The following is a 53,857-nucleotide window of genomic DNA, read 5'->3' on the forward strand; positions in this document are numbered from 1 at the left end:
GGCCAGCAGCGCCTTGCCGATGCAGCTGGCGTGCAGCGAGAAGCTCTTGCCGACCTGGGTGACGCCACGCAGCCGCGCCGGCGCGGCGATCTGGTCGACCACCACGACCTCGCGCCCGCTGAACACGGCGAGCTCGACCCGCTCGTGCAGCTCGCGCGCGAGCACGACCAGGTCGGGCCGGGTCGCGGCGAGCAGCCGCAGGTGGCTGTTCATGCCGAACTTCAGCAGCGCCGGCCCGAGCACGTACCCGGACTGGTCCGGCTCGTGCGCACGCACCACGTACAGCTCGCGTTCCAGGCACTGCAGCACCCGGTGCACGGTGGACCGCGGCAGTCCGGTGCGGACCGCCAGTTCGGTGACGGTCAGACCGTGGCGGCTTTCCGCGAGGGTGTCCAGCACCAGCGTGACCCGCGCGAGATCGGCCATCTCAGCGGGTCCGGGTCACGGTCAGCGAGCGGATGCGCCACCCACCCTCGGCGTCGGGCAGCGCGTATTCGCCCAGGGTGGTGAGTCCGGGATCGGGGTGGAACACCCGGCGAGTGTAGTGAGGCGACCACACTGCGCGACCGCGCGGCTGCACGATCAGGCTGCCCACCTCGTGCCGGTGCGCCGCCGGGCCTTCGCGCTCACCCGTTCCGGTCCTGCCAGGCACGCACGTACGCGCGCCCGTAGTCGTTGCCGTGCGGGGTGCGCAGCACCGTGTGGATGTGGAACGGCTTGGGCGCGTCGTAGTCGAGGAACACGCCGCAGTGGTGGTCCAGCTCGGCGATCAGCACCGGGGACTGGATGCGGTAGTAGAACACGTCCCCCGGCTCGTGCCCGCCGATCCAGCAGAACCACGTCCGGTCCAGGTGCCCGCGCACCTCGCGCATCCGGGCCGCGCGCGGCCCCGCGGGCAGCAGCGACACGAACGACCCGGCGATCGCCAGCGCGATCTCGCGCGCCGCGGGCGGCATCGCGGCGACCCGGATGCCCTCGGCCGGGATGACCCGGTTGTCCTGGAAGGCGCCGGCGAGGTGCCGCTCGTCGCCCGGGTGCACCCGGCCGGGCGGCATCGCCGGGTCCACCATCCGCTCGTACACCACGGCCGCGCGCCGCTGGTCCGCCGGCAGTGCCGCCATCAGGTCGGTGCCCAGGCGGATCCGGTCGGTGCAGGCGGTGGTACCGGCGTGCGGGCCCTCGTCGATCTCGTTCGGCTCGGCGCCGAGGAACACCGGACTGACCACCATCCGTCCCGCCACGACCAGGCAGTTGACCGCGCAGTGGTGCCCGGACAGCTGCCAGCCCCACGGCCGCACCGGATGCGGCTCGCCGTAGAGGGCGATGTGGTAGCTGAACTCGTTGAGGATGCTCGTCAGGCCGACGACCTCGCCGAGGAACCCGTTGATCCGCATCACGTCCCGTACCAGCCGGAAGCCTTCGGGCGACAGCGAGGCCCGCACCAGCTCCAGTGCGGCCCGCTGCACCTCCGGCGGCTGGAATTCCAGCCGGACGCCGGTGTCGAACTGCAGGAACTCCCGGTTGGCCCAGGTCTGCCACTCGACCGCGTCCACCGCGTACCGCAGTTTGCCGCGGCCCTCCTCGTCGAGGGCCGACTCCAGGGCGCGGGCGGCGGCGATCATCGCCTGGACGGGTGCCTCTTCGCCGGGCCGGGCCGGCTCGAACGGGTGAACCTCGGGGTGCAGGCTGCCGTCCTCGGTGACACCCCGGAACTCCCGCAGCTGCAGCGGCCGCCAGCCGCGGATCAGGCCGCCGGTGAACGGGTCGGTCTTCGCGGCCTCGGCGTAGGCGTAGGCGTCCATGCCCTGGATGCTCGTGATGCGCGGGGAGTCCGGCGGGAACAGGTAGCGGCGGAATTCGGCGGGGGACACCGGCGGCTCCTCAGTCGGTGATGTGGTGCCGGGCGACGGCGGCGCGCACGGCCGCCTCGTCGCCGGCCACGATGGCGTCGACCAGGTCGGCGTGGACCCGCAAGCGGCGGGCGCGGTAGGACCCGGCGCCGGGGCCGGACAGGTTCGGCTCGGTGGTGGACAGGTGCCCGAGCGTGCCCAGGTAGACCGCGCGGGCCATCGCGTTCGGGCACAGCGCCGCGATCTCCTCGTGCAGCGCCCAGTTCGCCCGCACGAACTCGCCCCAGGACCCGGCGGCGGCCATCGCGTCCAGCCGGGACCGCAGGCGCGGGACGTCCGCGGCGGTGCGGCAGCGCGCGGCGCCGACGTCGATCAGCTCCTCCAGGTGGTTGCGCAGCTCGATCGCGTCCGCGACCGCGGACGGTTCCTCGCGCACCGCGAGCAGGGTGCGCCGCATCCGCACCACCGGGCCGGCCTCGGCGGCGAACAGGCCGCCGCCGCGGCCGGGCTTGATCGCGAGCACACCGCGGTCGCGCAGCAGCCGGATCGCCTCGCTCACGGTCGCCCTGGCCAGCCCGGACTCCCGGCGGATGTCCTCGATGGTGCCCACCGGCTCGCCCGGCGCGAGGGTGCGGATGCGCTCCTCCAGCAGGGCGGCGAGCTGTTCGGCGCGGGTGCGCCCGCCGGTGGACAGGTCCGTCAGCTTCGTCATCGTGCTATTCAAGCATAAAGGTTCTAACCTTTAGCAGGTTTCGCGCGAAGGAGCAGTGGATGCGGATCGTGGGAGTGGCGGGCGGCGCCGGCGGAGTCACCGTGGGCAGCCTCGCCGCGGACGGGTCGGTGACCCTGATCGCCGGGCTCGAGGAGTTCTGGGCCGCTCCGGAGGGCTGGCTGGCCCGGCCACCGGCAGGGGAGCGGGTGCCGAAACCGCGGCTGGTGCCGCCGGTGCTGCCCGGGGCACGGGTGATCTGCATCGGGCTGAACTACCGCGAGCACGCCGCGGAGGGCTCCTACCGCGACGCCGGGCTGCCCGAGCACCCGACGCTGTTCGCGCGCTGGACACAGTCGCTGACGGTGGGCGGCGCGCCGATCCCGGTGCCGCGCGACGAGGAAGGCCTGGACTGGGAGGGCGAGATCGTGGCGTGGGTGGGCCGCCCGCTGGCCGACGCCGACCCGGGGACCGCGCTCGCCGCCGTGGTCGGGTACTCGACGTTCAACGACGTCACCGCCCGCCGCGCGCAGAAGCTGACCTCCCAGTGGATCCTCGGCAAGAACGCCGACTCCTCCGGCCCGCTCGGCCCGATGGTCCCCGCCGCCGAGGTCGGCGACCTGCGTGACGGCCTGCGGGTCCGCACCCGCGTCAACGGCGAGATCGTGCAGGACGGCAACACCACCGACATGGTCTACCCGGTCGGCGAGACGCTGGCGCACATCTCGCGCACGTTCACCGTCCGGCCCGGCGACCTGCTCGCCACTGGCACGCCCGCCGGGGTCGGGTACGCCCGCACCCCGCGGTGGCTGCTCCAGCCGGGTGACGTGGTCGAGGTCGAGGTGGACCGGCTGGGTGTCCTGCGCAACCCGATCGTGGGGCCCGGGCACCGGCTGCTGTCCCGGGAACCGGGACAGCAGGGGGCCGGCTGACCGCTGCCCGCACCTATCTTCCCCCGGTCAGGCAAACCAGGACCGGGAGGTCGTCGTGGACTTCGACGTCGCAGTCGTCGGGTACGGACCGGTGGGCAAGCTCCTGGCGATCCAGCTGGGCCGGCGCGGGCACCGGGTGGTGGTCCTCGACCGCAACGAGGCCGACTACCCGCTGCCCCGCGCCGTGACCCACTGCTCGGACGTCGCCCGGATCCTGCAGTCGGTGGGGCTGCCGCCGTCGGCGATCCCGGACGTCACCGAGCCCTACGACGACCTGTACGTGTGGCGCAACGGCGACGGCGAGACGCTGGTCGAGGTGGACTGGAGCGGGCGCGGCGAATCCGGCTGGTACAACACCTACTTCTTCAGCCAGCCCGCGCTGGAGGCGCGGCTCGACGCCCTCGCCGGCGGCCTGCCGCCGGTGCGGGTGCTGCGCGGCTGGGAGGCGACCGGCCTCGACGCCGCGGCGGGGACGGTGACGGCGCGGCGGGGCTGTGAGCGGATGACCCTGGCCGCGGCCTGGATCGTCGGCGCCGACGGCGCGAACAGCCGCGTCCGGCGGTGGGCCGGTGCCGGGTGGCACGACGAGGGCTATTTCCACGACTGGCTGGTGGTCGACGTCAAACCCGGGCCGGAACTGCACTTCCCGCACATCGCCGGCCAGTCCTGCGACGTGCGGCGGCCGGCCACGATGGTGCCGGGCGGCCCGGGACGGCGGCGCTGGGAGTTCATGCGGCTGCCGCACGAGTCCGCGGCGGACCTCGACCGCACGGCCAAGGCGTGGGAGCTGCTCGCCCCGCACGGCGTCACCCCGGACAACGCCGAGCTGGAACGGCATTCCACGTACACGTTCCAGGCGGGCTGGGCGCGGCGGTGGCGCGCGGGCCGGGTGCTGCTCGCGGGCGATGCCGCGCACCTGATGCCGCCGTTCGCCGGGCAGGGGCTCGGCGCGGGCGTGCGGGACGTGATGAACCTGAGCTGGAAACTGGATCTGGTGCTGCGCGGGCTCGCCGGGCCGGAGCTGCTGGACACCTACGGCAGTGAACGGTCGCACCACGTGCAGGCGTTCGTGCGGTTCTCGGTGGAGCTGGGGAAGGTCATCTGCATCACCGACCCGGCCGAGGCCGCGGAACGGGACCGCAGGCTGATCGCCGAGCGGGCCGCGGGCGGAACACCGCCGGCGCCGCCGCGACCGGGGCTCGGCCCGGGCGTGCACGCCGGTGCGGCGGGCGGGCGCCTGGCGCTGCAGGGCCGGGTGTCGGCCGATGGGGTGACCGGCTGGTTCGACGACGTCTTCGGCGGCCCGGGCGCCCTGATCGCCCGCGACTCGCGCGCGCTGGCCGGGCCGGACCTGACGGCGCTGGGCATTTCCCGGGTCGCGCTGGACGAGGTGGCCGACGTGGACGGCACCTACACCCGGTGGCTGTCCGAACTGGACGCTCCCGCGGTCCTGGTGCGGCCCGACTTCCACGTGTTCGGCGCGGGCGATCCGGCGTGGCTGGCGGCGGAGTTCGTGGCGGCGGTCCAGGGGCAGCGCGACGCCGCGCCGCGCGCGGTGCCGGTGGCCCGGCAGTGAAATGCCCCGCCGCGGGCCGCGGCGGGGCCAGGAAGAGATCGCGGATGTGTCAGGGAAATGTCGTGCGCGGTGTCCCTCCTTTCCTCGATCGTCAGGGCCGTCGCGCTCCCGGAGGTGAGCGCTGACGCCGCCACAGCTGCACCCGCGCCCGGCCACGTGGGCGGCCGGCGGGCGGGGGGAGTGGGGGTGGGCACGGCAGGCGGCGCGGGTGCTCGTCCGCGGGCTCGGCGCCGTCGCCGAAACCGGCGTCGATGATCGCGGCGAACTCCTCGTGCAGCCAGTCCGGGTCCGCGCACACCAGGTCGGCGAACTCGAACTCGTCCAGCACCGTGTCCGGCATCGCGACTCACTCCCGTGGAAGCTCCGCGTCCACATCGCTGATGTCATATATGTAGCGCGCACTGTAGATTCAGTCAAGCATCTGATGGAGAAATCGCGAGTTGACCTGGAGCGTGCTCCAGGACCTAACGTCGGGGTCATGCCCACGAAACAGCACAAGATCGGTTCCGGTTTCGGCGCGGCCACCACCGCGGCCGAGGTCCTGCGGGGCATCGACCTGACCGGCAGGCTGGCGGTCGTCACCGGTGGCTACTCCGGCCTCGGCCTGGAAACCACCCGTGCACTGGCGAACGCGGGGGCGCACGTCGTCGTCCCGGCCCGCCGGCCGGACGCGGCCGGAGCGGCGCTCGGCGGCCTCGCCGAGGTGGACGAGCTGGACCTGGGTGACCTCGACAGCGTGCGGGCGTTCGCCGGGCGGTTCCTGTCCTCCGGGCGGCGCATCGACATCCTGATCGGCAGCGCCGCGATCATGGCCTGCCCGGAAACCCGCGTCGGCCCCGGCTGGGAGGCGCAGTTCGCCACCAACCACCTCGGGCACTTCGCGCTGGTGAACCGGCTGTGGCCGGCGATCGCCCCCGGCGCGCGGGTGGTCTCGGTGTCCTCGCGCGGTCACCACTTCTCCGGCATCCGGTGGGACGACCCGTGGTTCCGGCGCGGCTACGACAAGTGGCAGGCCTACGGGCAGGCCAAGACGGCCAACGCGTTGTTCGCCGTGCACCTGGACAAGCTGGCCGAACCGTCCGGGATCCGGGCGTTCTCCCTGCACCCCGGCAGCATCCTGACCCCGTTGCAGCGGCACATCCCGCTGGACGAGCAGATCGCCAACGGCTGGGTCGACGAGCACGGCAACCCGGTCGCCGCCGGTTTCAAGACGCCGGAGCAGGGCGCCGCCACGCAGGTGTGGGCCGCGACGTCCCCGCAGCTCGCCGGGATGGGCGGGGTGTACTGCGAGGACTGCGACATCGCCGAGCCGGCCTCCGGCGAGCCCCTGCCGTCCGGGCCCGGGCGGCCCGGCTTGTTCCAGGGCGTGCGCGACTGGGCCACCGACCCGGAGCAGGCGGAGCGGTTGTGGGCGTTGTCGGCGGAGCTGACCGGGGTGAACGCGTTCTGACACGCGCCGGCCCGGCCACCCCTGACGGCGGCCGGGCCCGCACCTCCGGGTCAGGACAGGTGGTGCACCTCCTGCAGCCCGTACACCGGCGTCGGGATCCCCTCGTAGCGCGCCTTCAGTTGCAGCGCCAGGTACAGCGAGTAGTGCCGCGACTGGTGCAGGTTCCCGCCGTGGAACCACAACCCCGGCTGCTGGGTGGGCTTCCACATGTTCCGCTGCTCGCCCTCCCAGGGCCCGGGATCCTTCGTGGTCCCCGAGCCCAGGCCCCAGACCTTGCCGACCCGGTCGGCCATCTCCTGGCCGGCGAGATCGGCGACCCACCCGTTCATCGACCCGTAGCCGGTCGCGTACACCACCAGCTCCGCCGTCAGCTCGGTACCGTCAGCCAGCACCACGGCGTCCCGGGTCAGGTGGTCGACCTGGCCCTGCACCAGCTTGATCTTGCCGTCGGCGACGAGTTCGGAGGCGCCGACGTCGATGTAGTAGCCGGAGCCGCGCCGCAGGTACTTCATGAACAGGCCGGACCCGTCGTCACCCCAGTCGTGCCGGAACCCGGCCCGCTCCAGGCGCTCGTAGAAGTCCGCGTCCCGCTGCTTGATCTTCTCGTACACCGGGATCTGGAACTCGTGCATGATCCGGTAGGGCAGCGACGCGAACACCATGTCCGCCTTGTCGGTGCTCATCCCGGCGGCCACCGCGCGTTCGGAGTACAGGTCGCCCAGGCCGATCTCCATCAGCGAATCCGACTTCACCACGTGCGTCGAGGACCGCTGCACCATCGTCACGTCCGCGCCGTGCTCCCACAGCGCCGCGCAGATGTCGTGCGCCGAGTTGTTCGAGCCGATCACCACGGCCTTGCGGCCCGCGTAGGCATCCGGGCCGGGGTGCTGCGAGGAGTGGTGCTGATCGCCTTCGAAGACGTCCATGCCGGGGAACGCGGGGATGTTCGGCTTGCCCGACATGCCGGTGGCGAACACGAGCTGTTCCGGGGTCAGGACCACGGTGTCGCCGTCCCGGTCGACGGTGACGGTCCACCGCCCGGTGCGCTCGTCGTAGGACGCCGAGCGGACCTCCGACCGGGTCCAGTACGGCACGTCCATCACCCGGGTGTACATCTCCAGCCAGTCGGCGATCTTGTCCTTCGGCGCGAACACCGGCCAGTTCTCCGGGAACGGCAGGTACGGCAGGTGGTCGTACCAGACCGGGTCGTGCAGGCACAGGCTCTGGTACCGCTTGCGCCACTGGTCGCCGGGACGGTCGTGGCGGTCCAGCACCAGCGCGGGCACCCCCAGCTGCCGCAGCCGCGCACCGAGCGCGATGCCGCCCTGCCCGCCGCCGATCACCACCACGTACGGCTGGCGTTCGTAGCCGAGTTCCTGCTTCTCCAGCTCGCGTTCCTCGGCCCACGACCGGCGTCCCCGGACGATGCCGTGGCGTACCCCTTTCGGGCGACGTTCGCGCTGCGGTTCCTCGAAGCCCTTGAGCTCGCGCAGGCTGGTCAGGAACGTCCAGGCACCCTCGTCCGTGAGCCGGAGGTGGCCCTTGCCGCGCCCGGTCGCGGTCTCGAACTTCAGCCACGCCTCGGTGACCCCGTCGGCCTCGGTGGGCGTCTCGGTGGTGCGGAAACCCGACGGATCGGTGCCCTCCAGGCAGGCCGACAGCAGGCCGGCGACACCTTCCCGGCCCTCCACGGTCTTGATGTTCCAGGTGAAGGCGACCAGGTCGCGCCAGAAACTGTCCACCGCGAACATCCCGGCCGCCGCCGCGACGTCGCGTGCCGCCAGCGCGGCCTCGAACCGTGCCAGCCAGGCGTCGACGCGCGCCTGCGGCGAACGGGCCGGCGCCTCCCGGCCGATCGTCTGAGTCATCGCCACTCCTCGTCCTCGCCGTTGGGGATGTAACCGCGATCACACTCGCTGCCCGTGCGGGTGGCAACGGTTGCAGCGAATTGCACGCCTTGGCGACGGGTGCCGGGGCACTTATGCTCGATCGTCGACGCACTGGTGCGGAGGTGGCCCGTGAGCGTGCCCGGCGCAGTCCCGCCCGGCTGCAGCCTGCCCGCCTACGCCCGCGAGCTGATCCGCATGCACGACGCGGTCATCACCGGTGGCCGCGCGCCGCTGCGGCCCCGCGATGTGGTGTTCCGGTCCTGGGAGCGGGTGCTCGGGCTCGGGCTGAAGGCCGACGGGCTCAACGCCCGCGACTGGCTCGGCGAGGACGAGCTGGCCCGGCGGCGGGAGAACTCCCCGTTGCGGGACGCGGTCGGCGACCTCAGGCAGGTGCTCGGCGCGATGCCGCACGTGCTGCTGGTCGTCACCGATGCCGACGGCGTGATCCTGTGGCGCGAGGGCACCCCGGCGGTGCGCCGCCGCGCCGACGACCTCGGGTTCTTCGAGGGCGCCGAATGGACGGAGGAGCGGGTCGGCACGAACGCGATCGGCACCGCCCTGGCCGAGGCGGCACCGGTCGAACTGCTCGCCGGTGAGCACTTCGAGCAGGACCAGCACCCCTGGTACTGCACGGCCTCCCCGGTGCACGACCCGCGCACCGGGGAGCTGGCCGGTGTGATCGACGTGAGCGGCCCGGCGCTGACGCTGCACCCGGCGATCGGGGCGCTCGTGGAGACCGGGCGCAGGCTCGCCGAGTCGCAGATCCGGCACGGTCATCAGCGGCGGCTGGACCGGCTGCGCCGGCTGGGGGAACCGCTGCTGGCGGCCGGTCCCGCGCTGCTGGTCGACGACGACGGCTGGGTGGCGGCCGGCAGCGGCGTCTCCGTGGGCGACCGCATCACCGCCCCCGCGCAGGGCGACCCGATCGCGGTGCCCGGGCTGGGCGCGTGCCTGCCGGAGCGGCTGGCCGAGGGCTGGCTGATCCGGCCCGCCGGCCCGGACCGGCGGGTGTCGCTGGAGCTCGACCTGACCCGCACGCCACTGCTCGTCCTGCAGGGCGGCGACACCGGCTGGCGCCGCCCGGTGACCCGCCGCCACGCCGAGATCCTCGCGCTGCTGCACCGCGCTGGACCGGCCGGGCTGTCGGCGGAGGCGCTGAGCCGTGCGCTGTACGGCGACGCCGACCACGTCGTGACGGTGCGCGCCGAGGTGTCGCGGCTGCGGCGGCTGCTGGGCGCGCTGGTCGACACCCGCCCCTACCGGCTGGCCGACGGCGTGCGGATGACCGTGCGCTGAGCCCGGCGCCGTGCGGGATGTCCTCCGGTCGGCCGCCCGTTCGTCGGCACCCCGACACCACCCACGGCAGAGGAGGCGGGCATGGGATCAGTGAGCTCGGCGATTTCGGCGGACGGGACGACGATCGCCTACGAGCGGGACGGCAGCGGTCCGCTCGTGGTGTTCCTCGGTGGTGCGTTCAACGACCGGACGGCGTGCGCGCCGGTGGCGGAGGCGTTGCGGGACCGGTACACGGTCGTCTGCGTCGACCGGCGCGGGCGCGGGGACAGCGGGGACGCCCTCCGCGCGGCCGCGGACTACCGGATCGAGCGTGAGGTCGAGGACCTGGCCGCGGTGATCGCCGCCGAGGGCGGGCCGGCCGCGGTGTTCGGATTCTCCTCCGGTGGCATCCTCGCCCTGCACGCGGCCGTGGCCGGACCGGCGATCACGCGGATCGCGTTGTACGAGCCGCCGTTCGCGCTCGGTGGGCTGGCGGGCTCCGCCAAGGACCTGTCCGGGAAGCTCGCCGCGCTCGTCGACGAGGGCAGGCGCGGCGACGCGGTGGCGACGATGCAGATCGAGGGCATCGGGCTGCCGCGCGAGGTGGTCGAGCAGCTCCGGCGGTCGCCGCTGTGGCCGCAGCTGGAGGCGGTCGCGCAGACCGTCGTCTACGACGCGACGCTCACCGCCGCACCCAACCTGCCGACGGCCGCCATGCGCGCCCTGGACCTCGACGTCCTGGTGCTCAGCGGCAGCGGTACGTGGCCCGGGCTGCGCGAGGCCGCCCAGGCGCTCCCGGACCACCTCGCCCGGGCCACCTACGTGGAGGTGCCGGGCGGCGCCGGGCACGGCATCCCGGCCGAGGCGACGGCGAAGGCGCTCGACGAGTTCCTCGGCGGGAAATGAGGCGCACCGCACCCCGCCGTCGCGCTACGGTCCGGCCGTGGACGACGGCTACTTCGGCGAGGACGTCGCCGGGACCTACGACGAGTCGTCGGCGGCCGAGTTCGCGCCCGGCGTGGTGGAACCGGCCGTCGCGTTCCTGACCGGGCTGGCCGGGGACGGCGCGGCACTGGAACTGGGCATCGGGACCGGCCGGATCGCACTGCCGCTCGCGGCACGCGGCGTACCGGTGCACGGCATCGACCTCTCGCGCGCGATGGTCGCGCGGCTGCGTGCCAAACCGGGCGGCGACGCGATCGGCGTGACGATCGGCGACTTCGCGACGACGACGGTGGACGGCACGTTCTCCGTGGTGTACCTGGTGTTCAACACGATCATGAACCTGACCAGCCAGGCCGGGCAGGTCGCGTGCTTCCGCAACGCGGCCGTGCACCTGGCGCCCGGTGGAAGCTTCGTGATCGAGGTGGTGGTTCCCGCACTGCGGCAGCTGCCGGCCGGCCAGACGGTCGTGCCGTTCCAGGTCGGCACCACGAGCTGGGCCTACGACGTGTACGACGTGGCCACGCAGGCGATGAGCTCCAACTACGTGGAGGTGACCGGCGGGCGCGGCCGGTTCCGGTCGATCCCGTTCCGGTACGTGTGGCCCGCCGAGCTCGACCTGATGGCCCAGCTGGCCGGCCTGCGGCTGCGGGAGCGCTGGGCGGGCTGGACGCGCGAGCCGTTCACCGGCGAGAGCGGGAAGCACATCTCGGTGTGGCGCAAGCCGGAGCACCGAGATCACGGCCCGGGACGGACCCGCTAGTCGTCACCGCGCAGGGAACGCCGGATCTCCGCGAGCCTGTCCCGCGCGGCGCGGTCCCGGTCTGCCAGTTTCTCGTCGAACGAGGCGGCCTCCGGCGTCTCCCCGGCGAGCTCGGTCGAACCGAGGGCCGTCGTGTAGCGGTTCTCGATGCGGTCACGCACGAAGTCGAAGCTCGGCACGCCCGATTCGCTGTAGCCGCCCTCGGGTGGGGTCTCGTCGGGCATGGCGGTCTCGTCGGGCATGGCATCCCCTCTCCACGGTTGCCCCTCCCATTGTGCGCGACGAAACCGGAAAGTGTCGGTGGTGCCGGTTAGCCTGCGCCCATGCTGGATCACCTGGGAGTTCAAGTGGCCGACGTCGAGGCGTCCGCCGCGCTGTACCAACGCGTCTTCGCGCCGATCGGGCTGACCGAGGCGGTCCGTTTCCCGGTGGGGGAGGGGGTCGTGGTGGGCATGTCCGGTCCGGACGGGCAGGCCGCCTTCTGGTTCGGCCCCGCCCGTGGTGACGAGACCCGGGAGCTGCACGTCGCCTTCCGGGCGCCGGACCGGGAGGCGGTGGACGCCGTGCACGCCGCCGCCGTCGAGGCGGGCGTCGAGGTGCTGCACGAGCCGCGCGAGTGGCCCGAGTACCACCCGGGCTACTACGCGGTGTTCCTGCGCGACCCGGACGGCCACAACGTGGAGGCGGTGCACCACGGCGGATGAGCGGGTGAGGGCGGTGTCACTCGGGTGAGTGGACTCTCAGCTGCCGGGCTCGCTGCCGCGTGGAAAGGTTTTTCGCGAGCGCAGCCGGGACTGGGTCCGCTGCGACAACGCCTCCGGTCGGGTTCCTGCACTCGCCGGTGGAGCCGGTGATTCTCCGCGCCGCCGAGGCGGTCGGGCGGGGGACCGGCGGCATCACCATCGAGGCGGTCCCTCGCACGACACCGAACTGGGCCCGAGCACGTCTCACCGCTTGACTGCTGTTCGACGAGTACCTGGAGATCGCGGACGGACCCGGGCACCGCCACAACAGCCGGCCCTGGGCGGGACCATCAGCGCGTGGGCGTGCGGGGGGCGGCACCACCCAGGAGATGCGCGCCTCGGTGTGCCCTCCCGGCGCGGCTTCCTGGGGCCGCCCGGCGGCACGACCGTCGCGCGGGCCGGCACCCGAGGGGTTACCCGCGCGGTGCGCCCACCCGTGCCGCCCCGGAGATAGCGGGGGGTTCCGGCGACCACATCCCCTCGGTCCAGCCGAAGAACCGCGCGACGTGGGGGATCTGGTGGTGCATCATCGCCATGCCACGCTGGACCTGGCAGCCCCGGGATTCGGCGAACTCGATGAGTCGCGTGGTGTCCGGGGCCGCGACCACGTCGGCGACCACGGTGGGGGGCCGCAACCGCGAGCAGTCGAACGGGAGGGGGTCCTCCGCCCGCATGCCGATGGGCGTGGCGTTCACGACGAGATCGGCCATCACCTCTGCCGGGTCCGGCCCGCCCGGGCGCTGTCCCGCACGCACACCCGACGCCGGGCCGAAGCGCTCGGCGAGGGCGGCTGCGCGGCCCGGCAGGTTGTCGTGGACGAGGACCGAGCGAGCCCCTGCCTCCACGAGTGAGTCGACAAGGGCTGCGCCGACCCCGCCGGCTCCGACGACGAGCACCGATTTGCCCCCGGGGTCGAATCCCCTGGCGCGCAACGCCGAGACGAACCCGATCCCGTCCACCATGTCGGACACCGTTTCGACGAGTCCGTCCGGCCCAGTGCGCTCGAACCGCAGCAGGTTTGCCGCGCCGGTTCGGCGGGCGCGGGCGCTCGCTCGCCGGGAGAGAGCGAAGGCGGCCGGTTTGTGCGGCACCGTGACGATCAACCCGATCAGGTTCCGCACCTGAGCGGCGCCCGTGACCAGCTCGCCGAGCCCCGCCGTCGTGACGTGCATCGGAACGCAGACAGCGTCCACTCCGTTCGCCCGGAACAGGTCCGTCCACAAAGCAGGAGCCTGCACCTGCTGGATCGGATCACCGATCACGCCCACCAGCCGGGTGGACCCGCTGATTGCGCCGGGTATCGTCATGAGCTTGCCTCCTCCTCGAGCGACTGGCTGCTGCGTGGACGTTAGGTGTGCATGGCGCCGTCAGTCATTCTTCGACGACCACTCAGTGGCGCCCCTCCGGCTGGTTCCCACCGCCCGGGCGATGTAGTCCACCGCTTCGTCCGCATCAGGCACGATGTCGTGCAGCCGGAGGAACCCGTGAATCATTCCCGGGTATCGGCGGTGCACCACGGGCACGCCCGCCGCGGCCAGGCGTGCGGCGTACCTCTCCGCCTCGTCACGCAACGGGTCGCACTCCGCGGTGAGCACGACGGCGGGCGGCGCGCCACCCAGCTCCCGGCAGGTGGCGGGTGCCGCCAGCGGGTTGTCCAGGTGCCCCGCCGCGTAGGCGTGCCAGTAGAAGCGCACCTGCCGGGAGGTCAGCGAGAATCCGGATGCGAATGTTCGGTGAGAAGGGGCCGACCTCGTGGGATCGAGGGCCGGGTAGACGAGAACCTGCAGCGTGACCGGGAGACCGGGATCGGTACGCGACCGCAGTGACAGCGCAGCGGCCAGAGTGCCACCGGCGCTGCAGCCGACCACCGCGACGCCACCGGCCATGCTGATCCCGAGCCGTCCCGCTTCGCGCACCATCCAGGTCATGGCGGTTGCGCAGTCGTCGAGCGCCGCGGGGAACGGATGTTCGGGAGCGAGGCGATAGTCCAGGCTGACCACGGTCACGCCGGCGGCGGCGAGGCGCCGGCACGCGTGGTCCTGCGTGCCGAGGCCGCCGGTCATCCACCCTCCGCCGTGCAGGAAAAGCACGGCGGGCTGCGCATCCGGATCCGGTACGCGGTAGATCCGGACGAGCGGACCGTTGCCGACTCGCTCGTCCCACGCTTCGGCAGCGGTGCTGGTCTGCCGTCCCGGGACGGTCACCTGCTCGTCCCGCGCTCGGAGTGCGGCAGCGGTGCGGGCGACCGTCTCGGGCGTGAACTTCTCGGGCAGGAGCGCCTCCAGACCATCACGGCCGTGCTGATCGAGGAACTCGGCGATCGCGGGGTGCATGGCCGGGACCCTAGATCAGACCCACCCCCGGCCGGTCCGGCTCGCTGCCACTCAGTGGACCTTCAGGCTATCTGCCGCGTGCGGCGGGCGCTTACCGTTCCCGCTACCGGCGTGTCCGCACCAGCCCGCAGCGTCGTTCTGCACGTGCGGAGCCCGGGACGAGGTGACCCTACGAGGACGAGCCGCACCACCCCGGGTGAGTGCGCGAGAGTTACAGGAGGCGTCGATGGCGACTGCCGATGATCAGCAACAGGATTCCCGGGCCGATGCGGGAACGAGACGAGTCGTGTGGTCGAGTTTCCTCGGGTCCACACTCGAGTTCTACGACTTCTTCCTCTACGGCCTGGCGGCGGCGACTGTCCTTTCGCGCCAATTCTTCCCGAGCGCGGATCCGGTGGCCGGCGCGCTGGCGGCTTTCGCCACCTTCGGTGCCGGCTTTCTCGCCCGTCCGGTGGGAGCGGCCGTCCTCGGGAGCCTCGGCGACCGGATCGGCCGCAAACGCGTCCTCATCGGCTCACTCCTCGCCATGGGCACCGCGACCGTGCTGATCGGGCTGCTTCCCGGTTACGCGACCATCGGCGTCGCCGCTCCGGCCCTGCTCGTTCTGGCCCGCTTCCTGCAGGGATTCTCCGTGGGCGGTGAGTGGGCGGGGGCGGCGCTCATGGTCTTGGAGTCCGCCCCGAAACGGCGCAGAGGGCTGTTCGCCAGCTCGACGGGCGTCGGTTCGATGGCCGGTATGCTGCTCGCGACCGCTGCCTTCGCCGCGTGCTCCCAGCTGCCCGGCGGTGCGTTCGAGGACTGGGGGTGGCGGATCCCGTTCCTCCTCAGCGTCGCCATCACCGCGCTGGCGCTCTACATCCGCGTCCGGATCAGCGAGCCCGAGGTCTTCGCCGAGGTCCAGCGCCGCGACCAGGTGGCTCGGCGGCCGGTCCGGCAGCTCTTCCGGACCAGCTGGCCCAGCATCCTGCGCGTCGCCCTGATGTGCCTGGCGGAATCGGTTCCGTTCTACCTCGCCACGGTGTGGGTTCTGTCCTACGGACCCAAGTACCTCGGCCTCGACCGCTCGAGCCTTTACGTCGCGACCATCGTGAGCGCCGGACTCGGGTTCGTCTCCCTGCCCTTCTTCGGTGCCTTGTCGGACCGCATCGGGCGGCGCCGCCTCTACCTCGGCGCCGTGGCCGCGACGGCAGTCGTGTCGTTCCCGTTCTTCTGGGCGCTGCAGAGCGGGAGCGTGGTGCTGATCGGTCTCGCCTACATCGTGTTGCTCAACGGCGGTCACGACGCGATCAGCGCCATCCAGTCGTCGTACTATCCCGAGCTCTTCGACGTCCGCGTCCGCTTCAGCGGAACGGCGCTGAGCCGCCAGATCGGCAGCATGATCGGGGGCGGGTTCGCCCCGTTCATCGCCACCGGTCTGGTCGCCTGGAGCGGGGGAGGCTGGCTGCCGGTCGCTCTGTACCTGGTCGGCGCCACGCTGATCTCGCTGGTGGCCACGGTGATGAGCCCGGAGACGCTCCACAAGCGCCTCGATGTGGTGGAATCAGCCGGATCCAGCACCGGAAGCCCGGTCTGATGCCGCGGTTCCGCACCACCCTCACCGGGTGGTGCGGAACCACCAGCACCGCGCTACCCGCGGTCGCGCCGAGGTGCGCGAGCCGTGGTCACGCAGCGCGGTTCCCGTTGATCGAGCGTGCGATGCCGAGCGCCGCGGTCCGCACCGCGGGCGCCAGGCGGTCGACGGCGGTCAGGGAGCGGGCGACGATGCCCAGCGCGGCGCGCGGCCGCCCGTCATGACCCAGGATCGGCGCCGCCACCGACACCGCCCCGACCGTCATCTCCTCGTACGAGTAGGCCACTCCGGATTTGCGGACCTCGGCCAGGGCTGCCGCCAGCCGGCCGGGTTCGATGATCGTGTGGGGAGTCATCCTGGGCAGACCGGTACCGACGAGCGCCGCGAACAGTTCCGGCCCGGAGAAGGCCAGGAGGGCCTTGCCGACCCCGGTCGCGTGCAAGGGCAGCCGCCCGCCGACGAGGGTCCGCGTGGGTACCGCCTTGTTGCTGGAGATCTTCTCGATGCAGAGGGTCTGCGTGCCGTCCAGCACCGTGAGCTGGATGTTCTCCTGCGTCGCTTCGAAGAGATCGTGCATGTAGGGGACCGCGGCCTCACGCAGCCCCCGCTGCTGCGGGGCGAGTGAGCCGATCATCCACAGGCGGATACCGATGCGGTACCCGCCGTCCTCGAGTCGATCCAGTCCGCCCCAGCTGTGCAGTTCGCCGATCAAGCGGCGCGTGGTGGACAGCGGGAGGCCGCTGCGTTGCGCAACCTGCGTGAGCGTGAGCACGGGATGGGCGATATCGAAACTGTCCAGGATGCTGAGGAGCCGGTGTGAGACGGATTCTCCCGGCGTGCCGATCCGGCCGGCCATTGCGCTCACCTCCCGTCCGGTGCCACGACCGTAGGACCCGTCCAGCGACGATTCCAGGGTCGGCTGTCACTGAGTGGCAGCGCACTCTGGTGCCTGGTCGCCGCGAGGCCGCACCATACCCGGGTCCGTGGCGAGTGGCAGGGGCGACGGGACGGTGGCGGGTGATCGTGCCGCCGGGCCGGAGCCGGAGCAACTGCCGGAAACGAGGAGGTTCACGAGGTGTCGGCAAGCCGGGAGGACACACTGGCCCTGCGGGAGCTGGTCGAGAACTGGGTGCTGTGGCGGGACGCCGGCGACTGGGACCGGTTCGCCACTGTGTGGCACCCGAGCGAAGGCTGGATGACCGCGACGTGGTTCCAGGGTCCGGCGACCGAGTTCATCGCGGTCAGCAAGCGCGGGTTCGAGCAGGGTGTCCGCATCCTCCACTTCCTCGGAGGGCACAGTGCCTCGGTCGCCGGGGACCGGGCGATCGCGCAGACCAAGATGACGATCACCCAGCGCGCGGACATCGAAGGCGTCGAGGCCGACGTGGTCTGCACGGGTCGTTTCTACGACTTCTGCACCCGGTACGACGGTGACTGGAAGATCGTCCGCCGGCAACCGATCTACGAGATGGACCGCCTCGACGTCGTCGACCCCGCTGACCGCCTCGAACTGGATTCCGGACTGCTGGCGCGGTTCCCGGTGGGGTACCGCCATCTCGGCTACCTGCAGACGAAGGCGGGCTTCACGGTCAAGACCGGATTGCCGGGCCTGACCGGGGAGGCGGTGCAACGGCTTTACGACGAAGGGGCGGAGTGGCTGGCCGGCGCCGGAACAGCCGGCGATTACCGGTGAGGCCGGGCATGAGCGCGTCGTCCCCGGTGCCGCCGGCCGGGCCCGGAGCCGCCGCCAGGCGGTTCGACCTGACCTGCAGCGCCAGCACACTTCGCGGGGCCGGTCTGTCCACGCGTCTGCGGGCCGCTGCGGACGCCGGGTTCTCCGGTCTCGGGCTGAAGCTCGGCGACCACCGCGACAGCGGTTTGTCCGAGTCCGGCCTGCGATCGGCACTGGAGGAGCACGGCCTGCGGATCTTGGAGCTGGAGCACTCGTGGGACTGGGTCGAGCCCATCCCGGATCCGGCCGAAGCCGAGCTCTGGCGTCTCGCCGAGAGCGTCGGCTTCCGCCAGCTCAACGTGTCGATGTTCGCCGAGTACGAAACGACGGCGCTCGTGGACGCGTTCGGCCGCCTGTGCGATCGGGCCGCCAGGTACGGCGTACTGGTCGGGCTGGAGTTCCTGCCCTTCACCGCCGTCCGGACACTGCGGTACGCCTGGGAGATCGTACGGGCAGCCGGTAGTGCGAATGCTGGGATCGTGCTCGACGTCTGGCATTGGCGGCGCTCCGCGGCGACCTTGCGCGACCTCGCCGCTGTCCCACCCGAACGGGTAACCTCGCTGCAACTGTGCGAGGCGCGGACCGATGCCCTGCCCGATCTGAAGTACGAGGCCCGCCACCACCGCGAGCTGCCGGGCCACGGGGCCGGAGCGGCCGGCGGCACCGCTGCGTTCGTCGCCGCCCTGAAGGAGCACGGGATCGGCTGCCCGGTCTCGGTCGAGGTCTTCTCCGACGATCTCGACGCCCTGCCGGCCGCTCGAGCCGCCGCGGTCGCGGCGGCGGCCGGTGCGGAAGTGCTCGCCGCGGCGGGCTGGCCGGCGGGGCGAGGTTGGACGACGAACCTGCAACGGACCAAGGAAGGCACGGGATGACCGTTCACGGGCCGGGCGCGGAGCCCGGCGAGCACAGCTTCAGCGAGGAGAACTCGGCCCGCGTCGTGATCGAGAGCCTGCGGAACACCCGCGACGAGCGCCTGAAGTACGTGCTGACCAGCCTGGTCGAGCATCTGCACGCGTTCGTCAAGGACATCGAGCCCTCGCACGCCGAATGGCAGCAGGCCGTGGACTTCCTCACCGCCGTCGGACAGAAGTGCAGCGACACCCGCCAGGAGTTCGTCCTGCTCTCCGACGTGCTCGGGGTGTCCATGCTCGTCGACGCCATCAACAACCGGCGATCCACCGCGGCCACCGACACCACCGTCGTCGGGCCGTTCCACATGGTGGAGTCGCCACGTCGTGAGCTGGGCGCGAACATCTCCCTCGACGGCAACGGCGAGCCCTGCGTGTTCGCCGGGCAAATCCGGTCCGCCGACGGGACGCCCCTGCCCGGCGCGCTGGTCGATGTGTGGCAAGCCAACGGCGCCGGCTACTACGACGTGCAGCAGCCGGACGTGCAGCCCGAGCGGAACCTGCGTGGGCTGTTCAGCGCGGACGAGCGCGGCCGCTTCTGGCTGCGGACGGTCGTGCCCCGCTACTATCCGATCCCCGACGACGGTCCAGTCGGACAGTTGCTCGCCGTCAGCGGACGGCACCCCAACCGCCCCGCGCACATCCACGTCATCGCCGAGGCCGCCGGGCACGCTGCGCTGACCACCCACGTCTTCGTCGAGGGCAGCCCGTACCTGGACTCCGACACGGTGTTCGGCGTGAAGCGGTCCCTGATCCGCCCGGTCACGGTCGTCGACGACCCGATCCGCGCCGAGCACTACGGAGTCGACGCGCCGTTCCGGTTGATCGAGTTCGACATCGTCCTCGACCCGCTCCCCGGGCCGGACCAGCGGTGAGCCGCGACTTCGTCCACGAGAGCCGTCCCGGGCGGGTGGTCTTCGGTGTCGGCGCCGGCAGCCTCCTCCACGCCGAGGTCGAGCGGTTGGGACTGCGCCGGCTGCTGGTCGTGTGTACGCGGGGGCAGGCCGAGCTCGCTGCCCGGCTCGTCGTCCCGCTGGGCGGCTGGGTCGCCGGGATGCACTACGGCGCGCGGATGCACGTGCCGGTCCAGGCCGCGAGGGACGCGGCGGCCCGGGCGCGCGAGCTGGAGGCCGACGGTTGCCTCGCCGTGGGCGGGGGCTCCGCCGTCGGCCTGGCCAAGGCCGTCGCACGGGAGAGCGGGCTACCGATCATCGCTGTCGCGACGACGTATGCCGGGTCGGAGATGACCTCCGTGTGGGGCCTGACCGACGCCGGCGGCAAGACCACCGGCCGGGACCCGCGGGTACGGCCCGCGGTGGTGGTGTACGACCCGGCCCTGACCGTGACGCTGCCCGCCCGGCTGTCGCTCACCAGCGGCATGAACGCCGTGGCGCACGCGGCCGAAGCCCTCTACGCACCGGACGCGTCGCCGATCACCTCGTTGATCGCCGCCGAGTCGGTTCGAGCGCTCACGGCCGCCCTGCCGCGGGTCGTCGCAGCCCCGGACGACCTCGACGCCCGCTCGGACGCCCTCTACGGCGCCTGGCTCGCCGGGTCCGTGCTCGAGTCGACCACGATGTCGTTGCACCACAAGCTCTGCCACGTGCTGGGCGGTACCTTCGACCTGCCGCACGCCGAGCTCCACACCGCACTGCTTCCCCATGTCCTTGCTGCGAACCTCCCCGCCTGTCCTGCCGCGCGCGACGCGCTGCAGAACGCGCTCGGCGCGGCGGATCCGGCAACGCACCTGTTCCACCTGGCCGGTGAGCTCGGCGCGGAGATGTCGCTGGCGGCGCTGGGGATGCCGGCCGACGGGGTGGACGCCGTTGTCCGTCGGGTCCTCGAAGCGCCGTACGCCAACCCTGCCCCAGTCACCGAGACTGGGCTGCGTCAACTGCTCGCCGGCGCACTGGCCGGGGCCACCCCGGCACCGCCCGCGTCGCGCCGGTCCTGAGTCCCGGCCGGGCCGGCCTGATCGTCCTCGAGATCCCGCTACCCGTGAGGGAGACCCCACATGTCCTTCGCCTACCCGAACTCGCCGGCTCCGCTCGCGCTGGGCGCGATCTGCTTCCGTGACCGGCCGTTCCCGCAGATCCTCGCCGCCGCCGCCGCCAGTGGCTTCTCCGGCATCGGGCTGACGGTCGGCCAGTGCGTGTCGGCCCTGGAACGGGGGATCGCGCTGGAGGAGCTTCCGGAACGCATCGCCGATGCGGGCCTGGCCCTGGCCGAGCTCGAACTCGTCCGGCTGTGCGACGAGGGGCCGACGCGATACGCCAACGGCCTGGTCGAGGACCTCATCGGCGTCCTGGAGCCGGACCGGGTGCACACCGCGGCGTTCGCCGGTGACCCGGGCCGGATCGCCGATGAGTTCGCCGCGTTGTGCCGGCGGCACCCGGACACTCCGGTGGCGGTCGAGTTCATGCCTTACTCGGCGGTACGCGATCTGGCCTCGGCCCGGCAGCTCGTGGCGCACGCCGGCACCCCGAACGCCGCGATCGTGCTCGACATCGTGCACTTCTTCCGATCCGGGAGCGCCGTCGAGGAGATCGACCCGGATGCGTTGCGCGACGTGGCCGTAGTGCAGCTGTCGGACGTCTCGGCCCGCCCCGGCGTGCCGCTCGCACGCGAAGCCCGCCATCTCCGGACCTATCCGGGCCGGGGGAGCCTGGACACGGCGGGGTTCCTCCGCAGGATCCGCGAGTCGGCCGAGCACCTGCCGCCGATCAGCGTTGAACCGATCTCCGACGCCCTCGAGTGCCTTCCCCTCGATGTCGTCTCCGAGGAGGTCATGTTCACCACCCTGCGGGTGCTGGAGCAGTCCAAGCTCCGGTAGTACCGCCCACCGCGGTCGCCGCCGCGATGGAGGCCGGTCGCTCACGTGGAGATGGTCTTCGCGCCGCGGTCGGGCAGCGCCGTGGTCAGCGCGCGGCCCGGACCGCGGCCGCCACCGAACCTGCGATGTCCCGTCAGATCCGTTCGATGATGGTGGCGTTGGCCGTGCCGCCGGCCTCGCACATGGTCTGCAGCCCGAAGCGCCCGCCGGTGCGTTCGAGGACTCCGAGCAGGGTGGTGGTCAGCCGTGCGCCGCTCGCGCCGAGCGGGTGGCCGATCGCGATCGCGCCGCCGTCCACGTTGACCTTCGCCGGGTCGGCGCCGGTCTCGGCGAGCCAGGCGAGCACGACCGAGGAGAACGCCTCGTTGACCTCGAAGGCGTCGATGTCGGCAATGGACAGTCCGGCGCGGGCGAGGACCTTGGCGGTGGCCGGGATGATCCCGGTCAGCATGTACACCGGGTCGTCGCCGGCCACCGTCGCCGTGTGGATGCGCGCCCGCGGGCGCCAGCCCCGCTGCCGCGCGATCTCGCTGGTGGTGAGCACGAGCGCGGCCGCGCCGTCGTTGACCGGGCTGGAGTTGCCCGCGGTCACCTTCCAGTCGATGTCGCCGAACCGCGCGGTCCAGTCGTCGTGCGCGAACGCCGGCCGCAGCCCGGCGAGCACCTCGAGGCTGGTGCCCGGCCGGATCGTCTCGTCCACGTCGAGCTGGCTGACGGAGCCGTCGGCGGCGGTCACCTTCAGGGGCGCCACCTGGCTGGCGAAGTGCCCGTCCCGCCACGCGGCGGCCGCCCGCTGGTGGCTGGTCATCGCGAACTCGTCGAGCTGGGTGCGGGAGAGGTTCCACTTCCGCGCGATCAGCTCGGCGCTCACCCCCTGCGGGATGAGCCCGCCGGGGTAGCGGCGGGCCACCGACGGGCCGGTCACGTCGGCCCGGACGCCGCCGACGTCGGCCGAACTGCCGATCGGCACGTGGCTCATCGACTCCACGCCGGAGGCGAGGACGATGTCGTAGGCGCCGGCGACGATGCCCTGCGCGGCGAAGCTCAGCGCCTGCTGGCTGCTGCCGCACTGCCGGTCGACGGTGACGCCGGCAACCGACTCCGGGAACCCGGCGGCCAGCGCCGCGAACCGGGTGGTGTTGCCGCTCTGCTCGCCGACCTGGCCGACGGCGCCGCCGATCACGTCGTCGATCTCGCCCGGGTCGAGGCCCGGCACGCGTTCCACCGCGCTGCGCAGGACGTGGGCGTGCAGCTCGACGGGGTGGACCGCGGCGTAGGCACCGTTCGGTTTGCCCTTCCCGACGGGGGTGCGGACGGCCTCGACGATGACGGCGTCCCTCATGGGGTGCTCCCTTCCCGAATCGGACCGATCGGTCCCGGACTGATCGGTCCGAGCATGCTCCGCTGATCACCGCGCTGTCAACGGTGCCCGGACCGATCGGTCCGTTATGCTCGGCACATGGCACGCACGGCAGCTCCGGACGCCCGCGAACGGATCCTCGACGTCGCGGGCGCGCTGTTCTACACCGAAGGGGTGCGCGCGGTCGGGATGAGCCGGATCATCGCGGAGGTCGGCTGCGGCAAGAACCTGCTGTACGCCCACTTCCCGAGCAAGACCGACCTGGTCGCCGCCTACCTCGGCCGGTTCCGGGAGTGGCGGGACCGCGCGGAGGAGGAGGCCCTGCGCGAGGCGGGCGGCGATCCGGCCGAGCGGCTGGTGGCCCTGGTCGCCGAGATCGCGGCCCGGTTGCGGCGGCCGGATTTCCGCGGGTGCCCGTTCCGCAACGTGCTGACGGAGTTCCCCGGCGGTGACGACCCGGCGGTGCGGATCGCACGGGAGTACCTGGACCGGGGGCGGGAGCTGGTCGGACGGCTGGCGGGGGAGACCGGGGTGCCCGATCCGGCGGGTCTGGCGGACCGGGTCTGGCTGATCATCGACGGCCTCTACGCGAGCGGCTTCCCCGGCCGGGCAGCGGCCGTCGCGGTCGGGATGACCCGCGAGGCCATCGCCACCGCCCGCGCGGACGCCGCGGGTTAACCGGCCGTGACCAGCTTCGCCAGGCGGTCCAGGGACTCGGCGAGCCGGCGTTCGACGTCGCGTGCCGCGTCGCCGCCGTGGTTGGCCGGCTGGTCGCCGTGGAAGGACAGGTGCAGCGTCGCGTAGCTGGAGCCGCCGTCGGCCGAGGCGACCTGCAGCCAGCCGCTGTAGTCGGCGCTGCCGCGGCGGCCCCACTCGAGCCGGAGCTGCTCCCGCGAGGCGCCCAGCACGCCAGGCGCCTCGTACTCGCCCGCGGGATCGTGCACGTCCACGTCCACCCCCTGCGGCTCGCCCGGGTGCACGGTGATCACACCCGGCAGCCACTCGCCGAGCCGGTTCACGTCGGCGGCCACGGTGAACACCCGCTCCGCCGGAGCGGGCATCGCTCGTTCGCGTTCGAACTCGGTCATGCCCCGCGGGCTACCCGCCGCGGGCCCCGGTACACCCAGCGGCCGTCCACCCTGGTGAACTCGCTGTCCTCGTGCAGTGTTCCGGCTCCCGCGGCGTCGCGGTAGTGGGCGCGGAACTCGACGGTGCCGCTGGTGTGGAACGGGCTGCCGCCGGTCGTCGCGAGCACCTCCAGCCGGGTCCAGCGCTGCCCCGGGTCGAGGCCGATCGCCGCCGGGCGGGTGTCCGGATGCCAGCTGGCCAGCAGGTACGCCTCGTCGCCGACGGCGAACGCGCTGAACCGGGAGCGCATCAGCCGCTCGGCCGTCGGCGCCGCGGACTCGCCGCGGTGCAGCGGCGCGCAGCAGTTCTCGTACGTCTCACCCAGGCCGCAAGGACACCTCATGACCCCGATTGTCCCGCCCGCCGTCACGATGCCGCCGGTGCACCCGCGGTGCGCGCCGGGGCGCGCAGCGTGACGATTGCCGCCGCGCCGGTATGGCCACAATGGACGATCACGCCCGTGGCCGGACCGGCCGTCCGCCTGGGGGCGGCGGGTAGGATGGTGTCGCGCGCCCCGCGTCGGCGGGGCTGAGGGGTTAGGCTGGCGGCAATGGACATCCGGACGAGGAATGCGGTGACGCTCTCCGGCCGGCCCGGTGGCCAGCCGATGGTGTTCGCTCACGGTTTCGGGTGCGACCAGGCGATGTGGCGGCTGGTCACGCCCGCCTTCGATCCGGACTACCAGCTGGTGCTGTTCGACTACGTCGGCGCGGGCAACTCCGACCTCAACGCCTGGACGCGCGAGCGCTACTCGACACTGGACGGGTACGCCGATGACGTGCTGGAGCTCTGCGCGGAGCTGGACCTGCGGGACGTCGTGTTCGTCGGCCACTCGGTCAGCTCGATGGTCGGCGCGCTCGCGGCAGCGCGGGAGCCGGAGCGGTTCGCCGAGCTGGTGATGGTCTGCCCGTCGCCGTGCTACCTCGACGACGCCGGCTACACCGGCGGCTTCACCCGGCCGGACATCGATGAGCTGCTGGAGTCGCTGGACAGCAACTACCTCGGCTGGTCGGCGGCGATGGCACCGGTGATCATGGGCAACCCGGATCGCCCCGAGCTCGGCGCCGAACTGACCAACAGCTTCTGCCGGACCGACCCGGTGATCGCCGGCCAGTTCGCGCGGGTCACCTTCCTGTCCGACAACCGGGCGGACCTCGCGCGCGTGGGCGTGCCCACCCTCGTCCTGCAGAGCCGCCACGACGCCATCGCGCCGGTGTCCGTCGGCGAGTACGTGCACGACCGGCTGCCGGACAGCGAGCTGGTGCTGCTGGACGTCAACGGGCACTGCCCGCAGCTGAGTGACCCGGATCTGACCGCGGCGGCGATCGGAGCGTTCCTGGCCGACCGCGGGACGCGGTGACCCGGCCGGAGGCGCCGGTGCTGACCGGGGCCGACGCCGAGGACCTGTGGGAGAACGCGCCCTGCGGTTACCTCGCGGCCCGGCCCGACGGCACGATCCTGCGGGTCAACGCGACCTTGCTGAACTGGCTCGGCTACCGCGCCGAGGAGGTGGTGGGCCGCCGGTTCACCGATCTGCTCACCGCGGGCGGGCGGATCTACCACGAGACGCACTACGCACCGCTGCTGCGCATGCAGTCCGAGGTGCGGGAGATCGCGCTCGACCTGGTCGCCGCGGACGGCTCGCGATTGCCGGTGCTGGTCAACTCGACGCTGCGCGCCGGGCCGGGCGGGGTGACCGGCATCCGGACCACCGTGTTCGACGCGCGGGCGCGGCGTGCCTACGAACGGGAGCTGCTGCGGGCGCGGCAGGAAGCCGACCGCGAGCGGGAGCGCCTCGCCCGGTTGTCCCGGACCCTGCAGGAGACCCTGTTGCCGCCCGGCCTGCCGGAGGTGCCCGGGCTGCGTGCGGCCGGGTACTACCGGGCGGCGAGGGACCTGGTCGGCGGCGACTTCTACGACCTGTTCCCGCTGAGTGCGAACCGGTGGGCGTTCTTCATCGGCGATGTCTGCGGCAAGGGCGCGGAGGCCGCCGTGCTCACCTCGCTCGCCCGCTACACGCTGCGGGCCGCCGCCGTTCGGGAATCCGATCCCCGGGCGGTGGTGCGTACGCTCAACGCGGTGCTGCTCCAGGAGTACCGCGCCTCCGACGCTCGCTTTTGCACAGTCGTGTTCGGACTGATCGAACCGGACGGCGACGGCTTCCGGATCGACCTGGCCGGTGGTGGCCACCCGCCGGCGTTGCGGGTCGCCGACGACGGCGCGGTGCGCGCGCTGGAGACGCCCGGCGGTCAGCTGGTGGGGGTGTTCGCGGACGCGGGTGTGGCGGCCGCGGGTACCCGGCTCGGTCCGGGGGAGACGTTGCTGCTGTACACCGACGGCCTGCTCGAGGCGCGCGACTCGCACGGGGCGCTGCTCGGTGAGGGGCGGCTGGCGAGCGTGGCATCCGGATGGGCGGGCCTGGACGCGGGCACGATCGTGGAGCGCCTGGGGCAGTTGCTGTCGGACTTGCACGAGGGCGTCTCCGATGACACTGCCGCGCTGGTGTTCACCGTGCCGCGCTGAGTTCATCCGGACGGGTGAGCGATCGGGCTGCGCCGTCGCTTCGGGTGCGACCGAACGGCGGCTTCCCTTGCTACCGTTCGGTGCGGAGTCACAACGCGTCACCCGGAGACGGGGGCCAAGATCACTCCTCCAGAGGTACATCTGACGCGCGAAAGCACGTTATGTTGATCGACGGTCTGCCCCCGCCTAGTCGAGCAATCACCGCTCGCCAGACCGCCGGAGTGAGCGTGAACACCGTCCCCGTGACCCTCTTCGACCACGCCAGCCGACAGCTGGGAGAGCTCTGCGACGTGGCCGGCCTGCCGCCCGACGACGGCAGATCCCTGGACGTCCTGCGGGACCTCCTCGACGCGGCGGGCCGCCGCCCGCTCGGTGAACCCCCGCTGTGGCCGTCGGATGTCGCCGACGACGCCACCCCGGTGGAGTTCTCCCTCGCGTTCGACGAGGGTGGCAACCGCGCGGTGCGCATACTCGGTGAGACGCTCCCGGAGCGCCCCGGGCCGGTCGCGAACATCGAGGCGGCGAAGCGCTTTCTCAATCGGATGGCGCAGCGGTTCGACCTGTCGATGGACCGGTTCCGCGCGGTCGAGGACCTCTTCCTCAGCGAGGCACCGCAGGGGAAGTTCGCCCTGTGGTTCTCGGTGATCCTGCGCCCCGGCCGGCCCCCCGCGCTCAAGGTGTACTTCAACCCGCAGGTGCGCGGCCGGTGCGCCGCGCCCGGACTCGTCGAGGAGGCGCTGCGGCGTCTCGGACTCACCGACGCCCACGACACGGTCGCCCGGCACGCGACGCTGCGCGGCGAAGCGGACCAGCTCTCCTTCTTCGCGCTCGACCTGGACGACGGCCCGCTGTCCCGCGTCAAGCTCTACATCTCGCACGATTCGGCGGACGCCGCCACGGTCGAGCGCGCGGCCCGGGCGGTCGAGGGTGCGGATCCGCTGGCCGTGCGTGAGTTCCTGGCCACGGTGGGCGGCGGTACCGGTCCGTACACCGGCCGGCCACTGGTGTCCAGCTACTCGTTCGTCGAGGCGTACGGCGGCCGTCCGGGCAACTACAGCCTCTACCTCCCGATCCGCGACTACGTCCCGGACGATGCCGTGGCGCGTGACCGGGTTCTGGCCCACTTCCGCCGGGCCGGGCTGCCCGCCGGTGAACTCGACCGGGCCATCAGGGCGGTGACGAGCCGTCCCGCGGCGGACGGAGTTGGCCTCATCGCGCACGTGTCGTTGCGGCTCGGCGGTTTCGGCTCGGGAGCCACGGTATATCTTTCCTCGGAGGCTTATGCCGTGAGCCCGCCGCGGCGGGTCGGCGCCGCCTCCGCCGCGTGGTGAACTGGAGGAAGAGGTAAGGATGAAGCCGTTCCCGCCGTACCGGGTCCAGGTTGTCAAGGAGATCCCGATCACGACCCGGCCGGAGCGGGAGCAAGCGCTTTCCCGGGCCGGCTACAACATGTTCGACCTGCCGGCGAACATGGTCACGATCGACCTGCTGACCGATTCCGGTACCGGCGCGGTGTCCGCGGCGCAGGAAGCGGGCGCGGCCGAAGCGGACCGGTCCTACGCCGGCTCGGACTCCTGGTTCCGGTTCCACGACGCGCTGCAGGACCTGACCTCGTTCCCGCACCTGTTCCCGGTGCACCAGGGCCGGGCCGCGGAGCGGGTCCTGTTCTCCACCGTGCTGAAACCGGGGCAGATCTCGCTGTCCAACACGCACTTCGACACGACGCGGGCGAACGTGGAGCTGACCGGCGCGCAAGCGCGGGACCTGCCGTGCCCGGAGGCCGCCGATCTGGACAGCCGGGACCCGTTCAAGGGCAACATCGACCTCGGTGCGCTCGAGGCGACGCTGGCCGGTCCCGAGGGCGCGCGGGTGGGCCAGGTGCTCATCACGATCACCAACAACGGCGGCGGCGGGCAGCCGGTGTCGATGGCGAACCTGAAGGCCGTGCGCGCGCTGTGCGACCGTTTCGGCGTCCCGTTCTTCCTCGACGCCGCCCGGTTCGCGGAGAACTCGTGGCTGATCACGCAGCGAGAGCACGGCTATGCGGACAAGACACCCAAACAGGTGGCGCAGGAGACGTTCGCCCTCGCCGACGGTTTTGTGGCGAGCCTGAAGAAGGACGCCATCTCCCCAATGGGGGCCGCGCTCGGCGTGCGGGACACCGCGCTGGCCAAGCAGTGCGAGGCGGTGGTCATCGCCACCGAGGGCTTCCGCACCTACGGCGGCATGGGCGCGCACGACCTGGAGCGCGTCGCGCAGGGGCTGCGCGAGGTGGTGGACCCGAACTACCTGCGCAACCGCACCGAGGAAACCGCGCACTTCGCGCGCCTGATCAACGAGGCCGGGGTGGACATCGTGCAACCGGCCGGTGTCCACGGGGTGTACCTCAACGCCGGACGCCTGCTGCCGCACCTTCCCCCGCACGGGTTCCCGGGTCACGCGCTGGCGTGCGAGCTGTACCTGGCCGGCGGCATCCGGTCCGCCGAACTGGGCTCGTTGTACCTGGGCACGTTCGACGACGAGCACAACCTGCTCAGCCCGGCGCCGTTCGAACTGGTACGGCTGGCCATCCCGCGGCGCACCTACACGCTCGCGCACCTGGAGTACGTGGCCGACGTGCTGGCGACGATCGCCAAGAACCCGGAGCAGGTGCCGGAGTACCGGGTGACCCACGCGCCGAAGCTGCTGCGGCACTTCAACCTGAAGCTGCGCCAGCTCCCACGGCACGCCTGACGGCCAGCCCACCGCCGGGAGCGGCGAACACGGCGCCGGGAGCGGCGAACACGGCGGTCCGGTCGTGTTCGCCGCTCGGCGCGCCGTGTTTGCCCGTCGCCGAGTTGGTCGTTCGCGGCGCTGAGTTGGCCGGTCCGGGACATGGGAAAGGCCACCCCGCGGTGACAGCGGGGTGGCCTTTCTCCTGTCCCGGGCGGGAAACCTCAGGTGCGTGCCAGCTCGGGCTCGGCGGGCAGCCGGCTCATCGCGTAGCGGACCAGCCGGATCAGCGCCAGCTTCGACGATTCCCGCGACCGCGCGTCGAAGAACATCACGGGCACACCGGGCGCGATCGCGAGCGCTTGACGGATCTCGGCTTCTTCGTACTCGTCGGCGTCGTCGAAGCAGTTCACCGCGACGATGAACGGGATTTTCCGCCGTTCGAAGAAGTCGATCGCCGCGAAGCTGGAGTCCAGCCTGCGCGTGTCGACCAGCACGACGGTGCCGATGGCGCCGACCGCGAGTTCGTCCCACATGAACCAGAACCGGTCCTGCCCGGGCGTGCCGAACAGGTACAGCACCGTTTGCGGGGAGATGGTGATGCGCCCGAAGTCCAGCGCCACGGTCGTGGTGGTCTTGCGTTCCACCCCGGTGAGGTCGTCGACCTCGGTGCTGGCCTCGGTCATCACCTCCTCGGTGGACAGCGGGACGATTTCGCTGACCGACGCGACCATCGTGGTCTTGCCGGCCCCGAAACCCCCCGCTATGACGATCTTGACCGGCGTCGGGATGACGCCCGTTTCTTCAGAGCCTGTTGAGGCCATCGAGCACCGCCTGGAGTAGTTCGCGATCCGGGGCCTTGGCGGGCTGCGACGGCGAACGGACGATCACGGCGCCCCGTTCGATCAGATCGCTGCACAACACCTTGACCACGGCGAGGGGGACGTTGACGTACACGGCGAGTTCGGCGACGGCCAGCGGCCGCTCGCACAACTCGAGGATCGTCAGGTGTTCCGGGGTGAGGCCGATCGGGTCGTGGTTGCCCCGCAGCGCCATCACCTGCGTCGCGACGTCGAGCTTGATGTCGACGGACGGGATCCGGCCCCGCGTGATGGCGTACGGCCGGATCAACGGTCCGGCCGCCTCGTCGTACCACTGGTCGTCCGCCATCAGTTGTGCTCCGGTACGAACCTCGCGGCATCCCGGGGGGCGGACGACATGTAGTCACCGACGCGTTTGACCAGCCGGCTCATCTCGTAGGCGATCATCTCCACGTCCACCGTCTCCTCGGCGAGGACCGCCAGGCAGGCGCCCTGGCCGGCAGCGCACACGAAGAGGTAGCCCTCGGACATCTCGATGAGGGTCTGCAGCACCGGCCCGCGCTGGAAGTGCCTGCTGGCGCCCTTGGCGAGACTCTGCAGGCTGGACGCGATCGCCGACAGCTGGTCCGAGTCGTCCTTCGACAGGTTCGCGGACTTGCCCATCAGCAGCCCGTCGGCCGAGAGCACCACGGCGTGCTGCGCCCCGACGACACGGTCCACCATGTCATCGAGCAGCCAGTTCAGGTCGACCTTGGAATTCTCGTTCTCGTTCATCGATGAGGTTCGACTTCCCTCTCAGTCGGTGGTGGCCCGGGGATTTTCCGGTGCGTCTGCGTCGCGCCCGCGGCGGGTGCCCTTGTGGAACGCCGACAGCGTGTTGCGGGTCCGCCCGGAGAACTCGTGGTAGTCGGTGGAGTCCGACTCCGGGTCGTCACGGAGCTGGGCGACCAGGTTCTGCTGCGGCTCGCGCTGCGGCAGGGGAGAGCGGGAGCGTTTCGGGCGCGGCGATGGTGCCGGCACCGGTGCGGGTTCCGCCGCCACCACGGAGATGGTCCCGGTGCGCTCGTTCGCGGCCGGGCTGTCGGGTTCGGTGTGCCGCCCCGAGGGCCGCTCCACCGGTACCCGCCGAGCGGGCTCGTGGGCACCGTTGTGCTCGTGTCGTCCCATACCGTTCGCTCCGGCCGGGCGGCCGGTCTCCTCCTGCTCCTGCGAGTCGGGTCCGGCCGAGGCCGGGGCGCCGGGGAACTCCGGATCGGCGTTCTCGGCGACCTGGTCGGTGTTGGCGAGCAGTGCCGACGGGATCAGGATGGTGGCGCGGGTGCCACCGTAGCGTGAGGAGTCGAACATGACCTTGAGGCCGAGCCGCGCCGCGAGTCGCGCGACGACGAACAGGCCCAGGCTGGAGTCGGCCTTGAGCGCCATCGCGTCGAACTCCGGCGGCTCCGACATCATCCGGTTGGCCCATTCGCGGACGTCGTCCTTCATGCCCAGGCCCTGGTCGGCCACGTCGACGACGACGCCGCGGGCGACCACGGTGCTGGTCATGTGGACCTGCGACCCGGGCGGGGAGAACGTGGTGGCGTTGTCGACCAGTTCCGCGACCAGGTGGATGGTGTCGGCGACCGCGGACCCGATGAGCGCGACCTGCGGAACGTTCTCCACCTCGACGCGGGAGTAGTGCTCGGTCTCCGACACCGCGGCGCGCAGCACGTCCATCAGCCACACCGGCTTGCGCCAGCGGCGGCCGGGCTGCTTGCCGCCCAGGATGATCAGGTTCTCGGTGGTGCGACGGGCCCGGGTGGCGAGGTGGTCGAGCTGGAACAGGCCCCGCAGCTGCTCCGGGTTCTCCTCGCGGCTTTCCATCCGGTCCAGGATCTGCAGCTGGCGGTGCACCAGGCCCTGGTTGCGGTGCGCGATGCCGAGGAACACGTTGTTCACACCGCTGCGGGCCTTGGCCTCGCTGGCCGCGGCCTGCACGGCGGTGAGCTGGGCGATGTTGAACGCCTCGGCCACCTGCCCGATCTCGTCCTTGCCGTGGTCCAGGCGGGGCAGCTCGGCGCTGACGTCGACCGGTTCGCCCTCCTTGAGCCGGTTGACGATGCTCGGCAGCCGGGTGCGGGCCAGCTCCAGGGAGTCGTTGCGCAGGCGCTCCAGGCGCGTCATCAGGGTCCGGTCGACCAGGGTGCGGGACACCCGGACCGCGACCCAGATCGACGCGACCGCCGCGAGCAGGGCGGCGATGCTGCCGATGATCACGGTCCACAGGTTGACGTTGCCCTTGTGCAGAGCCGCGCCGGAGGCGAGCGTCGACTGCTGAACGGTCAGGTCGAGCAGCTTTCCGGAAACCTCGGTGGTGAGGTCGCGCCAGTCGTTCTCCCGCACGGTGAGGCCACCGGTGTTCTCCCGGAAGGCACCCGGCCCCTGGGCGATGATCGAGTCCTCGGCGGCGGACAGGTGTTGCCAGGCCGCGCTCGAGGTCAGCGCGCGGTAGGTGGCGCCGGCTTCGGGTGCCATGTGCGGGGCGATCTTCGCGAGCTGCGCGCGGTAGCTGCCGACGAGCTGGGCGAACTGCGAGTGGTCGGCCGCCGACAACTGGCCGGCGGCGAACGCACTGGAGGCGAGCGAGGCCGCGCGGGACATCTGGTCGGAGGCGCGGAAGATGTCCACCGCGGCCATACCGCCCTGGGTGGATTCGGCGTCGGGAACCATGCGGGCCTGCGAGTCGAACAGTTCGGTCGCGGTGTCCAGCAGGTTGTTGTAGAACGCGTTGACCTCTTCCTTGGAGATGGTGCGCAGGTTGATCTCGGCACGGATCACCGGCAGCTGGTCCAGGCTCGACTCCACCTGGTTCATCCGCTGCCCGATCTCGTCCGGCACCAGGCCCTTCACCTCGCCGAGGGCGGATCGCAGGGTGCTCATCGACCTGTCGATGGACTGCTGCTGTGCCTGCAGGTCGCGCAGGCCGACCTGGGGGCGTTCCAGGTAGATCAGCGACAGCTGGCGCTCCTGCTGGACGGCACCGAGCGAGGTGACGGCGGGGATCGACACGTCCTGCACGGACGAGGCGACCGCGCGCACGTAGATCGCGTCCACGAGGAGGTAACCGGAACCGGCGATCCACATCACCAGGAGCGCGATACTGGGGATCAGGACGGTGCCGGTCAGGCGCTTTCTGATCGACTTGTGGTGACCTTCGCCTGACTTGTCATCTGTGCTTTTCACGACGCTCCACGAAATCCGGGGGACCGGGACGAAGACGGCGACGTCACCACAAAGCTGTACTCAACCACCCCTGTCAAGCACGGGGCACCGGCCTCTGCCTGCCCGGCGGCCCGGGGGATCCTCTCGCTCTGGGTCACGGTCACCGATCACTCGATAGCTGCTCTGGTCGGAGTGAAATCATGTCGCATTCGGTTCCGGCGCGACCCGCGACCCCCCGGTTACTGTGCGCAAACACCGTTCCCGCCGGTGGTGGCGATGCCCAGACCGCGAAAGCGTTTTCCCCCGGGGACGGCGCGGGCCGGGCAGTGATGTGGGCGGGCCGGTCACTCCGCCGTGCCAGCGGGCGAAGGGCCGGGCGTGGGTCCGCCGCTGCCGGCGTGCGGCCGTGGGTCCGGTGCGGCGGCCGGGAGCAGGAGGCCGCTCACCCCGTGGATCAGTGCCGGCCCGGCGAGCCGGGCCGGCCAGTCGCGGGGGTCCGGCGAGCGCGGCCGGGGACAGGTTGCAGAGCCGCCGGGCCGCGGCGGGCGGCCGCCCGGCGGTTGGCGGCGGGCAGGCCGGCCGGCGGGATGCGGGTCATGCCGGGCAGCCACCGGTCGGCGTCGGTGCCGGTCAACCGCGGCATCCGTGGCCCGAGCGCCCACCCGCGATGGCGGGGTTTCCCGCCGGGGGACCGGGCCGGGCGCCGTCGAGGGTGTAGTGCTTGCCGGCAGGTGCACCGGTGAGGGTCGTCCACGGGTCGGTCAACTCACCGGAGGATCGTCGACGTCGGCGGGCCGCGCCCACCGGCGAGGGGCGGGAGCTGGTGCGGCGGCTGCAGGACGTGGCGCGCCGCTCACCGGAGGAGTCGCTCGGCGTGCTGTCCACATCGGAGCGGCGCACGCTCGTGGAGCTGATGCGGCGCGTCGTCGTGGCCGACGATGTGGCCCGGCGGCGGTCTAGCGGCCGGGGACCCAGCCGAAGCTGTCCGAAGTGGACCCGGTCGGCACGTACTCCAGACCCACCCAGCCGTCGTAACCGGTGGCCGCCAGGCGCCGCAGCCATGAGGTGACCCCGAGCGAGCCGGTGCCCGGCTCGTGCCGGCCCGGTGCGTCGGCCACCTGCACGTGCCCGATGCGCTCGAACACCGGCGGGGTGAGCAGCGCGTCCAGGTCGTCGCCGTTGACGCCGAGGTGGTAGACGTCCGCGAGCAGCGCGACCTCGGCCGCCCCGACCTCGCCGGCGAGTGCCAGTGCGTCGGCGGCACGCGACAGCGGGTAGTCCGGTGCGCCGCTGAGCGGTTCCAGCAGGACGGTGCCGGGCAGCCGCCGGGCGGCGTAGGCCAGGTTGTCCAGCAGCACGTCGCGCGAGGCCCCGGTGCGGTTGCCGGGCAGGACGTTGAACAACCGGCAGCCGAGCCGCTCGCCAATGGCGGCCGCGACGTCGACCCCGTCGCGGAACTCCGCGGTGCGGGAGGGGAACGCGGCGAGCCCGCGCTCGCCCGCCGCCAGGTCACCGTGGGGGACGTTGAGCGACACCAGCGTCGCTCCCGCGTCGGCGACGGCGGTCACGAACCGCTCGACCTCCCGGTCGCCGGGCACGCCCGCGAACGGCCACCACGACTCGACCCCGGTGAACCCGGCCGCGACCGCCGCGGCCGGCCGCCGCTGCTGCTCCAGCTCGGTGAACAGGATCGAGATGTTGACGTCGTACCGCACGACGTCATCCTGGCAGACGCGCGCGCAGTTCCAGCTTCGCGATCTTGCCCGTGGCGCCCTTCGGCAGCTCGTCGACGATCCGCACGCGCCGCGGGTACTTGTAGGCGGCGATGCGTTCCTTCGCCCACGCCACGATCTCGGCCGGCTCCGCGCTCGCGCCGGGCCTGAGCGAGACCACCGCGACCACCTCCTCGCCGAGCCGCTCGTCCGGTTCGCCGATCACCGCTGCTTCGGCGACCGCCGGGTGCCGGTACAGCAGCTCCTCCACCTCGCGCGGATAGACGTTGAACCCGCCGCGGATGATGAGGTCCTTCTTGCGGTCAACGACGAACACGAACCCGTCGTCGTCGACGTAGCCGAGATCGCCGGTGTGGAACCAGCCGCCGCGGAACGCATCCGCGGTCTCCTGCGGCCGCTTGTAGTAGCCCTTGGTGATGTTGTGCCCGCGCAGCACGATCTCGCCCACCTGACCGGCCGGCAGCGGCCGGTCCGCCTCGTCGACGATCCGCAGCTGCACCCCCCAGATCGGGGTGCCGATCGAGCGGACCTTCCGGTTGTCCGCGCCGGGGTTGACGGTGGTGGTCGACGCCGACTCGGACAGCCCGTAGCCCTCCAGCACCGGGATCCGGTACTTCTCCTCGAACCGGCGCAGCACCTCCTCCGGGATCGCGGCGCCGCCGGAGCTGCCGATGCGCAGGCTGCTGGTGTCGTAGCCGGTGGTGTCGGCGCAGGCCAGCGCGTGGTACATGGTCGGCACGCCGGCCATGATCGTCACGCGGTCCCGCTGGATCGCCTCCAGCACCGCGGCCACCTCGAACCGCGGCACCACCGAGATCGTGCGGCCGTGCCGCGCGGCGGCGTTGAGGATGCTCGACAGCCCGTAGACGTGGAAGAACGGCAGGACCGCCAGCGCGACGTCGTCGGGTTCCGCGCCGAAGCGTTCGCTGCCGAGCGTGCAGGTCATGTAGAGCTGGAAGTGCGACAGTTCGGCGCCCTTCGGCCGGCCGGTGGTGCCGCTGGTGTAGAGCAGCACGGCCGTGTCGTCGGCCGCGCCGGGGTGGATGTCGCCGTCGTCGGCGGGCTCCAGCAGCGCCGGGAACCCGGTGGTGCCCTCCGGCCACGCGCCCGGGTCGAGGTCGCCGACCACGACCGCGGACACGCCGCGCAGCTCCTTGAGCGCGCGGGACACCTCGGCCGCGCCCCCGGCGTGCGCGATGATCATCCGTGCGTCGGAGTCGTCCAGGTGGTAGGCGATCTCGGCGGCCTTGAGCAGCGGGTTGAGCGGGACCATCGTCAGGCCCGCCTTGAGGATCCCGAAGTAGGCGATCACGAACTCGGGCACGTTGGCGAGCTGCACGGCGACCTTGTCACCGGGGCGCAGGCCCGTCTCCCGCAGGGCCGCGGCGACCCGCCCGGAGCGCTCGTCCACCTCCGCGTAGGTCATCGCCCCCGACGGGAACCGCAGGAAGTCCTTGCCCGGCGTCGCGGTCGCGGACTCCCGCAGCATGATCGCCAGGTTGAAGCTCATCGCCTTGCCCGCCTTCCGAACCTCGTTCTGCCGGGGACCGCTCGCTATTGGTGAATGACCCCCGGTTCTGGCCGGGGCAGCAGTCGGACTGACCGAATTAGATTCGGTTTTGTGGCGACGTCAACCCCGTCGGCCAGTCAACCGCGCGGCCAGTACGGCGGTCAAGCCCCCGGCGCGTCGTCGAGGTCGCCCGGCCGGATGCGGTAGACCTGCAGCCGCAGGTCGTAGTACTTGGTGGTCTCACCGACCCACTGCATGCCCAGCCGCTTCGCCGTCGCGATGGCCCGGACGTTGTTCGGCCGGGCCACCGCGAACAACTCGTCGGTGTCCTGGGTGAACGCCCACCGGATCAGCGCCCGGCTGCCCTCCGTGGCGTAGCCGTGGCCCCAGGCGCCCGGATGCAGCTGCCAGCTCAGCTCGAGGTCCTCGTTCAACGGGGGCAGCAGCCGGATCCCGAGGCCGCCGACCACCTGCCCGTCCGCGCGGCGTTCCATCGCCCAGCGGCCCCGCGGCGGCGGCAGGTTCGGCTGGGCCTCGCGCCAGGCCTGCAGCACCGCGCGCATCGTGCCGGCGTCGCCGACCCGGTCCATCGCCGGGGTCAGCCAGTGCGTGACCTCTTCCGAGCCGTAGATCGCGAGCGCGGCCTCGGCATCGTCGACCGTCCAGTCACGGATGACCAGCCGGTCGGTGATCAGGGGCGACTCCATGCGTCAACGCTACGTGAAGGGCGGCCGGTGCGGCAGTCGTCAGCGGCAGATGCGCCCAGAGGGCGGCGGAGCCGCCGTCGCCGCTGCGTCCCCACAGGGCCGCGCAGGTGGTCAGCACGTGCAGGCCGGCGCCGAACCCGGCGTCCGCCGAGGGGAGCTCGACGCCGGGCGCGGTCAGCGAGATCCGCAGCCAGTCCGAGCGGCTGCCCTCGCGCACGAGCCGGATCGTGGCCGGCAGGCGGCCCTGGTCGTGGACCGCGCTGGCCAGTGCGTCGATGACGAGCAGTGCGTCGGTGATCGTCTCGACCGTGCAGTCGTCGAGGAAGACCGCCGCCGACTCCCGCAGGGCGCGCACGTCCCTGGGGTGGTTCAGCACCCGTTGCAGTGCGGTGTCGATCCAGAAGTCGGTCACGCGGGCTCCTTCCGCTGCCTGCTCAACGGTCGAGTCAGGCTACCCAGGGTGGCAGGAGCGAAACCGGGACGATGATCCCGCTCAGGCGTTGTGTGCGTGGTGGTCCAGCAGCCGGGTCAGCAGGGTGGTCAGCTGCTCCCGCTCGGTGCCGGTGAGCGGGGCGAGGAGCTCGTCCTGGATCCGGGCGATCCGCTTCTCCAGCCGCTTGAGCTGCCGCCGGCCCGCGGGCGTGATCGTGATGACGTTGCGCCGGCGGTCGGCCGGATCGGGTTCGCGGCTGACCAGGCCCTGCTCGGCCAGCTCGGTGATGGTCGCCACCAGGTCGGACAGGTGGATCGCGCTGCGCCGGCCGAGCGCCGCCTGGCTCGCCGGGCCGGACTCCTCGAGCGCGGTCAGCAGCCGGTAGTGGTAGCCGCGCGCGCCGACCTCGGCCAGCCCCTCGCTGACGAGCCGGTGTGCGTATTGCGCGGTCTGGCTGAGCATCCAGCTGGGCAGGGTGCGCAATCGTCCGGAGCCGGTGTCCATGGCGGCAGTGTACGCGGTTCCGTTCGACCACCAAACCATTTGACTAACTAACGTTAGTGGATCTAATGTTTCAGGCATGACCGCGAAACCGTTCCGCATCGACATCCCCCGTTCCGCACTCGACGACCTCGCCACCCGCCTGGACCGCATCCGCTGGCCGGACGAACTGCCCGGCGCGGGCTGGGACTACGGCATCCCCCTGGCGCGGGTCCGCGAACTCGCCGAGCGGTGGCGCGACGGCTACGACTGGCGTGCCCAGGAGGCGGAGTTGAACGCCTTCCCGCAGTTCATCGACGAGATCGACGGCCAGACCGTGCACTACCTGCACGTGCGGTCGCCACGGGCGGACGCGCTCCCGCTGGTCCTCACGCACGGCTGGCCCGGATCGGTCGTGGAGTTCCTGGACGTGATCGAACCGCTGTCACGCGACTTCCACCTGGTGATCCCGTCGATCCCGGGGTTCGGGTTCTCCGGGCCGACCCGGGAGCGCGGCTGGGACGTCACCAGGGTGGCCCGCGCCTGGGCCGAACTGATGCACCGCCTGGGATACCGCCGCTACGGCGCGCAGGGCGGTGACTGGGGAGCGGCGATCTCGACGGCGCTCGCCGCGGCCGATCCGGACCACGTGGCCGGCGTGCACGTGAACTACCTGCCCACGCCACCGCCTCCGGGCGGCATCACCGGACTGTCCGCAGAGGACGAACGGCGCCTGGCGCACACCGCGGCCTACGCGGCGAACCGGCCGGCGTACCAGATCCTGCACCTGACCACGCCGCAGACGATCGCCTACGCGCTGACCGATTCCCCGGCCGGCCAGCTGGCCTGGATCGCCGAACGGTTCGCGAAGTGGACGGATCCGGCGTCGCGGATCCCGGACGACCGGGTGCTGACCGACGTGATGCTGTACTGGCTGACCGGCACCGCGGGATCGGCGGCGCGGCTGGGCAAGGAAAGCGTCTACGGCGCCGGGCGGAAACCGTGCCCCGCACCGGTGGGCGTGGCGGTGTTCGCGCACGACATCACCTTGTCGGTGCGGCCGGTCGCGGAGCAGCTGTTCGACATCCGGCACTGGAGCGAGTTCGACCGCGGCGGTCACTTCGCGGCGATGGAGGTGCCGGAGCTGTTCACCGAGGACGTGCGGACGTTCTTCGGCGGCCTCGCCTGAACATTCAGGGCACCACGGTGACGGGCCACAAGCCGGCCCGCACCAGGCGGGTGGCGACCGAACCGACGATGCGGTGCCCCCTGCTCTCCGACGCGCCGACCACGACGAGGTCGGCGTGCAGCTCGACGGCCGCCCGGCGCAGCTCGGTGACCGCGTCGCCGCGGCGGACGATGAACGTGACCGGCAGGGCGGCCTCGTCGGCGAGCGTGCGGATCGGCCCGCGCATCTCCTCGATCGCCGCCTGGTACGCCTGTTCCTGCGCGGCGGCGAGCAGCCCGGTCGCCATCCCGGTCCACGCCGTCGGTGCCAGCACGTACACCAGCACCAGCCGGGACCGCTGCCGCCGCGCGAGGCCGGCCGCGTAGGCACCGGCCCGCAACGCGGTGGCGGAGCCGTCGATCCCGGCTAGCACCACGTGCGGCCCGTCGGTGCCCCGTTCGAACGGCCCCGGCCGCCACGCCGGGCCGTACTCCTCCACCAGCTGCTCCGCGCCCACGCCCGCATTATCCGGTGCCGGCCGCTCCGGGTGCGGGCGGCGGTGGCGGCTTTGGTACGAATGACGTCTACGCCGACGGGAGGAACGAAGTCGTGGGTAACGGGCCAGACCCGGTGCGGGCGGCCGACGTGGCGATGGCGGCGGCCCGGTTCGCCGGGGTCATCGAGCCGACGCCACTGCACCGCAGCGACCGGCTGTCCCGGCAGCACGGCGTGGACGTGCGGCTCAAGCGCGAGGACCTGTCCGCCGTCCGCTCGTACAAGGGTCGCGGCGCCTACAACCTGGTGAGCCAGCTCTCCCCCGAGGAGCGTGCGCGCGGCGTCGTGTGCGCGAGCGCCGGCAATCACGGGCAGGGGGTTGCCTTCGCCAGTGCGGCACTGGGTGTGCTGGCCCGCGTCTACCTGCCGCGCACCACGCCACGGCAGAAGCGGGACCGGGTCGCGCGGCTCGGCGGCGAGCACGTGCAGATCGTGATGCACGGCGACACCTACGACGACGCGGCGGCCGCGGCGCAGGCGTACGCGGCGAGCACCGGCACCACGATGATCCCGGCGTTCGACGACCCGCGCACGATCGCCGGGCAGGGCACCGTGATCAAGGAGGCCATCGAGCAGCTGGGCAGGGCACCGGACGTGGTGGTCGTGCCGGTCGGCGGCGGCGGCCTGCTCGCCGGGACGCTGGCCTGGCTGCGCGAGACGCACCCCGGGGTGCGGGTGATCGGGGCCGAACCGCAGGGCGCGGCGAGCATGGCCCTCGCGCTCGAGCACGGCGGACCGGTCGCGATGGAGACCATCGACCCGTTCGTCGACGGCGCCGCGGTCCGGCTCGTCGGTCAGCACACCTACGCGCTGGCGGCCGAGCGCCGCCCCGACATGGTCGCCGTGCCCGAGGGCAGGATCTGCGTCGAGATGCTCGACCTCTACCAGTCCGACGGCATCATCGCCGAACCCGCCGGCGCGCTCTCCCCGGCCGCGCTCGGGCCCGGCCTCGGGCTGGCGCCCGGTGCCTCCGTGCTGTGCATCGTCTCCGGTGGCAACAACGACGTCAGCCGCTACGCCGAGGTCGTCGAGCGGGCCCTGATCTTCGAGGGGCGCAAGCACTACTTCCTGGTCGAGTTCCCGCAGGAACCGGGGGCGCTGCGCCGCTTCCTCGACGACGTGCTCGGGCCGGACGACGACATCACGCTGTTCGAATACGTCAAGCGCAACAACCGCGAGACGGGGCCCGCGCTGGTCGGCATCGAGCTCGGCGCACCGGAGAACCTCGAGCCGATGATGAAGCGCATGACGGCGGGGCCGCACCGCGTCGAGCGGGTGCCGCCGGACAGCCCGCTGTTCACCTTCCTGGTCTGACGCGGGTTTCCGGGGCCGCGTTCGGGTTCAGCGCCGGGGCGCCACCGCCTGCTCGAAGAAGTCGGCGAGCTGCCGCCCGTAGGCCGCGAGGTCCGGATCCGGGTCGCCGGCGTGGGCGTCGAGCGCGCCGTCGATGCTCTGCGCGATCGTGCGGGCGGCGACGTCGGCCGGGAAGTCGCCGAAGGATCCTTCGGCCTGGCCCTGCTTCAGCAGTCGTTCGATGCGGCCGGTCCGGAACCCGCTCAGCAGCGGCCCGGCCACCGGCCAGCCGTCCGGATCGTCCGCATGGGCGGCCACCTCGCGCAGCACGCGGACGCACTCGGGGTGGTCGCGCGCGAACTCGATCTCCGTCTCGATCAGCGCCCGCAGCATCGCGCTGCGGTCGGTCGTTCCGGCGGCCCGCTCCTCCAGGTACCGGTCCCGCATGCCCAGCGCCGTGGTCACGACCGCCTGGATGAGACCGGCCTTGGTGCCGAAGTGGTAGCCGATCAGGCGGGTGCTGCTCAGCCCGGCCCGCTCCTTGATCCGCGCGAACGACGTCCGCCGGTACCCGAGCTCGGCGATCGTCGCCAGGGTCGCGGCGATGATCTGCGACCGCCGCGCCTGCTCGGCGGGGCTCAGGCCCAGGTCCGGTTGCACCTCGTCGATTATCCGCATGAGTAAGAAATTACTCATGCGAGTAACGGGGGTGCAAGCGGATTACCTGAGCAGCCGGTCGACCAGTTCCCTGGTCCAGCCCGGATCGGCCGGCTCGCCGACGAAGATCGCCCGGTAGTACAGCGGCCCGAGCAGGGCGTCCGCCGCGTGCGGGGTCTCCGGCGCGGTCCCGCCCCGGGCGCGCTCCCGGTCGAGGATCGCGGTGAGCTGGGCGTGCCGGTCCGCGATGCACGCGCAGCCGCCTTCCGGTCCGGACCCGATCGTGGCCCGGGTGAGCGCGAGCACATCCGGGTCCGCCAGGTCGGTCGCCACGTCCGCGGCCCACCGGTAGAGGTCCTCCCGCAGTGACCCGGTGTCGGGGACCACGATGTCGCCGCTGAACCGGCTGCTCGCGACGTCGGCCATCAGGTCCGCGACCGATCCCCAGCGGCGGTAGAGGGTGGTCGGGTGGACACCCGCCCGGCCGGCGATCAGCGGCAGGGTCAGGCCTTCGGCGGGGTTGTCGGCGAGGAATTCGACGACGGCGCGGTGCACGGCGGCGCGCACCCGCGCGGAGCGGCCGCCGGGTCGCGCGGTGGTGGTGGCGGACATGCGGAAATTATCGCACCGATCGCTGCGTTAGCGCTATCGTCGTGCTAACGCAGAGATCTTTGCATTTCGAGGAGTGCTGATGTCCGTTACCCCCGCCGTCGCCGCTCCCGCGACCCGCCGCAGAGCCCGGTTGCCGCAGTCGGTGGCGTTCACGGCGGTCGCGGTGATCTTCGTGCTGTTCATGGCCGCGTCCAGCGTGCCGTCCCCGCTCTACGTCGTCTACCAGCAGGAATGGGGCTTCTCGTCGATGACGCTCACCGTGGTCTTCGCGGTGTACGTCCTGGGGTTGATCGCGTCGCTGCTGGTCGTGGGAGCCCTGTCGGACCACGTCGGACGACGGCCGGTGCTGGCCGCCGCCATCATCGGCGAGGCGGTGTCGCTGGTGCTCTTCCTGGTCGCCGGGGATGTCTCGGCGCTGTTCGCCGCCCGTGTGGTGCAGGGCGTGGCGACGGGTGCGGCGATGTCCGTGCTCGGTGCCACCCTGGTCGACCTGAACCCGGCGCACGCGCCCAGCCGCGCCGGGGTGATCAGCAGCATCGCGCCGACCTCCGGGCTCGCCCTCGGTGCCCTGGGCTGCGGCGCCCTCGTCCAGTTCGCGCCTGCCCCGACCCACCTGGTCTACGTGTTGCTGCTCGCCGGAATGGTCGTCGCGCTCGCGCTGGTCGCCGGCCTGCCGGAGACGTCGGCCCGCCGCCCCGGTGCGCTGGCCTCGCTCGCCCCGCGGCTCGGGGTGCCGGCGCGGTTGCGCCCGGACCTGGTCGCGCTGCTCCCGATCCTGCTCTCCAGCTGGTCGCTCGGCGGCCTGTACCTGTCGCTCGGGCCGTCCGTGGCCGCCGGGATCTTCGGTCTCACCAACCACCTCGTCGGCGGGTTCGTCGTGACCCTGCTGTGCGCCACGGGTGCGCTGACCTCGCTGGTGCTGCGGTCCGCCCCGGTCGGCGCGGTGCTGCAGACCGGTGCGGCGCTGCTCGCCGCAGGGATGGGGATCACGCTGGCCGGTGTACTGACGGACACCGTCGCGCTCGCGGCCGCCGGCACGCTGGTGTCCGGCGTGGGGTTCGGGGCGGCGGCGCTGGCCAGCTTCGGCACCCTGGCCCGGCTGGCCGCCCCCGGTGAGCGCGGGGAGCTGTTCTCGGTGGTCTACGTCATCGCCTACCTCGCGTTCAGCGTGCCCGCGGTGATCGCCGGGTTCGCCGCGACCGCGGCCGGGCTGCGGCCCACCGCGATCGTCTACGGGTTCGCCGTCGGCGGGCTCGCGGTGCTCGCCGTGATCGCCCAATCGGTGCGTGCCGCCCGGCGGTGATTTGCGTGATCCGGCGGACGGGGTTACAGTCGTTCCGGTGATACCCCCTAGGGGTATTGAAGGAAGGACGGCGAGATGGACCACTCCACGCACGAGCACGTTGAGCACAGCGGGCACCCAGGGCACACTGCGCAGTCTGGGCAGTCTGGGCAGTCTGGGCAGTCTGGGCAGGCTGGGCACGCGGCCCACCGGCCGCCGGCCACGTGGGCCGCGGCCGCGCAGGCCACCCTGCACTGCCTCACCGGCTGTGCGATCGGCGAGGTGCTGGGCATGATCATCGGTACCGCGTTCGGCCTGCACGGCGCGATCACCGTGGTGCTCTCCGTCGCGCTGGCCTTCGTGTTCGGCTACGCGCTGACCATGCGCGGCGTGCTGCGGGCCGGCGTGCCGTGGCGGACCGCGCTGAAGGTCGCGCTGGCCGCGGACACCGTCTCGATCGCGGTGATGGAGATCCTGGACAACTTCGTCATGGTGACCGTGCCCGGCGCGATGGACGCGGGCCTGGGCGACGCGCTGTTCTGGGGTTCCCTGGCCGGTTCGCTGGTCGTCGCGTTCGCCGTCACCACGCCGGTCAACAAGTGGATGATCGGCCGCGGCAAGGGGCACGCGGTTGTCCACGCCTACCACCACTGACCCGTGCCGGGCGGTCCCACCGGCCGCCCGGCACGAATAGCATCGGGCACGTGACCGAGACCTCCTTCCGCGCCGACCGGATCGACCCGGCCGGCGTGGAACGCCTGGCCGCCGTCCTCGACGCGCAGGCCGCGACCGCGGGCGTGCGGCGGTTGCGGGCCTGGGCGCACGAGGCGCTCGCCGTCCGGCCGGGGGAGCGGGCCCTGGAGATCGGGTGCGGCACCGGATCCGAGGTCCAGGTGCTCGCGGCCGCCGCGGGCGTGCACGGCACTGCGATCGGGCTCGACCCCAACGCGGCCATGCTGGCCCTGGCACGGCACCGGAGCGCGGGTTCGCCCGCCCGGTTCGTCGCGGGTGACGTCGCCGCACTGCCCTTCGCCGCGGAGACCGTCGACGCTGTGCTGTGCGAGCGCGTCTTCCAGCACCTCACCGACCCGGCGGCCGCCGTCGCCGAGATCACCCGCGTGCTGCGGCCCGGCGGCCGGGTGGTGCTCGTCGACACCGACTGGGCGACGGGCATCCTGCACCCCGGCGACCCGGACCTCGTCCGCGCGGTGCTGGACGGGATGCTCTCGCAGACCGCCGAACCGGCCGCCGGACGCAAGCTCGCCGGCTGGCTGAGCGGGGCCGGGCTGACCGTGCTCGACCGCGGCTCGCAGGCCCTGATACCCGCCCACGAGTCGGTCCGCGACACCCTCCTGCCGATGATGGTCGCCCACGCCGCGGGGCGCGGCGCGATCACCCGCGAGCAGGGTGAGCAGCTCCTCGCCGAAGCCGCGGCCGGCGCCGCGCGCGGCGACTTCCACCTGTCCGTGACGATGTTCGGGGTGCTGGCCCAGCGCCGGTGAACCGCCCGCCACGAATCCCAGCCGGCATGGTCCACCCCGCTCAGGGGGCGCCCACCCGGTGCATCCGGAGCACCCCGTCGCGCGGCCCGCCCGCGGTCCACGTGCCCGACGCGGCCGTCCAGGTCACGCCGTCGAAGGTGACCCCGTCGAGGCCGAACCGCATCGCGTTGGCGACCAGCCAGCTCGCGTCCGCCCAGCCCTCGGCGGACGGGTGCGGGCCGCTGAGCACCGCGGTTCCCAGCTCGGCCGTGGCGACCGGCACGAGGTCCGCCTCCGGGGCGCCGGGGGAGAGGTCCGAGCAGGTCAGCGCGCTGGGCATCGCGCCGGTCAGTGCCGCGGCGGTCGCCGCCGCCTGCGACTCCCACTGGGCGTAGGCCTCCGGCAAGGCCGACCGTTGCACCAGCTGCGCGGCCTGGGTCACCGTCAGGGCCGCCCAGCCCGGCTGCTGCTGCAGCCGCTGGTAGAACGTCGTCGCGGCGTACACCGGGTTCGTCACCTCGGCATAGGTGCCCCACCCCTGGCTCGGCCGCTGCTGGAACAGACCCGCCGAATCGCGGTCCCCGCCGGGCAGGTTCCGCAGCCGCGACTCCTGGATGGCGGTGGCGAGCGCGACCGTCACCGCGTGGCCCGGCACGCCCAGACGCCGGCCCACCGCGGCGATCGTGCCGGCGTTGCGTGCCTGCTCGACGGTCAGGCGGTAGGTGGAGCCGTCCGCCGCGGTCACCACGCACCCCGGTCCGGGTACCGGCTTGCTCACCAGAACGATCCACGTGATCACCCCGGCGAGCACCACCGCGGCGAGGACGAGAGCCAGGAGCGCCCCGCGACTCCTCCGCATGCTCCCTCCCTCCTGGCCGCAACGTGCCCCCTCGGTTCCGACGCGCGGCACCGCCCGGGGTTGGTCCTACCCGCCGCCGACGGCCGGAAACGATGTCCGCGTTACCCGGACGAGGTGCGAAACCGGGTGCGATACGGTTCGTCCCGACCCTCCACCGCGCACGAAGGATTTGATCATGGGAGACAGCTCCCCGAAGGTCACGGTCGTCGTTCCGACCTACAACGAGCGGGACAACCTGCCCAAGCTGGTCGGACAGCTCACCGGACTCGGGCTGCCCGGCCTGCACGTGCTCGTGGTGGACGACAACTCGCCGGACGGTACCGGCGACGTCGCGGACAAGCTCGCGACCGAGGACCCGGGCCGCATCGGCGTGCTGCACCGGACCGAAAAGGACGGTCTCGGCCGCGCCTACGTCGCCGGCATCACCCGCGCGCTCGACGAGGGCGCCGACATCGTGATCCAGATGGACGCCGACCTGTCCCACCCGGTCGAGGCGGTGCCCCGGATGATCGAGAAGCTGGCGACGTCGGACGCGGCCGTGGTACTCGGTTCCCGCTACGTGGCCGGCGGCTCGCTCGCCGGGGACTGGGGCTGGCACCGCAAGGCGCTGTCGGCGTGGGCGAACTTCTACGTCAACGCGATCCTGCGGCTGCGGGTCAAGGACGCCACCGCCGGGTTCAAGGCGTGGCGCGCGGAGACGCTGCGCCGCATCGACATCGCCACGGTCCGCAGCAACGGCTACGCGTTCCAGGTCGAGATGAACTACCGCACGGTCCGGCAGGGCCTGCGGATCGCCGAGATCCCGATCCGCTTCGAGGAGCGCGCGGAGGGCGTGTCGAAGATGAGCCTCGCGGTGCAGCTGGAGTCCGCGCTGATGCCGTGGAAGCTGCTGTTCGGCCGCAAACTGGGCTGATCGTCCAGCTCTGCCGGGCAACCGTGCTCACCCGCGGCCGGGCGGCTGATCGCTCACGCGGAAAACCGTCGGGGATCGGTGGTAAGAAGGCGAGGTGACCGACGATGCCTTCGCCGACCTCGACGCCTACGTCCGCCTGCCGCGGTTGTCCGGGCTGGCGCTCTCCCCGGACGGCCGGCGGCTCGTCGTCGGCGTCGCCACCCCGGATGTACCGAAGAACCGCTACACCACGGCGTTGTGGGAGGTGGATCCGGCCGGTGAGCGCCCGGCGCGGCGGCTGACCCGCAGTGCCGAGGGCGAGTCCGGTGCCGCCTTCACCCCGTCCGGTGATCTGTTGTTCGTCTCCGCGCGCCCGGACACGGGTGCCGAAGGCGAGGAAGCGGCGAAGAGCGCGCTGTGGGTGCAGCCGGCCGCGGGCGGGGACGCCCGGGTCGTCGCGGCCCCGCCCGGCGGGGTCCGCGGCGTGGTCGTCGCGGCGGAGGCCGGCACGGTGCTGGCCGGTGCGCCGATGATGCCGTCGGCCACGAGCGCGGGACACGACGCGGAGGTCCGCAAGGCACGCAAGGACGCCGGGGTGTCGGCGATCCTGCACGAGGAGTACCCCATCCGGTACTGGGACCACGACCTCGGCCCGGATCGCACCCGTCTCGTCGTCGCCGACGGCGTGCCCGCGGGGGAGCAGCGGCTCGAGCTGCGCGACCTCACCGGGCACGCCGGCCGGGCATTGGACGACGAGGCGTCCTGGGACGTCTCGCCGGACGGCCGCACCGTCGTGACCACCTGGGCGGTGCCCGAGGCGGGCGGGTCGCAGCGCAGCACGGTGGTCGCGATCGACGCGGCCACCGGGGAGCGCCGGGTCCTGGCCGCCGATCCGGACCACGAGTACGAGGCGCCACGGATCTCGCCCGACGGCACCCGCGTCGCGGTCTCGGTGTACCGCCGCTCGACGCCGCACGCGCCTGGCGACTACTGGCTCGCGCTGGTGCCGCTCACCGGCGGTGACCCGCGGCCGCTGACCCGGGACTGGGACCGCAGGCCGCACTCGGCGCGGTGGCTGCCGGACGGCTCGGCGCTCGTCGTGGCCGCCGACGACCAGGGCCGCTCGCCGCTGTGGAAGGTCGACGCGAGCAGCGGCGAGGTCACACGCCTGACGGCCGACGACGGTGCCTACACCGAGCCGCGGGTCTCCCCGGACGGGCAGTGGGTCTACGCGCTGCGCTCGGCGGTGGACCACCCGCCGGCGCCGGTCCGGGTCGCCCTCGACGGGTCGGCCGTGCGGCCGCTGCCGGGCCCGGCCCAGGCGCTCGGCCTCGAGGCCGCGGTGCCCGGCCGGCTCGACGAGGTGACCGCGACCGCGGAGGACGGCACGCCGCTGCGGGCGTGGCTCGCGCTCCCGCGCGACGCCGGCCCGGACGCGCCGGCGCCGCTCCTGCTGTGGATCCACGGCGGCCCGCTCGGCTCGTGGAACGCCTGGCAGTGGCGGTGGAACCCGTGGCTGGCCGTCGCCCAGGGCTACGCGGTCCTGCTGCCCGACCCGGCGATCTCCACCGGCTACGGGTACGACTTCATCCGGCGCGGCTGGGGCGCCTGGGGTGCGGCGCCCTACACCGACCTGATGGCGGTCACCGACGCGGCCGAGCAGCACCCGGCCGTCGACGAGACCCGCACCGCCGCGATGGGCGGATCGTTCGGCGGCTACATGGCCAACTGGGTCGCCGGGCACACCGACCGGTTCCGGGCGATCGTCACGCACGCCTCGCTGTGGGCGCTGGACCAGTTCGGGCCCACCACCGACGCCACGTACTACTGGCAGCGGGAGCTGACGCCGGAGATGGCCGAGGCCAACTCGCCGCACCGCTTCGCCGACCGGATCCGCACCCCGATGCTCGTCATCCACGGGGACAAGGACTACCGCGTGCCGATCGGGGAGGGGCTGCGGCTGTGGTGGGACCTGGTGTCCCGCTCCGCCGCCGAGGACGGGTCGACCCCGCACAAGTTCCTCTACTTCCCCGACGAGAACCACTGGGTGCTCACCCCGCACCACGCCAAGATCTGGTACGCCACGGTGTTCGCGTTCCTTGCCCAGCACGTGCTGGGCAAGGACTGGCAGCGGCCGGACCTGCTCGGCTGACGGTGAGCCGGCGGGCAGTCCGCCCGGGACGCAACCTCACCGGACACGGTCGGGCGAAAATGCCGCCGCGTCCACCCGGACGAGTGGACGGCGCCCTGCGATGCGGCGTGGAACTGGCTAGCTTTCTGCTCTCGTTCGAAGCACTTCGAGGAAAGGGAGCTCAGTGTCGCGCACACTTCGTGCTGGTGTCGTCGGTCTAACCGCCGTCTCGGCGGTTCTGACCGGGGCGGGCGCCGCCTCCGCGGGGGTCTCCGCCCCGCAGCTCGAGGCCGTCGGCATGACGGTCAACGGTCTGATGGGCAACGCCGGAACCCCCGGCGTTCTCAGCGCCGTCACGGGGGAGGACAGCGCCCTGTCCGCGATCACCGGCGGCAATCCCCTGCGTCAGGTCGCCGGCGTGCTGCCGTTCTGACCGCAGGACCTGTGAGGAAGCGCGCCACGCCGGACCCGGGTGGCGCGCTTCCTCGTGGTCAGCGTCGCAGCGACTCGATCAGCGCCCGCGCGACGGTGGCGAGCTTGGTGTTCGTCCGCTGCGACTCCTCGACCAGCCGGGTGAACGCCTCCTCCGCGGTGCAGCCGTGGATCGCCATCAGCACCCCCTTGGCCTGGTCGATCTCGGCGCGCGAGGTCAGCGCGCTCTCCAGCTGGCCGATCTTGCGCTTGGTGGCCGCCCAGCGCCGCGCGTTGACGAAGGCGTCGCACGCCGCCATGGTGAACAGGCGCATCACCTGTTCGTCGTAGTCGTCGAACGCCTGCGCGGTCAGGCTGTACATGTCCAGCCCGCCGACCACCTCGTCCTCCTCGTCGTCGCCGGGCAGCACCAGCGGCACCGACAGGTAGGTGTTGATGCCGGCCGCCTTGGCCGCCGCGGTGAACTCGGGCCACTCCTGCTCGTGCTCGCCGACCACGGCGCGCACCGGATGGCGGCGGGTCGCGGCCTCCACGCACGGACCGCGGCGCGTCCGGTACTGGCACTCGTCGATGTCGACGATGCCGTCGTCGGTCGCTGCGAGCGTGTAGAGGTGACCGTCCTCGGCCACCGCGGTGATCGTCGCCTCGTCGGCCTCCGGCAGGGTGGCGACCGCGCTCTGCGCGATGCCCTTCGCGACCACTTCCAGTGGTTGTTCGGCGGCCTGGCCGCGCAGATCGTCCAGCGCCTCCGCCACGTTGTCGAGGCGGACAAGGGGATCCGCTCGGCGCTCGGTCATGGGCGGCGGATACCCGGAGCGTGCGGGCGGTAATCCCGGGTGGCGCGGCACGCGGGCACCGCGGCGGTCCGGAGAACGCGGCGCCTACCCTGGTGGGGTGTTCGTGAAGATCTGCGGCCTGCGCACGGAGGCCGACGTGGAGTGCGCGGTGACGGCCGGTGCGCACGCGGTCGGGTTCGTGCTGACCCCGAGCCCGCGGCAGGTCACCGTGGCGGAGGCGGCGCGCCTGGTGGCCGCGGTGCCGCCGGAGGTGCTCAGCGTCGGGGTGTTCCTGGGCATGCCCGTCGCGGACGTCCGCGACATCGCCCTGCGGACCGGGCTCGGTGCGGTCCAGCTGCACGGCCGCGGCTACCCGGCGGAGGATTTCGCCGCTCTCGCCGACCTGGGTCTGCGGCTGGTGCGGGCCACCTCCACCGACGGTTCGCCGGTCGAGGTCGGCGCGTTCGGCGAGGACATGCTGATCCTGGACTCGCCGCGGGCCGGGTCGGGGGAGCAGTGGGGCTGGGACGCGCTGCGCGGGCAGACCGGGCAGTGGCTCCTGGCCGGCGGGTTGCGGCCGGGCAACGTCGCCGACGCCGTGCGGGCCGTGCGGCCGTGGGGGGTGGACGTCTCCAGCGGGGTGGAGTCCACGCGCGGCACGAAGGACCATGGACTGATCCGCGAATTTCTCGCCGCCGCGCGTCCCTGATCGCGGAACCCGTTCGTCGGGAGGGTGAGAATCACGACCGGCGAGGAGGAAACGCGATGCAGTACATGCTGTTGATCTGCGGTGGCCCGGAGGCAGCCGAGCACGCCGAGGACGGCTGCGAGGGCTGGAGCGAGGAGATGGCCGAGCGGGGCGTCCTGCGGGGCGGCGCGGGGCTGCGGCCGCCGCACGAGGCGACCACCGTCCGGGTGCGGTCGGACGAGGTGCTGCTGTCCGACGGCCCGTTCGCCGAGAGCCGGGAGCAGGTCGGCGGGTTCTGCCTGATCGAGTGCGGGAACCTGGACGAGGCCGTGGAGATCGCGTCGAAGCACCCGGCGGCGACCTACGGCTCGATCGAGGTCCGGCCGATCTGGCAGCCGTGACCGACGTCCACACGGCACTCGTCCGGGCCTTCCGCGACGAGTGGGGCCAGGTGGTCGCGACCCTGATCCGGCTCACCGGCGACTGGGACCTCGCCGAGGAGTGCGCCCAGGACGCGTTCACCCAGGCCGTTGGCTCGTGGGCCCGGGACGGCGTGCCGCGCCGTCCCGGGGCCTGGCTCACCACCACCGCCCGTAACCGCGCTCTCGACCGGCTGCGCCGGGACGCGGTGGGGGCGGCCAAGCTGCGGGAGGTCGCGGCGATGCCCGATCCGGAGCCCGAACCCGACGACAGCGGTGTGCCGGACGACCGGCTGCGGCTGATGTTCACCTGCTGCCACCCCGCGCTGTCGCTGGACGCGCAGGTGGCGCTGACCCTGCGCACGCTGGCCGGCCTGACCCCGGCCGAGATCGGGCGGGCGCTGCTGGTCGCCGAACCGGCGCTGAGGAAGCGGCTGGTGCGCGCCAAGCAGAAGATCAGGCACGCGGGCATCCCGTACCGGGTGCCGCCGGCGCACCTGCTGCCCGAGCGCACCCCGGCCGTGCTCGCGGTGCTGTACCTGCTGTTCACCGAGGGGTACTCGGCGACGGCCGGCGCCGACCTGCAGCGGCGCGAGCTGTCCGCGGAAGCGATCCGGCTGGCGCGGGTGCTGCACCGGCTGATGCCGGACGAGCCGGAGGCGACCGGGCTGCTGGCGCTGCTGCTCCTGCAGGACGCCCGCCGGGACGCGCGCGTGGACGAGTACGGCGACCTGGTGCTGCTGACCGACCAGGACCGCAGCCGGTGGGACCGGGCCGAGATCGCGGAGGGTGTCGCGCTGCTCGACGGTGCGCTGCGGCGCGGGGCGCCCGGCCCGTACCAGGTGCAGGCGGCGATCGCGGCCTGCCACGGGACAGCGGAGCGCGCGGAGGACACGGACTGGCCGCAGATCGCGGCGCTCTACGGGCGGCTGGCCGCGATGACGCGGTCACCGGTGGTGGCGGTGAACCGGGCGGTGGCGGTGGGCATGGCTTCCGGCCCGGAGGCGGGGCTGCGGGTGCTGTCCGATGTGGACCTGCCGGGATACCACCTGCTGCCGGCCACGCGCGCGGATCTGTTGCGGCGGCTGGGCCGGCACGACGAGGCGGCGCGGGCCTACCGGGACGCACTGGAGCTGGTGACCACCGAGACCGAGCGCCGCTTCCTCAGCCGGCGGCTGGCGGAGGTGGAGCCGGGGCCGGGCGGTCAGCCCGCGGCGGGCCGGTCGCGGCCGACGTAGCGGATCACCTCGACCGGTTCGACGATGACCAGACCGTCCCCGATCAGCTCGTCGAGCGTGGGCAGGAAGCCGCGGATCCGGGTCTCCTCGTCGACGACGACGATCACCACCGGCAGGTCGTCGGACAAGGACAGGATGCGGGTGGTGTGCACGTGTTGCGAGGCGCCGTAGCCCTCGATGCCGCGCAGCACGGTGGCACCGGCCAGCCCCGCCTGGTGGGCGCGGTGCACGATCTCGGTGAACAGCGGCTTGTGGTGCCACCGGTCGGTCTCGCCGACGAAGATGGTCAACCGTAGCGCCGGGCCCTGGAGTTTCATCCGTTCCACCGCCTTCGCCGGGCACCGCGCGGCGCCCGGGAGGTCAGTGTCTCCCCGGCGCGGGCCCGCCGTCAGGCCCCGCCGCGGGAGGAGCCTGCGGCGGCGGGCCCGCGGTCAGCGGATCAGGCGTGCGACGAACCCGGTGACGACGAGCCAGAACAGCGCCGCCACCCCGTAGTTGACCAGCACGTTGAGCTGTTCGTTCGCGATGGGGAAGAGCCCGGGGAAGAACAGCGCGAGCGGCTGGGCGATCGAATCGATGAACCGGTAGAAGGCGTTCGCCGTGTTGGCACCGGCCAGGACCAGGACGATGTAGATCGCCTCGATGAGGGCGAACAGCGCCCCGATCCCGGTAACCACTCTGACGGCGGTGCCGCGGCCACGGTAGATACCCGTTCTGGTCATACGAAGGAGTGACCGTTTTCGCCATTGTCAAACCCGATCGGGGGACGGTCAGCGCCGTTCGTTCGGGATGATGATCCACAGCACCAGGTAGACCAGGAACTGCGGACCCGGTAGCAGACAGGACAGCAGGAAGAGCACCCGCATGGTGCGCGGCTGCCACCCGAGGCGGTAGGCGAGCCCGGCGCACACTCCGGCGATCACGCGGTTGTGGCGGGACCTCGTCAGGGTCGTCGTTGTCGTCGTCATGCCTCCAGCGTGCTCGCCTCCGGCGCGGAACGCATCGGTGGAAACCCCCGATTCGACCCTGGTGCCCGCCCCACCGCCGCGGCGCGTGCCACCATCGTCCACTGGGGACCGCGTGGCCTGCGCCGCTGCCGGCCCACAGGGGGCCGGGGGTGCGGGCGATCGAGCGCGAGCGCACCCACGCCGGCACCCCGGCCCGGCCGTGGGCGCCGGCGAACGTCGCGACAGCGCACCCGCCGCTCCGCCGGCCGGCGAGGATCACCGGAGGTGCCCCCGCGCGTCCGGTCGCGTGTCAG

Annotated in this window: 59 protein-coding genes (2 of these 59 only partly in view); 29 read left to right on the forward strand and 30 right to left on the reverse strand. The window is 72.4% G+C overall.

Annotated features, from left to right (window positions below):
- The 3 genes from FHX45_RS26225 to FHX45_RS26235 form a co-directional block, all read right to left on the reverse strand.
- A protein-coding gene (locus FHX45_RS26225; RefSeq protein WP_167107373.1) for an IclR family transcriptional regulator crosses the window boundary here: on the reverse strand, nt 1-426 show its 5' portion. It extends 384 nt beyond the left edge of the window; 426 of the gene's 810 nt are visible here — the first part of the coding sequence; the start codon lies at nt 424-426; the stop codon falls past the left edge of the window.
- 200 nt (nt 427-626) lie between these two features.
- A complete protein-coding gene (locus FHX45_RS26230; RefSeq protein ID WP_208406136.1) occupies nt 627-1,871 on the reverse strand; it encodes a DUF3500 domain-containing protein in 1,245 nt (414 codons plus the stop codon).
- Between the two features lie 10 nt (nt 1,872-1,881).
- Nucleotides 1,882-2,562 carry a FadR/GntR family transcriptional regulator gene (locus FHX45_RS26235; protein WP_167107376.1) on the reverse strand — a complete coding sequence of 227 codons (681 nt, stop codon included), beginning with the start codon at nt 2,560-2,562 and terminating at the stop codon, nt 1,882-1,884.
- 59 nt (nt 2,563-2,621) lie between these two features.
- On the opposite strand from FHX45_RS26235, the gene FHX45_RS28255 reads away from it, so the two are divergent.
- Both FHX45_RS28255 and mhpA read left to right on the forward strand, forming a co-directional pair.
- Complete coding sequence (locus tag FHX45_RS28255) at nt 2,622-3,491, forward strand: fumarylacetoacetate hydrolase family protein (protein ID WP_167107379.1); 870 nt, start codon at nt 2,622-2,624, stop codon at nt 3,489-3,491.
- 55 nt (nt 3,492-3,546) lie between these two features.
- A complete protein-coding gene (mhpA, locus tag FHX45_RS26245) occupies nt 3,547-5,067 on the forward strand; it encodes a bifunctional 3-(3-hydroxy-phenyl)propionate/3-hydroxycinnamic acid hydroxylase (RefSeq protein WP_167107381.1) in 1,521 nt (506 codons plus the stop codon).
- A gap of 91 nt (nt 5,068-5,158) precedes the next feature.
- On the opposite strand, the gene FHX45_RS26250 is transcribed toward mhpA, so the two are convergent.
- The gene (locus FHX45_RS26250; protein WP_167107384.1) at nt 5,159-5,407 is read right to left on the reverse strand and encodes a hypothetical protein; all 249 of its coding nucleotides are present in this window, start codon (nt 5,405-5,407) and stop codon (nt 5,159-5,161) included.
- Nucleotides 5,408-5,545: 138 nt separating this feature from the next.
- Here FHX45_RS26250 and FHX45_RS26255 point away from each other — a divergent pair, with 138 nt between their 5' ends.
- Complete coding sequence (locus tag FHX45_RS26255) at nt 5,546-6,517, forward strand: SDR family NAD(P)-dependent oxidoreductase (protein WP_167107387.1); 972 nt, start codon at nt 5,546-5,548, stop codon at nt 6,515-6,517.
- A gap of 50 nt (nt 6,518-6,567) precedes the next feature.
- Here FHX45_RS26255 and FHX45_RS26260 read toward each other — a convergent pair whose 3' ends face one another.
- Nucleotides 6,568-8,385 (reverse strand): flavin-containing monooxygenase, encoded by a 1,818-nt coding sequence (locus FHX45_RS26260; RefSeq protein WP_167107389.1) that lies wholly within the window; start codon nt 8,383-8,385, stop codon nt 6,568-6,570.
- A gap of 150 nt (nt 8,386-8,535) precedes the next feature.
- Here FHX45_RS26260 and FHX45_RS26265 point away from each other — a divergent pair, with 150 nt between their 5' ends.
- The 3 genes from FHX45_RS26265 (at nt 8,536) to FHX45_RS26275 (ending at nt 11,386) form a co-directional block, all read left to right on the forward strand.
- Nucleotides 8,536-9,702: a GAF domain-containing protein gene (locus tag FHX45_RS26265; protein ID WP_167107392.1), complete on the forward strand. Its 1,167-nt coding sequence runs from the start codon at nt 8,536-8,538 to the stop codon at nt 9,700-9,702.
- An 81-nt stretch (nt 9,703-9,783) separates the two neighbouring features.
- Nucleotides 9,784-10,587, forward strand: a complete 804-nt coding sequence (locus tag FHX45_RS26270) for an alpha/beta fold hydrolase (RefSeq protein ID WP_167107395.1) — start codon at nt 9,784-9,786, stop codon at nt 10,585-10,587.
- 37 nt (nt 10,588-10,624) lie between these two features.
- Nucleotides 10,625-11,386: a methyltransferase domain-containing protein gene (locus tag FHX45_RS26275; protein ID WP_167107398.1), complete on the forward strand. Its 762-nt coding sequence runs from the start codon at nt 10,625-10,627 to the stop codon at nt 11,384-11,386.
- Here FHX45_RS26275 and FHX45_RS26280 read toward each other — a convergent pair.
- Nucleotides 11,383-11,628, reverse strand: coding sequence for a hypothetical protein (locus tag FHX45_RS26280; RefSeq protein ID WP_243869233.1), 246 nt, complete (start codon nt 11,626-11,628; stop codon nt 11,383-11,385). The genes FHX45_RS26275 and FHX45_RS26280 overlap by 4 nt on opposite strands.
- A gap of 81 nt (nt 11,629-11,709) precedes the next feature.
- On the opposite strand from FHX45_RS26280, the gene FHX45_RS26285 reads away from it, so the two are divergent.
- A complete protein-coding gene (locus FHX45_RS26285; protein WP_167107401.1) occupies nt 11,710-12,090 on the forward strand; it encodes a VOC family protein in 381 nt (126 codons plus the stop codon).
- A 452-nt stretch (nt 12,091-12,542) separates the two neighbouring features.
- Here the strand turns inward: FHX45_RS26285 and FHX45_RS26290 are convergent, their stop codons facing one another.
- Both FHX45_RS26290 and FHX45_RS26295 read right to left on the reverse strand, forming a co-directional pair.
- A complete protein-coding gene (locus FHX45_RS26290; RefSeq protein WP_167107404.1) occupies nt 12,543-13,436 on the reverse strand; it encodes a shikimate dehydrogenase family protein in 894 nt (297 codons plus the stop codon).
- A 60-nt stretch (nt 13,437-13,496) separates the two neighbouring features.
- A complete protein-coding gene (locus tag FHX45_RS26295; protein WP_167107407.1) occupies nt 13,497-14,462 on the reverse strand; it encodes an alpha/beta hydrolase in 966 nt (321 codons plus the stop codon).
- A 226-nt stretch (nt 14,463-14,688) separates the two neighbouring features.
- Here FHX45_RS26295 and FHX45_RS26300 point away from each other — a divergent pair, with 226 nt between their 5' ends.
- Nucleotides 14,689-16,035 carry an MFS transporter gene (locus FHX45_RS26300; protein ID WP_167107411.1) on the forward strand — a complete coding sequence of 449 codons (1,347 nt, stop codon included), beginning with the start codon at nt 14,689-14,691 and terminating at the stop codon, nt 16,033-16,035.
- 88 nt (nt 16,036-16,123) lie between these two features.
- Here FHX45_RS26300 and FHX45_RS26305 read toward each other — a convergent pair whose 3' ends face one another.
- A complete protein-coding gene (locus tag FHX45_RS26305) occupies nt 16,124-16,888 on the reverse strand; it encodes an IclR family transcriptional regulator (RefSeq protein WP_167107414.1) in 765 nt (254 codons plus the stop codon).
- A gap of 219 nt (nt 16,889-17,107) precedes the next feature.
- Here FHX45_RS26305 and FHX45_RS26310 point away from each other — a divergent pair, with 219 nt between their 5' ends.
- Genes FHX45_RS26310 through FHX45_RS26330 form a run of 5 tightly spaced genes read left to right on the forward strand, consistent with a single transcriptional unit; the run spans nt 17,108 to nt 21,505 of the window.
- Nucleotides 17,108-17,725, forward strand: coding sequence for a nuclear transport factor 2 family protein (locus FHX45_RS26310; protein ID WP_167107417.1), 618 nt, complete (start codon nt 17,108-17,110; stop codon nt 17,723-17,725).
- 8 nt (nt 17,726-17,733) lie between these two features.
- Complete coding sequence (locus tag FHX45_RS26315; protein ID WP_167107420.1) at nt 17,734-18,636, forward strand: sugar phosphate isomerase/epimerase family protein; 903 nt, start codon at nt 17,734-17,736, stop codon at nt 18,634-18,636.
- On the forward strand, nt 18,633-19,547 hold the full coding sequence (locus tag FHX45_RS26320) for a dioxygenase family protein (protein ID WP_167107423.1): 915 nt from the start codon (nt 18,633-18,635) through the stop codon (nt 19,545-19,547). The genes FHX45_RS26315 and FHX45_RS26320 overlap by 4 nt, the downstream gene beginning before the upstream one ends.
- Complete coding sequence (locus FHX45_RS26325) at nt 19,544-20,626, forward strand: iron-containing alcohol dehydrogenase (protein ID WP_167107426.1); 1,083 nt, start codon at nt 19,544-19,546, stop codon at nt 20,624-20,626. Before FHX45_RS26320 ends, FHX45_RS26325 begins: the two co-directional genes overlap by 4 nt.
- Nucleotides 20,627-20,686: 60 nt before the next feature.
- Nucleotides 20,687-21,505, forward strand: coding sequence for a sugar phosphate isomerase/epimerase family protein (locus FHX45_RS26330; RefSeq protein ID WP_167107429.1), 819 nt, complete (start codon nt 20,687-20,689; stop codon nt 21,503-21,505).
- A gap of 133 nt (nt 21,506-21,638) precedes the next feature.
- On the opposite strand, the gene FHX45_RS26335 is transcribed toward FHX45_RS26330, so the two are convergent.
- On the reverse strand, nt 21,639-22,847 hold the full coding sequence (locus FHX45_RS26335) for a thiolase family protein (protein ID WP_167107432.1): 1,209 nt from the start codon (nt 22,845-22,847) through the stop codon (nt 21,639-21,641).
- A gap of 117 nt (nt 22,848-22,964) precedes the next feature.
- On the opposite strand from FHX45_RS26335, the gene FHX45_RS26340 reads away from it, so the two are divergent.
- A complete protein-coding gene (locus FHX45_RS26340) occupies nt 22,965-23,543 on the forward strand; it encodes a TetR/AcrR family transcriptional regulator (protein WP_167107435.1) in 579 nt (192 codons plus the stop codon).
- Here FHX45_RS26340 and FHX45_RS26345 read toward each other — a convergent pair.
- Both FHX45_RS26345 and FHX45_RS26350 read right to left on the reverse strand, forming a co-directional pair.
- Entirely contained in the window at nt 23,540-23,953 is a 414-nt protein-coding gene (locus FHX45_RS26345; RefSeq protein ID WP_167107438.1) for an SRPBCC family protein, read from the reverse strand. The genes FHX45_RS26340 and FHX45_RS26345 overlap by 4 nt on opposite strands.
- On the reverse strand, nt 23,950-24,336 hold the full coding sequence (locus FHX45_RS26350) for a YchJ family protein (protein WP_167107442.1): 387 nt from the start codon (nt 24,334-24,336) through the stop codon (nt 23,950-23,952). The genes FHX45_RS26345 and FHX45_RS26350 overlap by 4 nt, the downstream gene beginning before the upstream one ends.
- A 207-nt stretch (nt 24,337-24,543) precedes the next feature.
- Between FHX45_RS26350 and FHX45_RS26355 the strand changes: the two genes are divergently transcribed.
- From FHX45_RS26355 to FHX45_RS26370, 4 genes are all read left to right on the forward strand, one after another.
- Nucleotides 24,544-25,353, forward strand: a complete 810-nt coding sequence (locus tag FHX45_RS26355; RefSeq protein WP_167107445.1) for an alpha/beta fold hydrolase — start codon at nt 24,544-24,546, stop codon at nt 25,351-25,353.
- Entirely contained in the window at nt 25,350-26,516 is a 1,167-nt protein-coding gene (locus tag FHX45_RS26360) for a SpoIIE family protein phosphatase (RefSeq protein WP_167107448.1), read from the forward strand. Before FHX45_RS26355 ends, FHX45_RS26360 begins: the two co-directional genes overlap by 4 nt.
- A gap of 227 nt (nt 26,517-26,743) precedes the next feature.
- A complete protein-coding gene (locus tag FHX45_RS26365) occupies nt 26,744-27,847 on the forward strand; it encodes a tryptophan dimethylallyltransferase family protein (RefSeq protein ID WP_341771620.1) in 1,104 nt (367 codons plus the stop codon).
- A 19-nt stretch (nt 27,848-27,866) separates the two neighbouring features.
- Nucleotides 27,867-29,249 (forward strand): tryptophanase, encoded by a 1,383-nt coding sequence (locus FHX45_RS26370; protein ID WP_167107451.1) that lies wholly within the window; start codon nt 27,867-27,869, stop codon nt 29,247-29,249.
- Between the two features lie 203 nt (nt 29,250-29,452).
- Here the strand turns inward: FHX45_RS26370 and FHX45_RS26375 are convergent, their stop codons facing one another.
- From FHX45_RS26375 to FHX45_RS26420, 9 genes are all read right to left on the reverse strand, one after another.
- Nucleotides 29,453-30,052, reverse strand: coding sequence for a GTP-binding protein (locus FHX45_RS26375; RefSeq protein ID WP_167107453.1), 600 nt, complete (start codon nt 30,050-30,052; stop codon nt 29,453-29,455).
- Entirely contained in the window at nt 30,033-30,398 is a 366-nt protein-coding gene (locus tag FHX45_RS26380; protein ID WP_167107456.1) for a DUF742 domain-containing protein, read from the reverse strand. Before FHX45_RS26380 ends, FHX45_RS26375 begins: the two co-directional genes overlap by 20 nt.
- Complete coding sequence (locus FHX45_RS26385; protein ID WP_167107459.1) at nt 30,398-30,823, reverse strand: roadblock/LC7 domain-containing protein; 426 nt, start codon at nt 30,821-30,823, stop codon at nt 30,398-30,400. The genes FHX45_RS26380 and FHX45_RS26385 overlap by 1 nt, the downstream gene beginning before the upstream one ends.
- A 21-nt stretch (nt 30,824-30,844) precedes the next feature.
- A complete protein-coding gene (locus tag FHX45_RS26390) occupies nt 30,845-33,271 on the reverse strand; it encodes a nitrate- and nitrite sensing domain-containing protein (RefSeq protein ID WP_167107462.1) in 2,427 nt (808 codons plus the stop codon).
- 935 nt (nt 33,272-34,206) lie between these two features.
- Nucleotides 34,207-34,965 (reverse strand): TIM barrel protein, encoded by a 759-nt coding sequence (locus FHX45_RS26400; protein WP_167107465.1) that lies wholly within the window; start codon nt 34,963-34,965, stop codon nt 34,207-34,209.
- Nucleotides 34,966-34,969: 4 nt separating this feature from the next.
- Entirely contained in the window at nt 34,970-36,493 is a 1,524-nt protein-coding gene (locus tag FHX45_RS26405) for a long-chain-fatty-acid--CoA ligase (RefSeq protein WP_167107468.1), read from the reverse strand.
- A gap of 161 nt (nt 36,494-36,654) precedes the next feature.
- Nucleotides 36,655-37,200 carry a GNAT family N-acetyltransferase gene (locus FHX45_RS26410; RefSeq protein ID WP_167107471.1) on the reverse strand — a complete coding sequence of 182 codons (546 nt, stop codon included), beginning with the start codon at nt 37,198-37,200 and terminating at the stop codon, nt 36,655-36,657.
- A complete protein-coding gene (locus FHX45_RS26415; RefSeq protein ID WP_167107474.1) occupies nt 37,160-37,612 on the reverse strand; it encodes a hypothetical protein in 453 nt (150 codons plus the stop codon). The genes FHX45_RS26410 and FHX45_RS26415 overlap by 41 nt, the downstream gene beginning before the upstream one ends.
- A gap of 81 nt (nt 37,613-37,693) precedes the next feature.
- Nucleotides 37,694-38,137, reverse strand: coding sequence for a MarR family winged helix-turn-helix transcriptional regulator (locus tag FHX45_RS26420; protein ID WP_167107477.1), 444 nt, complete (start codon nt 38,135-38,137; stop codon nt 37,694-37,696).
- 76 nt (nt 38,138-38,213) lie between these two features.
- On the opposite strand from FHX45_RS26420, the gene FHX45_RS26425 reads away from it, so the two are divergent.
- Entirely contained in the window at nt 38,214-39,302 is a 1,089-nt protein-coding gene (locus tag FHX45_RS26425) for an epoxide hydrolase family protein (protein WP_167107480.1), read from the forward strand.
- Nucleotides 39,303-39,306: 4 nt separating this feature from the next.
- Here FHX45_RS26425 and FHX45_RS26430 read toward each other — a convergent pair whose 3' ends face one another.
- Entirely contained in the window at nt 39,307-39,780 is a 474-nt protein-coding gene (locus FHX45_RS26430) for a universal stress protein (protein WP_167109489.1), read from the reverse strand.
- 131 nt (nt 39,781-39,911) lie between these two features.
- Here FHX45_RS26430 and ilvA point away from each other — a divergent pair, with 131 nt between their 5' ends.
- A complete protein-coding gene (gene ilvA, locus FHX45_RS26435) occupies nt 39,912-41,150 on the forward strand; it encodes a threonine ammonia-lyase IlvA (RefSeq protein WP_167109491.1) in 1,239 nt (412 codons plus the stop codon).
- Nucleotides 41,151-41,177: 27 nt separating this feature from the next.
- On the opposite strand, the gene FHX45_RS26440 is transcribed toward ilvA, so the two are convergent.
- Entirely contained in the window at nt 41,178-41,807 is a 630-nt protein-coding gene (locus FHX45_RS26440; RefSeq protein ID WP_167107482.1) for a TetR/AcrR family transcriptional regulator, read from the reverse strand.
- 42 nt (nt 41,808-41,849) lie between these two features.
- A complete protein-coding gene (locus FHX45_RS26445) occupies nt 41,850-42,398 on the reverse strand; it encodes a TetR-like C-terminal domain-containing protein (protein WP_167107485.1) in 549 nt (182 codons plus the stop codon).
- Between the two features lie 79 nt (nt 42,399-42,477).
- Here FHX45_RS26445 and FHX45_RS26450 point away from each other — a divergent pair, with 79 nt between their 5' ends.
- The 3 genes from FHX45_RS26450 to FHX45_RS26460 all read left to right on the forward strand — a co-directional run bounded on the left by FHX45_RS26450 (nt 42,478) and on the right by FHX45_RS26460 (nt 45,182).
- Nucleotides 42,478-43,701: an MFS transporter gene (locus FHX45_RS26450; RefSeq protein WP_167107488.1), complete on the forward strand. Its 1,224-nt coding sequence runs from the start codon at nt 42,478-42,480 to the stop codon at nt 43,699-43,701.
- A gap of 75 nt (nt 43,702-43,776) precedes the next feature.
- Complete coding sequence (locus tag FHX45_RS26455; protein ID WP_167107491.1) at nt 43,777-44,334, forward strand: DUF4396 domain-containing protein; 558 nt, start codon at nt 43,777-43,779, stop codon at nt 44,332-44,334.
- A 50-nt stretch (nt 44,335-44,384) separates the two neighbouring features.
- A complete protein-coding gene (locus FHX45_RS26460) occupies nt 44,385-45,182 on the forward strand; it encodes a methyltransferase domain-containing protein (protein WP_167107493.1) in 798 nt (265 codons plus the stop codon).
- Nucleotides 45,183-45,222: 40 nt separating this feature from the next.
- On the opposite strand, the gene FHX45_RS26465 is transcribed toward FHX45_RS26460, so the two are convergent.
- Complete coding sequence (locus FHX45_RS26465; RefSeq protein ID WP_167107496.1) at nt 45,223-46,020, reverse strand: hypothetical protein; 798 nt, start codon at nt 46,018-46,020, stop codon at nt 45,223-45,225.
- A gap of 175 nt (nt 46,021-46,195) precedes the next feature.
- Here FHX45_RS26465 and FHX45_RS26470 point away from each other — a divergent pair, with 175 nt between their 5' ends.
- The 3 genes from FHX45_RS26470 (at nt 46,196) to FHX45_RS26480 (ending at nt 49,476) form a co-directional block, all read left to right on the forward strand.
- The gene (locus FHX45_RS26470; protein WP_167107499.1) at nt 46,196-46,933 is read left to right on the forward strand and encodes a polyprenol monophosphomannose synthase; all 738 of its coding nucleotides are present in this window, start codon (nt 46,196-46,198) and stop codon (nt 46,931-46,933) included.
- Between the two features lie 94 nt (nt 46,934-47,027).
- The gene (locus FHX45_RS26475) at nt 47,028-49,064 is read left to right on the forward strand and encodes an alpha/beta fold hydrolase (protein WP_167107502.1); all 2,037 of its coding nucleotides are present in this window, start codon (nt 47,028-47,030) and stop codon (nt 49,062-49,064) included.
- Nucleotides 49,065-49,227: 163 nt separating this feature from the next.
- Nucleotides 49,228-49,476 carry a hypothetical protein gene (locus FHX45_RS26480; RefSeq protein ID WP_167107504.1) on the forward strand — a complete coding sequence of 83 codons (249 nt, stop codon included), beginning with the start codon at nt 49,228-49,230 and terminating at the stop codon, nt 49,474-49,476.
- 58 nt (nt 49,477-49,534) lie between these two features.
- On the opposite strand, the gene FHX45_RS26485 is transcribed toward FHX45_RS26480, so the two are convergent.
- On the reverse strand, nt 49,535-50,272 hold the full coding sequence (locus tag FHX45_RS26485; RefSeq protein ID WP_167107507.1) for an ANTAR domain-containing response regulator: 738 nt from the start codon (nt 50,270-50,272) through the stop codon (nt 49,535-49,537).
- A 97-nt stretch (nt 50,273-50,369) separates the two neighbouring features.
- Between FHX45_RS26485 and FHX45_RS26490 the strand changes: the two genes are divergently transcribed.
- The 3 genes from FHX45_RS26490 to FHX45_RS26500 are packed head-to-tail and all read left to right on the forward strand — an operon-like array spanning nt 50,370 to nt 52,596.
- Nucleotides 50,370-50,960, forward strand: coding sequence for a phosphoribosylanthranilate isomerase (locus tag FHX45_RS26490; protein WP_167107510.1), 591 nt, complete (start codon nt 50,370-50,372; stop codon nt 50,958-50,960).
- 56 nt (nt 50,961-51,016) lie between these two features.
- Nucleotides 51,017-51,340 (forward strand): YciI family protein, encoded by a 324-nt coding sequence (locus FHX45_RS26495; protein WP_167107512.1) that lies wholly within the window; start codon nt 51,017-51,019, stop codon nt 51,338-51,340.
- Nucleotides 51,337-52,596: a sigma-70 family RNA polymerase sigma factor gene (locus tag FHX45_RS26500; RefSeq protein WP_167107515.1), complete on the forward strand. Its 1,260-nt coding sequence runs from the start codon at nt 51,337-51,339 to the stop codon at nt 52,594-52,596. The genes FHX45_RS26495 and FHX45_RS26500 overlap by 4 nt, the downstream gene beginning before the upstream one ends.
- Here FHX45_RS26500 and FHX45_RS26505 read toward each other — a convergent pair.
- From FHX45_RS26505 to FHX45_RS26520, 4 genes are all read right to left on the reverse strand, one after another.
- Nucleotides 52,563-52,913, reverse strand: coding sequence for a DUF190 domain-containing protein (locus FHX45_RS26505; protein ID WP_167107519.1), 351 nt, complete (start codon nt 52,911-52,913; stop codon nt 52,563-52,565). The genes FHX45_RS26500 and FHX45_RS26505 overlap by 34 nt on opposite strands.
- 114 nt (nt 52,914-53,027) lie before the next feature.
- Nucleotides 53,028-53,318 (reverse strand): hypothetical protein, encoded by a 291-nt coding sequence (locus tag FHX45_RS26510; protein ID WP_208406143.1) that lies wholly within the window; start codon nt 53,316-53,318, stop codon nt 53,028-53,030.
- 48 nt (nt 53,319-53,366) lie between these two features.
- Nucleotides 53,367-53,564, reverse strand: coding sequence for a PspC domain-containing protein (locus FHX45_RS26515; protein WP_167107521.1), 198 nt, complete (start codon nt 53,562-53,564; stop codon nt 53,367-53,369).
- Nucleotides 53,565-53,853: 289 nt separating this feature from the next.
- Nucleotides 53,854-53,857: the final stretch of a DUF3072 domain-containing protein gene (locus FHX45_RS26520; protein WP_167107524.1), read on the reverse strand. It continues 197 nt past the right edge of the window; only the last 4 of its 201 coding nucleotides appear in the window; its start codon lies off the right edge, out of view — the gene reads right to left on this strand; the stop codon is at nt 53,854-53,856.

The sequence above is a fragment of the Amycolatopsis granulosa genome (assembly GCF_011758745.1).
GTDB lineage: Bacteria > Actinomycetota > Actinomycetes > Mycobacteriales > Pseudonocardiaceae > Amycolatopsis_E > Amycolatopsis_E granulosa.

What these genes read in the sequence shown, in the direction of transcription:
- FHX45_RS26270 (WP_167107395.1), top strand. Translation starts at nt 9,784, where the DNA reads ATGGGATCAGTGAGCTCGGCGATTTCGGCGGACGGGACGACGATCGCC.
- FHX45_RS26385 (WP_167107459.1), bottom strand. Translation starts at nt 30,823, where the DNA reads ATGAACGAGAACGAGAATTCCAAGGTCGACCTGAACTGGCTGCTCGAT.
- FHX45_RS26255 (WP_167107387.1), top strand. Translation starts at nt 5,546, where the DNA reads ATGCCCACGAAACAGCACAAGATCGGTTCCGGTTTCGGCGCGGCCACC.
- FHX45_RS28255 (WP_167107379.1), top strand. Translation starts at nt 2,622, where the DNA reads ATGCGGATCGTGGGAGTGGCGGGCGGCGCCGGCGGAGTCACCGTGGGC.
- FHX45_RS26445 (WP_167107485.1), bottom strand. Translation starts at nt 42,398, where the DNA reads ATGTCCGCCACCACCACCGCGCGACCCGGCGGCCGCTCCGCGCGGGTG.
- FHX45_RS26410 (WP_167107471.1), bottom strand. Translation starts at nt 37,200, where the DNA reads ATGGAGTCGCCCCTGATCACCGACCGGCTGGTCATCCGTGACTGGACG.
- FHX45_RS26250 (WP_167107384.1), bottom strand. Translation starts at nt 5,407, where the DNA reads ATGCCGGACACGGTGCTGGACGAGTTCGAGTTCGCCGACCTGGTGTGC.
- FHX45_RS26510 (WP_208406143.1), bottom strand. Translation starts at nt 53,318, where the DNA reads ATGACCAGAACGGGTATCTACCGTGGCCGCGGCACCGCCGTCAGAGTG.
- FHX45_RS26280 (WP_243869233.1), bottom strand. Translation starts at nt 11,628, where the DNA reads ATGCCCGACGAGACCGCCATGCCCGACGAGACCCCACCCGAGGGCGGC.
- FHX45_RS26420 (WP_167107477.1), bottom strand. Translation starts at nt 38,137, where the DNA reads ATGGACACCGGCTCCGGACGATTGCGCACCCTGCCCAGCTGGATGCTC.
- FHX45_RS26290 (WP_167107404.1), bottom strand. Translation starts at nt 13,436, where the DNA reads ATGACGATACCCGGCGCAATCAGCGGGTCCACCCGGCTGGTGGGCGTG.
- FHX45_RS26485 (WP_167107507.1), bottom strand. Translation starts at nt 50,272, where the DNA reads ATGACCGAGCGCCGAGCGGATCCCCTTGTCCGCCTCGACAACGTGGCG.
- FHX45_RS26350 (WP_167107442.1), bottom strand. Translation starts at nt 24,336, where the DNA reads ATGAGGTGTCCTTGCGGCCTGGGTGAGACGTACGAGAACTGCTGCGCG.
- FHX45_RS26505 (WP_167107519.1), bottom strand. Translation starts at nt 52,913, where the DNA reads ATGAAACTCCAGGGCCCGGCGCTACGGTTGACCATCTTCGTCGGCGAG.
- FHX45_RS26465 (WP_167107496.1), bottom strand. Translation starts at nt 46,020, where the DNA reads ATGCGGAGGAGTCGCGGGGCGCTCCTGGCTCTCGTCCTCGCCGCGGTG.
- FHX45_RS26285 (WP_167107401.1), top strand. Translation starts at nt 11,710, where the DNA reads ATGCTGGATCACCTGGGAGTTCAAGTGGCCGACGTCGAGGCGTCCGCC.
- FHX45_RS26340 (WP_167107435.1), top strand. Translation starts at nt 22,965, where the DNA reads ATGGCACGCACGGCAGCTCCGGACGCCCGCGAACGGATCCTCGACGTC.
- FHX45_RS26305 (WP_167107414.1), bottom strand. Translation starts at nt 16,888, where the DNA reads ATGGCCGGCCGGATCGGCACGCCGGGAGAATCCGTCTCACACCGGCTC.
- FHX45_RS26450 (WP_167107488.1), top strand. Translation starts at nt 42,478, where the DNA reads ATGTCCGTTACCCCCGCCGTCGCCGCTCCCGCGACCCGCCGCAGAGCC.
- FHX45_RS26425 (WP_167107480.1), top strand. Translation starts at nt 38,214, where the DNA reads ATGACCGCGAAACCGTTCCGCATCGACATCCCCCGTTCCGCACTCGAC.
- FHX45_RS26375 (WP_167107453.1), bottom strand. Translation starts at nt 30,052, where the DNA reads ATGGCCTCAACAGGCTCTGAAGAAACGGGCGTCATCCCGACGCCGGTC.
- FHX45_RS26320 (WP_167107423.1), top strand. Translation starts at nt 18,633, where the DNA reads ATGACCGTTCACGGGCCGGGCGCGGAGCCCGGCGAGCACAGCTTCAGC.
- FHX45_RS26515 (WP_167107521.1), bottom strand. Translation starts at nt 53,564, where the DNA reads ATGACGACGACAACGACGACCCTGACGAGGTCCCGCCACAACCGCGTG.
- FHX45_RS26440 (WP_167107482.1), bottom strand. Translation starts at nt 41,807, where the DNA reads ATGCGGATAATCGACGAGGTGCAACCGGACCTGGGCCTGAGCCCCGCC.
- FHX45_RS26455 (WP_167107491.1), top strand. Translation starts at nt 43,777, where the DNA reads ATGGACCACTCCACGCACGAGCACGTTGAGCACAGCGGGCACCCAGGG.
- FHX45_RS26370 (WP_167107451.1), top strand. Translation starts at nt 27,867, where the DNA reads ATGAAGCCGTTCCCGCCGTACCGGGTCCAGGTTGTCAAGGAGATCCCG.
- FHX45_RS26380 (WP_167107456.1), bottom strand. Translation starts at nt 30,398, where the DNA reads ATGGCGGACGACCAGTGGTACGACGAGGCGGCCGGACCGTTGATCCGG.
- FHX45_RS26335 (WP_167107432.1), bottom strand. Translation starts at nt 22,847, where the DNA reads ATGAGGGACGCCGTCATCGTCGAGGCCGTCCGCACCCCCGTCGGGAAG.
- FHX45_RS26355 (WP_167107445.1), top strand. Translation starts at nt 24,544, where the DNA reads ATGGACATCCGGACGAGGAATGCGGTGACGCTCTCCGGCCGGCCCGGT.
- FHX45_RS26295 (WP_167107407.1), bottom strand. Translation starts at nt 14,462, where the DNA reads ATGCACCCCGCGATCGCCGAGTTCCTCGATCAGCACGGCCGTGATGGT.
- FHX45_RS26315 (WP_167107420.1), top strand. Translation starts at nt 17,734, where the DNA reads ATGAGCGCGTCGTCCCCGGTGCCGCCGGCCGGGCCCGGAGCCGCCGCC.
- FHX45_RS26330 (WP_167107429.1), top strand. Translation starts at nt 20,687, where the DNA reads ATGTCCTTCGCCTACCCGAACTCGCCGGCTCCGCTCGCGCTGGGCGCG.
- FHX45_RS26495 (WP_167107512.1), top strand. Translation starts at nt 51,017, where the DNA reads ATGCAGTACATGCTGTTGATCTGCGGTGGCCCGGAGGCAGCCGAGCAC.
- FHX45_RS26260 (WP_167107389.1), bottom strand. Translation starts at nt 8,385, where the DNA reads ATGACTCAGACGATCGGCCGGGAGGCGCCGGCCCGTTCGCCGCAGGCG.
- FHX45_RS26300 (WP_167107411.1), top strand. Translation starts at nt 14,689, where the DNA reads ATGGCGACTGCCGATGATCAGCAACAGGATTCCCGGGCCGATGCGGGA.
- FHX45_RS26345 (WP_167107438.1), bottom strand. Translation starts at nt 23,953, where the DNA reads ATGACCGAGTTCGAACGCGAACGAGCGATGCCCGCTCCGGCGGAGCGG.
- FHX45_RS26405 (WP_167107468.1), bottom strand. Translation starts at nt 36,493, where the DNA reads ATGAGCTTCAACCTGGCGATCATGCTGCGGGAGTCCGCGACCGCGACG.
- FHX45_RS26235 (WP_167107376.1), bottom strand. Translation starts at nt 2,562, where the DNA reads ATGACGAAGCTGACGGACCTGTCCACCGGCGGGCGCACCCGCGCCGAA.
- FHX45_RS26470 (WP_167107499.1), top strand. Translation starts at nt 46,196, where the DNA reads ATGGGAGACAGCTCCCCGAAGGTCACGGTCGTCGTTCCGACCTACAAC.